This window comes from Shewanella sp. SM68, assembly GCF_025653925.1.
In the GTDB taxonomy this organism is placed as follows: domain Bacteria; phylum Pseudomonadota; class Gammaproteobacteria; order Enterobacterales; family Shewanellaceae; genus Shewanella; species Shewanella oncorhynchi.
Genome location: NZ_JAKKRU010000003.1, coordinates 173,014 through 230,684, shown reverse-complemented (window position 1 = coordinate 230,684; position 57,671 = coordinate 173,014). Strand labels below are relative to the sequence as shown.

50 protein-coding genes and 1 pseudogene (2 of these 51 only partly in view) are annotated in these 57,671 nt (G+C 45.0%); 20 read left to right on the top strand and 31 right to left on the bottom strand.

The window, feature by feature from the left end; translation table 11 throughout:
• Positions 1-691 carry the final stretch of a pyridoxal-dependent aspartate 1-decarboxylase PanP gene (panP, locus tag L5M40_RS06585; RefSeq protein WP_263177652.1) on the top strand. 959 nt of this gene lie to the left of the window's left edge, so 691 of the gene's 1,650 nt are visible here — the last part of the coding sequence; its start codon lies beyond the left edge, outside the window; it ends in the stop codon at positions 689-691.
• A gap of 552 nt (positions 692-1,243) precedes the next feature.
• On the opposite strand, the gene L5M40_RS06580 is transcribed toward panP, so the two are convergent.
• The gene (locus tag L5M40_RS06580) at positions 1,244-2,200 is read right to left on the bottom strand and encodes a hypothetical protein (RefSeq protein WP_263256435.1); all 957 of its coding nucleotides are present in this window, start codon (positions 2,198-2,200) and stop codon (positions 1,244-1,246) included.
• A gap of 744 nt (positions 2,201-2,944) precedes the next feature.
• On the opposite strand from L5M40_RS06580, the gene L5M40_RS06575 reads away from it, so the two are divergent.
• The 7 genes from L5M40_RS06575 to L5M40_RS06545 all read left to right on the top strand — a co-directional run bounded on the left by L5M40_RS06575 (position 2,945) and on the right by L5M40_RS06545 (position 8,819).
• Entirely contained in the window at positions 2,945-3,262 is a 318-nt protein-coding gene (locus L5M40_RS06575; protein WP_317629668.1) for a hypothetical protein, read from the top strand.
• 57 nt (positions 3,263-3,319) lie between these two features.
• Complete coding sequence (locus tag L5M40_RS06570) at positions 3,320-3,835, top strand: ClbS/DfsB family four-helix bundle protein (RefSeq protein WP_263177645.1); 516 nt, start codon at positions 3,320-3,322, stop codon at positions 3,833-3,835.
• A 30-nt stretch (positions 3,836-3,865) separates the two neighbouring features.
• On the top strand, positions 3,866-4,522 hold the full coding sequence (locus tag L5M40_RS06565) for a Vat family streptogramin A O-acetyltransferase (RefSeq protein WP_263256434.1): 657 nt from the start codon (positions 3,866-3,868) through the stop codon (positions 4,520-4,522).
• 189 nt (positions 4,523-4,711) lie between these two features.
• Positions 4,712-5,548 carry an AraC family transcriptional regulator gene (locus L5M40_RS06560; protein WP_263149007.1) on the top strand — a complete coding sequence of 279 codons (837 nt, stop codon included), beginning with the start codon at positions 4,712-4,714 and terminating at the stop codon, positions 5,546-5,548.
• Between the two features lie 125 nt (positions 5,549-5,673).
• Complete coding sequence (locus tag L5M40_RS06555) at positions 5,674-6,513, top strand: AzlC family ABC transporter permease (protein ID WP_263177643.1); 840 nt, start codon at positions 5,674-5,676, stop codon at positions 6,511-6,513.
• Positions 6,510-6,812 (top strand): AzlD domain-containing protein, encoded by a 303-nt coding sequence (locus tag L5M40_RS06550; RefSeq protein WP_263165913.1) that lies wholly within the window; start codon positions 6,510-6,512, stop codon positions 6,810-6,812. Before L5M40_RS06555 ends, L5M40_RS06550 begins: the two co-directional genes overlap by 4 nt.
• 714 nt (positions 6,813-7,526) lie before the next feature.
• Positions 7,527-8,819 carry an aerolysin family beta-barrel pore-forming toxin gene (locus L5M40_RS06545; protein WP_263172183.1) on the top strand — a complete coding sequence of 431 codons (1,293 nt, stop codon included), beginning with the start codon at positions 7,527-7,529 and terminating at the stop codon, positions 8,817-8,819.
• Positions 8,820-8,924: 105 nt separating this feature from the next.
• On the opposite strand, the gene L5M40_RS06540 is transcribed toward L5M40_RS06545, so the two are convergent.
• The 8 genes from L5M40_RS06540 to L5M40_RS06505 all read right to left on the bottom strand — a co-directional run bounded on the left by L5M40_RS06540 (position 8,925) and on the right by L5M40_RS06505 (position 20,159).
• Positions 8,925-9,638 carry a helix-turn-helix transcriptional regulator gene (locus L5M40_RS06540; RefSeq protein ID WP_028760503.1) on the bottom strand — a complete coding sequence of 238 codons (714 nt, stop codon included), beginning with the start codon at positions 9,636-9,638 and terminating at the stop codon, positions 8,925-8,927.
• A 109-nt stretch (positions 9,639-9,747) separates the two neighbouring features.
• Positions 9,748-10,197 carry a GyrI-like domain-containing protein gene (locus tag L5M40_RS06535; protein WP_263256488.1) on the bottom strand — a complete coding sequence of 150 codons (450 nt, stop codon included), beginning with the start codon at positions 10,195-10,197 and terminating at the stop codon, positions 9,748-9,750.
• A gap of 87 nt (positions 10,198-10,284) precedes the next feature.
• Entirely contained in the window at positions 10,285-10,668 is a 384-nt protein-coding gene (locus L5M40_RS06530) for a VOC family protein (RefSeq protein WP_028760505.1), read from the bottom strand.
• Between the two features lie 174 nt (positions 10,669-10,842).
• Entirely contained in the window at positions 10,843-12,564 is a 1,722-nt protein-coding gene (locus L5M40_RS06525) for a phospho-sugar mutase (RefSeq protein WP_263177342.1), read from the bottom strand.
• A 172-nt stretch (positions 12,565-12,736) separates the two neighbouring features.
• A complete protein-coding gene (locus L5M40_RS06520; protein ID WP_263177343.1) occupies positions 12,737-16,294 on the bottom strand; it encodes an ABC transporter permease/M1 family aminopeptidase in 3,558 nt (1,185 codons plus the stop codon).
• Positions 16,295-16,306: 12 nt separating this feature from the next.
• Positions 16,307-17,185: an ABC transporter ATP-binding protein gene (locus L5M40_RS06515; RefSeq protein WP_219256113.1), complete on the bottom strand. Its 879-nt coding sequence runs from the start codon at positions 17,183-17,185 to the stop codon at positions 16,307-16,309.
• A gap of 253 nt (positions 17,186-17,438) precedes the next feature.
• The gene (locus tag L5M40_RS06510; protein WP_263177345.1) at positions 17,439-18,977 is read right to left on the bottom strand and encodes a hypothetical protein; all 1,539 of its coding nucleotides are present in this window, start codon (positions 18,975-18,977) and stop codon (positions 17,439-17,441) included.
• 195 nt (positions 18,978-19,172) lie between these two features.
• Positions 19,173-20,159, bottom strand: coding sequence for a TerC family protein (locus L5M40_RS06505; protein WP_263172190.1), 987 nt, complete (start codon positions 20,157-20,159; stop codon positions 19,173-19,175).
• A gap of 690 nt (positions 20,160-20,849) precedes the next feature.
• On the opposite strand from L5M40_RS06505, the gene L5M40_RS06500 reads away from it, so the two are divergent.
• A complete protein-coding gene (locus L5M40_RS06500; protein ID WP_263256433.1) occupies positions 20,850-22,475 on the top strand; it encodes a peptide MFS transporter in 1,626 nt (541 codons plus the stop codon).
• A 25-nt stretch (positions 22,476-22,500) separates the two neighbouring features.
• Here L5M40_RS06500 and L5M40_RS06495 read toward each other — a convergent pair whose 3' ends face one another.
• Positions 22,501-22,755, bottom strand: a complete 255-nt coding sequence (locus L5M40_RS06495) for a DUF3624 domain-containing protein (protein ID WP_263177348.1) — start codon at positions 22,753-22,755, stop codon at positions 22,501-22,503.
• A 329-nt stretch (positions 22,756-23,084) separates the two neighbouring features.
• Between L5M40_RS06495 and L5M40_RS06490 the strand changes: the two genes are divergently transcribed.
• Positions 23,085-24,836, top strand: coding sequence for a GSCFA domain-containing protein (locus tag L5M40_RS06490; RefSeq protein ID WP_263177349.1), 1,752 nt, complete (start codon positions 23,085-23,087; stop codon positions 24,834-24,836).
• A gap of 39 nt (positions 24,837-24,875) precedes the next feature.
• Here the strand turns inward: L5M40_RS06490 and oleD are convergent, their stop codons facing one another.
• The 5 genes from oleD to L5M40_RS06465 all read right to left on the bottom strand — a co-directional run bounded on the left by oleD (position 24,876) and on the right by L5M40_RS06465 (position 31,739).
• Complete coding sequence (gene oleD / locus L5M40_RS06485; protein WP_263256432.1) at positions 24,876-26,021, bottom strand: 2-alkyl-3-oxoalkanoate reductase; 1,146 nt, start codon at positions 26,019-26,021, stop codon at positions 24,876-24,878.
• A gap of 150 nt (positions 26,022-26,171) precedes the next feature.
• A complete protein-coding gene (gene oleC / locus L5M40_RS06480) occupies positions 26,172-28,010 on the bottom strand; it encodes an olefin beta-lactone synthetase (protein WP_263163293.1) in 1,839 nt (612 codons plus the stop codon).
• Entirely contained in the window at positions 28,010-28,921 is a 912-nt protein-coding gene (locus L5M40_RS06475) for an alpha/beta fold hydrolase (protein ID WP_263163295.1), read from the bottom strand. The genes oleC and L5M40_RS06475 overlap by 1 nt, the downstream gene beginning before the upstream one ends.
• 168 nt (positions 28,922-29,089) lie before the next feature.
• Complete coding sequence (locus L5M40_RS06470) at positions 29,090-30,139, bottom strand: 3-oxoacyl-ACP synthase III (protein ID WP_028760522.1); 1,050 nt, start codon at positions 30,137-30,139, stop codon at positions 29,090-29,092.
• 253 nt (positions 30,140-30,392) lie between these two features.
• Positions 30,393-31,739 carry an SAM-dependent methyltransferase gene (locus tag L5M40_RS06465; RefSeq protein ID WP_263163296.1) on the bottom strand — a complete coding sequence of 449 codons (1,347 nt, stop codon included), beginning with the start codon at positions 31,737-31,739 and terminating at the stop codon, positions 30,393-30,395.
• 160 nt (positions 31,740-31,899) lie between these two features.
• Here L5M40_RS06465 and L5M40_RS06460 point away from each other — a divergent pair, with 160 nt between their 5' ends.
• Positions 31,900-32,133: a DUF1289 domain-containing protein gene (locus L5M40_RS06460; RefSeq protein ID WP_006085323.1), complete on the top strand. Its 234-nt coding sequence runs from the start codon at positions 31,900-31,902 to the stop codon at positions 32,131-32,133.
• 57 nt (positions 32,134-32,190) lie between these two features.
• On the opposite strand, the gene L5M40_RS06455 is transcribed toward L5M40_RS06460, so the two are convergent.
• The 3 genes from L5M40_RS06455 to L5M40_RS06445 form a co-directional block, all read right to left on the bottom strand.
• On the bottom strand, positions 32,191-32,553 hold the full coding sequence (locus L5M40_RS06455) for a YajD family HNH nuclease (protein WP_028760525.1): 363 nt from the start codon (positions 32,551-32,553) through the stop codon (positions 32,191-32,193).
• A gap of 151 nt (positions 32,554-32,704) precedes the next feature.
• On the bottom strand, positions 32,705-34,681 hold the full coding sequence (locus L5M40_RS06450) for a BCCT family transporter (RefSeq protein WP_105249669.1): 1,977 nt from the start codon (positions 34,679-34,681) through the stop codon (positions 32,705-32,707).
• A 398-nt stretch (positions 34,682-35,079) separates the two neighbouring features.
• A complete protein-coding gene (locus tag L5M40_RS06445; protein ID WP_028760527.1) occupies positions 35,080-35,661 on the bottom strand; it encodes a DUF502 domain-containing protein in 582 nt (193 codons plus the stop codon).
• Positions 35,662-35,846: 185 nt separating this feature from the next.
• Here L5M40_RS06445 and L5M40_RS06440 point away from each other — a divergent pair, with 185 nt between their 5' ends.
• The 3 genes from L5M40_RS06440 to L5M40_RS06430 all read left to right on the top strand — a co-directional run bounded on the left by L5M40_RS06440 (position 35,847) and on the right by L5M40_RS06430 (position 37,664).
• Positions 35,847-36,242, top strand: coding sequence for a VOC family protein (locus tag L5M40_RS06440; RefSeq protein WP_131525733.1), 396 nt, complete (start codon positions 35,847-35,849; stop codon positions 36,240-36,242).
• Positions 36,243-36,779: 537 nt separating this feature from the next.
• On the top strand, positions 36,780-37,106 hold the full coding sequence (locus L5M40_RS06435) for a hypothetical protein (protein ID WP_263163299.1): 327 nt from the start codon (positions 36,780-36,782) through the stop codon (positions 37,104-37,106).
• 117 nt (positions 37,107-37,223) lie between these two features.
• Entirely contained in the window at positions 37,224-37,664 is a 441-nt protein-coding gene (locus tag L5M40_RS06430) for a hypothetical protein (RefSeq protein WP_263163301.1), read from the top strand.
• 637 nt (positions 37,665-38,301) lie between these two features.
• Here the strand turns inward: L5M40_RS06430 and phoU are convergent.
• From phoU to L5M40_RS06410, 4 genes are all read right to left on the bottom strand, one after another.
• Positions 38,302-39,012: a phosphate signaling complex protein PhoU gene (gene phoU / locus L5M40_RS06425; RefSeq protein WP_028760530.1), complete on the bottom strand. Its 711-nt coding sequence runs from the start codon at positions 39,010-39,012 to the stop codon at positions 38,302-38,304.
• A gap of 70 nt (positions 39,013-39,082) precedes the next feature.
• Entirely contained in the window at positions 39,083-39,901 is an 819-nt protein-coding gene (gene pstB / locus L5M40_RS06420) for a phosphate ABC transporter ATP-binding protein PstB (protein WP_028760531.1), read from the bottom strand.
• A gap of 33 nt (positions 39,902-39,934) precedes the next feature.
• Positions 39,935-41,593, bottom strand: coding sequence for a phosphate ABC transporter permease PstA (gene pstA / locus L5M40_RS06415; RefSeq protein WP_105249674.1), 1,659 nt, complete (start codon positions 41,591-41,593; stop codon positions 39,935-39,937).
• A gap of 59 nt (positions 41,594-41,652) precedes the next feature.
• A complete protein-coding gene (locus L5M40_RS06410) occupies positions 41,653-43,911 on the bottom strand; it encodes an ABC transporter permease subunit (RefSeq protein ID WP_263256430.1) in 2,259 nt (752 codons plus the stop codon).
• Between the two features lie 200 nt (positions 43,912-44,111).
• On the opposite strand from L5M40_RS06410, the gene L5M40_RS06405 reads away from it, so the two are divergent.
• The 3 genes from L5M40_RS06405 to L5M40_RS06395 all read left to right on the top strand — a co-directional run bounded on the left by L5M40_RS06405 (position 44,112) and on the right by L5M40_RS06395 (position 46,718).
• Positions 44,112-44,612, top strand: a complete 501-nt coding sequence (locus L5M40_RS06405; RefSeq protein ID WP_028760534.1) for a glycine cleavage system protein R — start codon at positions 44,112-44,114, stop codon at positions 44,610-44,612.
• Between the two features lie 469 nt (positions 44,613-45,081).
• Positions 45,082-45,735 (top strand): DedA family protein, encoded by a 654-nt coding sequence (locus L5M40_RS06400; RefSeq protein ID WP_168823092.1) that lies wholly within the window; start codon positions 45,082-45,084, stop codon positions 45,733-45,735.
• 161 nt (positions 45,736-45,896) lie between these two features.
• The gene (locus L5M40_RS06395; RefSeq protein ID WP_105249677.1) at positions 45,897-46,718 is read left to right on the top strand and encodes a DUF2797 domain-containing protein; all 822 of its coding nucleotides are present in this window, start codon (positions 45,897-45,899) and stop codon (positions 46,716-46,718) included.
• A gap of 249 nt (positions 46,719-46,967) precedes the next feature.
• Here the strand turns inward: L5M40_RS06395 and L5M40_RS22580 are convergent.
• Positions 46,968-47,640 (bottom strand): annotated as a pseudogene (locus L5M40_RS22580) (DUF4136 domain-containing protein).
• 400 nt (positions 47,641-48,040) lie between these two features.
• On the opposite strand from L5M40_RS22580, the gene L5M40_RS06380 reads away from it, so the two are divergent.
• Positions 48,041-48,634, top strand: coding sequence for a LysE family translocator (locus L5M40_RS06380; RefSeq protein ID WP_263256425.1), 594 nt, complete (start codon positions 48,041-48,043; stop codon positions 48,632-48,634).
• Between the two features lie 26 nt (positions 48,635-48,660).
• Positions 48,661-49,215: a DUF1415 domain-containing protein gene (locus tag L5M40_RS06375; RefSeq protein ID WP_168823098.1), complete on the top strand. Its 555-nt coding sequence runs from the start codon at positions 48,661-48,663 to the stop codon at positions 49,213-49,215.
• A 229-nt stretch (positions 49,216-49,444) separates the two neighbouring features.
• On the opposite strand, the gene L5M40_RS06370 is transcribed toward L5M40_RS06375, so the two are convergent.
• From L5M40_RS06370 to L5M40_RS06335, 8 genes are all read right to left on the bottom strand, one after another.
• Positions 49,445-49,972: a DUF4303 domain-containing protein gene (locus L5M40_RS06370; protein ID WP_219234201.1), complete on the bottom strand. Its 528-nt coding sequence runs from the start codon at positions 49,970-49,972 to the stop codon at positions 49,445-49,447.
• Positions 49,973-50,093: 121 nt separating this feature from the next.
• The gene (locus tag L5M40_RS06365) at positions 50,094-50,567 is read right to left on the bottom strand and encodes a RhsIA family immunity protein (protein WP_259563264.1); all 474 of its coding nucleotides are present in this window, start codon (positions 50,565-50,567) and stop codon (positions 50,094-50,096) included.
• 185 nt (positions 50,568-50,752) lie between these two features.
• Complete coding sequence (locus L5M40_RS06360) at positions 50,753-52,039, bottom strand: acetyl-CoA hydrolase/transferase family protein (protein ID WP_263256422.1); 1,287 nt, start codon at positions 52,037-52,039, stop codon at positions 50,753-50,755.
• Positions 52,040-52,208: 169 nt separating this feature from the next.
• Positions 52,209-53,345 (bottom strand): ABC transporter permease, encoded by a 1,137-nt coding sequence (locus L5M40_RS06355; RefSeq protein WP_219256166.1) that lies wholly within the window; start codon positions 53,343-53,345, stop codon positions 52,209-52,211.
• Positions 53,335-54,291: an ATP-binding cassette domain-containing protein gene (locus L5M40_RS06350; RefSeq protein WP_263256420.1), complete on the bottom strand. Its 957-nt coding sequence runs from the start codon at positions 54,289-54,291 to the stop codon at positions 53,335-53,337. Before L5M40_RS06350 ends, L5M40_RS06355 begins: the two co-directional genes overlap by 11 nt.
• Positions 54,288-55,298, bottom strand: coding sequence for an HlyD family secretion protein (locus L5M40_RS06345; protein ID WP_263256419.1), 1,011 nt, complete (start codon positions 55,296-55,298; stop codon positions 54,288-54,290). Before L5M40_RS06345 ends, L5M40_RS06350 begins: the two co-directional genes overlap by 4 nt.
• Positions 55,298-55,999 (bottom strand): TetR/AcrR family transcriptional regulator, encoded by a 702-nt coding sequence (locus L5M40_RS06340; protein ID WP_198573577.1) that lies wholly within the window; start codon positions 55,997-55,999, stop codon positions 55,298-55,300. Before L5M40_RS06340 ends, L5M40_RS06345 begins: the two co-directional genes overlap by 1 nt.
• Before the next feature lie 185 nt (positions 56,000-56,184).
• Positions 56,185-56,532, bottom strand: a complete 348-nt coding sequence (locus tag L5M40_RS06335) for a hypothetical protein (RefSeq protein WP_263256486.1) — start codon at positions 56,530-56,532, stop codon at positions 56,185-56,187.
• 793 nt (positions 56,533-57,325) lie between these two features.
• On the opposite strand from L5M40_RS06335, the gene L5M40_RS06330 reads away from it, so the two are divergent.
• Positions 57,326-57,671, top strand: partial view of a hypothetical protein gene (locus tag L5M40_RS06330; RefSeq protein ID WP_263256418.1) — the 5' portion only. It continues 512 nt past the right edge of the window; 346 of the gene's 858 nt are visible here — the first part of the coding sequence; the start codon lies at positions 57,326-57,328; its stop codon lies off the right edge, out of view.

Here is a 57,671-nt window from a genome sequence, read left to right as displayed (position 1 = left end):
CCGCCACTTACTCGCAGGTATCGAACTTGCTGACTCAGTCACTATCGATGCCCACAAACAAATGTACGTGCCTATGGGCGCAGGCATGGTGTTATTTAAAGACCCAGAGTTTGCCCACGCCATTGCCCACCACGCCGAATATATTCTGCGCCGTGGTTCAAAGGACTTAGGCAGCCAAACGCTCGAAGGCTCACGCCCCGGCATGGCGATGTTAGTGCACGCTTGCTTACAGATCATCGGCCGCGATGGTTATGAAATATTAATCAATAACAGCCTTGAAAAAGCCCGCTATTTTGCCGAACAAATCAAAGCCCATGAGGATTTTGAGCTAATCACTGAGCCAGAACTTTGTCTGCTGACTTACCGTTATGTGCCAGCCCGCATCCAAGCCGCCATGCAGCTTGCCTGTGAGCAAGCAGACACAGTAAAACTCGCTCGCTTTAACGAGCTGCTCGATGGTCTTACTCAGTTTATTCAAAAGCACCAACGCGAACAGGGTAAGTCTTTCGTCTCCCGCACTCGCATTCAGCCAGCTCGCTATTTTAGACAAGCGACCGTGGTATTCCGTGTGGTACTAGCCAACCCCCTCACCAGCCATGACATTCTCAATCAAGTGCTGGTCGAACAAAGCGAAATCGCCGCACTAGATAAAGAGTTTTTACCCGCACTCATGGCGATGGTGGCTGATTAGCAAGTGGTTTGATGTAAGCTTTCAATCCCAGTTTAAATACAGTGTGTTAATCGCAAACAGCCGCAAATTTTTTGCGGCTGTTTTTATTGGCAGAGCTAAATTTGCGGAAAACTTGGTGAAATAACAAAGATAAAGAGCTTCTATTCACGTAGTTGATACGACAAATTCCATTGCTTCCGTGACACGCCACGAAGCCATCCATGGCGGCTCTGCGATGACATCCATGTCATCGAAGGTCACGTCCGCAATAGAATTCGCCTTCGCAAATCTAGGTGTAATCTGCGGCAACATTTGAAAAGATGGGAGTTCAACTGTTGTACGCATGTTCTCCCCTTAACCAATTAAACGGCGAATAGACAGGACGCGATTCGCGACATAGACAACGCCGACAGCAATCGCCACAAAAGGCAGGTATTTTTTAAGCATGGTTTTCCCCTTGGGATACGCTGCGGCGGGTTAACACTTCACAGCGTTGGCTAAGTGCGCTTAGTAGGTATTCGGGGATTTGGAGCGGGATAAAAGCGTACCCATTAACGGGTACTAATATGATGATTACTCAACATTTTCAGTAAGTGTAACAATATAGTAATTATACATTGCACTATATTGCTGCGGCGGCTCTTCATCAAAATAATTAAAAATTTCAACAATATCTTGTATATATACGTCAGGCAGCTTTTGTATGTCATCGGACTCAGTAAAGAAACGCCTTTCAATCTCATCAAAAACAGCTTTTTCAAAGTCAGGCAAAACCTTACTAACTACTAGCGTATTCTTTTCTCTTCTTTTATTCACAATGACATCGGCTAAACCTAAACTGCTAAAAATAGAAGATGTGGTCAATAGACCAAGAATTCCATCTAAAACATCAATATTACCAATATCTTCAGTAATAAATTTCCCTGACTTATTACTTAACAATATAACCAGTGAGTAAATTTTTACGATAACAGACAAAGATCTGATGAATTCTGAAGTATTACTATCTAGATTTATTTTATTTGAGCCAACATTAGATTTTGGAGCTTGAAATGACTCTAGATTATTACTGATTTTCTCGACATTTGAGTTTACCAATTCAATTTTTTCATGAATAAATCTGGGGATATCGTCTATCCGCCTAATTAAATCATTCATTGAATCGCCAATGTTTTTTGAGGTCACATTTAAATTTTCACTTGAAGACCTCAGCTCTTTTGAAGACTTATCAATGATTTCAGCCCCATCATTAACATTTGAAAGTGATTTAGCTAACTCACCGTTTGTATAAACGGCATAAAAAATAGCAAAAGTCGCTAAAATCAATGATGAGATTGTTGCTGCAAATGAGATATAAGCAACAAGATTATTATTTTCAGAGAATTTATAACTAATAACCACAACCAACAATGCAATTAAAATAGATGCTATATAGAAAAAATGAATACCACTCTTGTTTACGAAAATCTCATATACTACTTTAGGCCAAACCATTCTGTCTTTAACTTCGCTACCACTACTTTTATCCATCACCAGAACCTCATAACCCATTGACGCCAATGACATTACAACTTTGAAGACCGCAAGGCAACATCTTGTTTACTTTATTGGATGGATTGATTAAGTTCATTTACAACCAATATTCCCCTTAAACACCAACAGCTTAACAAGACACCCATTATTAAATTCTTGGAATGCCCTAATTGTAAATAACAAACCATCTTTACTATCAATACCTTAATGATCAAGCACTGCTATGATAGTGACCGTCTATGACAAAATAAGAAAGACAGGACTGGCTTGAATCTTTTAGAATTCACAGTTAACTCCGAAGTAACAGAATACACTTCCCCTCGGAGTTGCCGCAGGGCGAATAGACAAATTGCGTGAGTTCGGTCATGGATGACCGACTAGCTTTCGCAGGTGCAGGGACGCATCCTTCGGAAGCGATAGCAATTTTGGTAATGAGCACAAGGGGCTTTCAACTCCGTTGGGGCGTCTTGGAGCATCTAAGGAGGATAGGACGAGCAGTCCTCCTTGGTCGGGTGTGGGGTGAAGCCCCACGACTTTGACTTTGCTTTTAAATTATTTAACGAAAAAATATTTAACGAGACACTCATTAATAAATAGTTTGAATGCACTAATTGTGAGTAACAGACTATCAGCCATACCAAAGGCTTAATGGGATTCAGGTGTGGGATGAAGCCTCACGACGTTGATTTAGCCTTTAAAAAAATAACCATCAATCATCCCCGAAATCACATAGGAACTAAGATGTTTTCCATGCGAAAAAACATTCTCCCACTGGTCATGCTAAGTCTTGGCGCATTGCCTCTATATGCTCCAGCACAGGACAGCAGCGCGTTATGGGGTAAAAAATACGCTGAGGTGAAATCGAGTTTATTGGCTGCTGGCTGGGTATTAGCACCCGTAGCAGAAGATGAAACGCCAATGACAGAAGATTACCCTGAAATAACCTGTGGTAGCGGCGCGATGGCGATTTGCTCTGTCGGCTTTATGCGAGAAAAAACTACGCTTGCCTTAGTAGTTGAGTCTATTGAACAAGAGCTTATTGTGACAGGTGAATACTAAACAGCCCAATAGATGATGTTAAACTCAGCCTAAGCATCTAATGTAGACGAGGTAGTGATGACATCTGTACCCCAATCAAAACAAGAACTTGAATTGGCTATTTACTCAGTTTTCCCCAAATTGATGGCTGACTATCGTTCAATCACAACCCAAATGTCCCGTGTGTGCAGCTTAGAAGGAAACATCAAAGGTACACAAATGAGTGTAAGTGATACCGTCGCTTACCTTATTGGTTGGGGTAAATTAGTGCTCAAATGGTACGAGTTAACATCGCAAGCACTCCCCGTTGATTTTCCCGATACGGGTTATAAATGGAATCAACTGGGATTATTAGCAGAGCGATTTCATCATGAATATAGCCAATGGCAATATACTGATTTACTTGATGAATATGAAATGACAATGGAAAAATTGTCAACGCTGATTGCTAGTCTCAGTAATCAGCAACTATACGGCATAACTTGGTACGATAAATGGACTCTGGGCCGTATGATCCAGTTCAATACTTACTCCCCGATGAAGAATATGCGTACCAAAGTACGACGATTCAAAAAAGACAATGCATTACCCTAGTAAACAACTCTTTTAAGCACGGAGGTATTCATGCCAAGTACCCACACTCACCCGCAGTTAGGTCCAAATCCCAACGATAAAGCGCCGATGAAAGGCTTTCCTCAGGTTGGCTTTCTTAAAAAATTTATTTCCCGCGAGAACATTATTGTCGGTGATTACACTTATTATGACGATCCAGCAGGTCCTGAGAGGTTCGAGTCGAATGTACTTTATCACTTTGACTTTATTGGCGATAAACTGAATATCGGTAAATTCTGTGCCATTGCGAAAGACGTGAAATTCATTATGAATGGCGCCAATCATCAAGTATCTGGCTTCTCGACTTATCCTTTTTATATCTTCGGCAATGGCTGGGAGAAAGCGGCGCCCAAGCCCGAAGATTTACCTTTTAAGGGCGACACCTGTATCGGTAACGACGTATGGATTGGTTATAACGCCACTATCATGCCTGGGGTGAAAATTGGCCACGGCGCCATTGTTGCCAGTCAATCCGTAGTAACAAAAGATGTGCCACCCTACGCTGTGGTTGGTGGTAATCCTGCCACAGTGATCAAGCTGAGATTCGAGCAAACTGTGATAGATGAGCTTGTTACCATCGCTTGGTGGGATTGGCCGATAGAGAAAATAACTCAACACCTTGAGGCTATCGCGGGGGCAGAACTCACAACATTACAGCAGGCAACCTAAATAACGCCTATCGCGAGCAAGACTGAACAAAAAATCTTAAGCGACAAGCATTAAGCAACACACATTAAAAAAACGCCATTAAACGCAAACAAAATCCTATATGCGCAATTTTGTACAAAAGCACTGAGGGTTTCTGGGTTACTATCAGGCACAACCCGCCCATTCATACACTAAACACGGAGGCCTAGTGTGAACACAGAACATGCGGCCTACCAGATTGCCGGTGAATTAGGTGGCCTCGAGTTACTCAATGCCCACTACCATAAACAAAACTTTAGTCGGCACACCCACGAAGGTTACACAGTCGGCGTGATTGAAACGGGGGCGCAGCGTTTTTATCGCACGGGTGGCAACCATGTGGCGCCAAAGCACAGCATCATTCTCGTCAACGCCGACGAAGTCCATAATGGTTGTAGCGCCACCGAGGGCGGTTGGTCCTATCGTGCCATGTATCCAGTACCCGCGCAGTTTGCCAATATTAACAGTGAGCTAGCATCAAACCGCGGTGCGCCCTATTTCCCTGAGCCCGTAGTGTACGATCCTGAATTAGCCGAATTACTGCGCTTCACCTTTACGACTTTAGATACATCGGACAATCGCTTACTGCGCGAAAGCTTGGTCTATTCCAGCTTGACACAGTTGATGACACGCCATGGCAAGAATCGCCCAAGCGATAACCTCGCTGTAATCGCTAAGCCTGCGTTAGCACTGGTGAAATCCTTTATCGACGATCATCCTGCAGCCGACATCTCCCTTGAAGAGCTGGCAACACTCGCGGGATTAAGCCCCTATTATTTGCTGAACCAATTTCAGCGTTATTACGGCTTACCGCCCCACGCTTACCAAATTCAGGCAAGAGTGAGACTCGCCAAAGGAAAAATCAAACAAGGCACACGGCTGCTTGATGTCGCCCTCGATTGTGGTTTTCACGATCAAAGTCACTTGAATCGACATTTTAAGAAGACAGTCGGCGTAACACCGGGGCAATTTGCCAAAGAAATAGGCCGCAATATTATCCAAGCCTAAACAACCACTTTAAGTTAATCTGCCATGCTCATTCTTGCTTTCTCCTCTATTGACTAAGCAAGCAACCTTATCCAAGCATTTATTGTTTAACGGCAACCCCGTCGCCGCTATTTTTAGGAGCCAAAGTGACAACCGACAAGCTTATAGAACCTGATGTTTATCCTGTGCATCCATCGAAATCCAAGGCATTTTTAAAAGGTACATTAGCCATGATGCCGTTGACGATAGCGGTTGTACCTTGGGGCATTTTAGCGGGCTCCTTCGCCATTGAGGTTGGGCTAACGCCCATTGAGAGCCAAGCCATGTCGGCGATTATCTTTGCGGGCGCGGCTCAATTAGTGGTGCTCGGCATGGTGAAAGCCGGTATTGGTCTGTGGAGTATCTTAATTACGACGTTACTCATCACCTCACGCCATCTGTTATATGCAATGGCGATGCGCAGTCAAATCAGTCCGTTGCCATTAAAGTGGCGCCTAACATTGGGCTTTTTGCTCACAGATGAACTGTTTGCCATCGCCAATCAAGGCAAGTTATATAAGTTCGACCCTTGGTACGCCCTTGGCGGCGGTTTGAGTTTCTATATCGGTTGGAATATAGCCACACTACTTGGCATAGTGGCGGGCAATGCGATTGAGAATTTAGATGAGATGGGATTAGATTTTGCAATCGCAGCCACCTTTATCGCTCTGGTCGTTCCTACCATAAAAAAACCATCGATTCTCGTCTGTGTATTAGTCTCGCTTACCCTAGCAGTGATATGCGCCGTTTTTAAAATTCAAGCGGGACTGCTCATTGCCGCCATTGCGGGAATGACGGCAGGTGTACTTTACGCCAAAGTGACCAAGGAAGCGGAACGCGCAGAACAATCCGCAAATCAGTTAGCAAGCGCACAGACCAAAACAGAAGTGGATACAGGAACAGGGACTGACATTAAGACAAAAACATTGTCAGGAGAGAAAGCATGATTTGGTTAATGATCTTTTCAATGGCGGCGGTTGTGTTTATCAGTCGTCATTTACTACTTGAGCCTAAACTACCGCTGCGATTAAGTAAGGGCACCCAAACCTTTTTAAGTTACTCGGCCCCTGCGGTACTCACTGCGATCTTTGCGCCCATAGTGTTTGTGCAGGAAGGTCAGCTCGGTCTGAGCCTAGACAACAGCTATCTCATCTGCGCCGTAGTCGCTACAGTGTTGGCGCTCGTCACCCGTAATACCTTGCTGACCACAGTACTGAGTATGGGACTGTTTTTCTTTATCCACTAAGTCAACAAAGAGTCAGTGCTCAGCAACGGCACTGACTCTTGCATCAATCATTTACACCGCCCCTACCACTCTTTTACACAGCCTAATCCTCTCTGAGACATCCCCCCTAGAAAATTACTGACACGTTATCTTGATTTTCCACAATCTTCATGTACTTAGATTCTTATGTCTGTGCAACTAACAGTATCGGCTTTAACGGTATTTCACACATCGACGATAATGGAAGGGTGATGATATTTATCAGCAATAACAAAGGCTCAAACAATAAAAACAAAATACTTAACCTAACCATATTCAAACTATTTAGTCTCTAAAAACGTCCATTCAGAAATGTTATTTACTGCATCTATTACGGCACTAATCTCAGTATTTTTCTAGGTATAGTTCTCGGAATGAAGAGTCCATTTAAAATTTTTACATAATAAAATGCCGCATAAATATTAATCCACATTCAAAAACCAACCCACTAAAAATTAAAGTAAATACACTATATTATAAAGTTATAAATACCGTTTAAAAATAAAGTAATTAACATTTTTAACCAGATTAAAACACACCTTAAATTAATTCATTTTTATTTTGTTTAATAAAAATAAAAGTGCTAGTTTTAGATGTGCCTAGCAGTAATGATTATTTATATGATTTAGAACTACATATAATTGCCATCGGCGCTCTCAATGAAAGGACGTATTTTATTAAAATAAAGGAACAATCATGAGAAAAAAATCTAGCCTGGGTATATTAACGTTATCCTGTTTAACCGCACTTGGAACTGTTTCTTTGTTGGCCGAAGCTGCTATTCCGAATACTATTCCAAAACTGTCAATGGTAGAACACGCAGCCCCTGATCTTGATTCGCTTAAAAATGATGCAATTAACGACCCCTCGTTTATCAGCTCGTTATTCTCCTTAGGGCACCATCTTGGATATGCATGGGCTGGCGGTACAGCATCCCAGTATGTTGGTGAAGACATCGAAGTCAGAAGAGAATCGAGCAACGAATATAGTCTTAAAGCCCGCTATAACGGCAATGATCCTTATGCAAGCGGCTACAGAGCGAATGAACGTTTGAAGGTAAATTTACAAAATATTCATTTCGTCACTAATCCTCAAAGTCTAAAGTTAGGTTCACCTCAAGTTTATGATCGTGAGGCTATTTATACTGCTCCTGTGGTTATCTATAACTGGGGCGATACCGAAGATACCGGTGTAGCCACCCTAAACTATGATTACACCACTAGCTGGGCCAAAACCGATAATTTCTCTTTCTCCGAGAAAATTGGCGTAACCAATAAATATGAAGTGGGTATTCCAGGAATAGGTGGAGCGAGTTCTGAAATCAGCGCCGAATTTTCTGCCAGCCAAGGTTGGAGTGAAACCGACGGCAAAAGTACAACGATTTCGAGTCAGGCGCAGTACCGCGCAATTATGCCGCCTCGCAGCAAACGTTATATCTCAATCACCCTATTTAAACAAAAGGCAGATGTCCCATACACCTCAAGTTTATATATGATGTACGATATAAAATATGAGAACTTCTTAAAATGGGGTGGTAATGCGCATATTAATCATCCGACAAATAGACCTAACTTCCCTTACACCTTTGGCGGAGCGAATGCGAATAATCTGAATGGACCAGAAGCCTTAGTCGATCAATATCTTCATCAAGATATAAACGGTTATGGTGTATGGGATTGGCCTGCTGCGATTAATTCGGCACAGTCAAAAAGTGGGTTTGAGTGGCAATTGGCGAATATTGTTAGACAACATGGCGCACCTATCAGCGGTAAATTTACTGCAATAGATTCAAGTCAATTTAATATCGATGCCAGTGAATCCTATCCACTAACGGATGAAGACATTGCTAATCGTCCTAAAAGCGCTCAAAAATTAGGACTGAGTCGCAATATTCAGGTTGCCGTCGGCGAGATCCAAAACAATGATGAAGATGGTTTAATCAAAAAACTGAATATTTCGCAATCAAGCGAAGTCATGTTAAACAATTAAAAACGGTGAGCTTAGACTCTCAATAACAGCGATGACACTAGTATCAGAGAGATCTCGATACAACTAGCCCGTTACTAGCAAATTAAAAATGTAATACAAAGCCACTCATTCGAGTGGCTTTTCTTTCGCTTCTGCTCGCGCCTTTGATTGCTCATCCATCAGGCAAATATAATCTTCAAGCTCTTGCCCGAGAGTGAGATCAAAATGACGGTTTAACCGCACAAGACCTGTGATGCGATCGACCCTGAAATTACGAAAATCAGCACGTAGCTCACACCATGTCAGTAAGGTCCAAGTACCACGCCAAAAATAGATGGCGAGCGGCCTAACTTCCCGCTCGGTGACATCCAGTTTGACGTCTTGATAGAAGAGTTTGACGTATTCGCGGCGCTGAGCCGCATTACGCAAGGGATCGAGGAATTGAAACTCATTGGAATCGAGGTAAAAATCCGGTGAAAACATTAAGGATTGATAGGCTTGTAATCGTTTAGGCAACACAGCTTCGACTTTAATCATCGCCTGCCTCGCGGCGCTACCAAGCTCCTTACCACCCCAAGTTTGCACCATACGCATGCCAACTTGAATCGCTTCGAGTTCGGCTTCGTTAAACATCAAGGGCGGAACATTAACCTCGTGGCGCAACAAATAGCCGACACCCGCTTCCCCTTCAATAGGAATGCCACTTAAACACAGGTCCTGCACATCACGGTAAATCGTGCGTGTAGAAACCTCTAACCGTTCAGCCAACTCTTGGGCTGTGGTTAAGCGTTTATGTTTGAGAATTTGCACTATTTGAAATAGGCGGTCAGCGCGGCGCATTAGCTCTGGTTTAACCCTTTATCTATCAATCAGTTGATTAAGTATTATTATCCTAGATCAATCGCTGGTATGTCTTTGAATACACACTTGAGTGTTTTTACGATTTGAATCATAAAATCCCGATATAGATCTCAACCTCAGTAGCACTAAGATAGACTTCAAAATCCGTTTGATAGCGTCGCTGATGAGAGCAATCAGCCGCGCTAAAATAACCCCACACTTGCCCCCAAAGATCGATAACACACTGGGGCATATCACCCTGAGCGGTGAATTTTAGGTACTTGCCCGCGTTAAGCTCCAATGGCGTAAAATGACTTGCATCAACAGGGGCATCAATTGCCTTACCCACCAGCACAGAAAACTCGCCATTCATGTCTGACTCATAGTCATAATACACGCCATACATGGGCGAATTGAGCATAGCGGTGAGCTGGGATGATTTAAAAAAGGCTTGCCACAGACTACCTATTCTCGCGCTATCGACAGACATTTCTGCCCGATTATTCGTGCGGGTGCTTAGTCCAAGTAACGGTCGAGCATCAATATAAACCACATCCATCTTTGTTTCTTCCATAGAAATCTAAACCAATAGGTTAATGTTAGCGTCGTGCCTAAGGGCACGACGCTAACAATTTAACACTCGAAACTACTTATCCTTAGACCACAGACCGACTTTATTGCCTTCACTATCGGCAAATAACGCGATGTAACCACACTCTCCACCATTAATCGGCGTCACTGGCAGCAAAATATTCACATTGGCGGCAGCGAGTTTATCCACTAGCGGTTGTAAGTGGGTGCTGAAATGCAAATACACTGTGCTGCCCTGCATTGACGGCTGACTCATACTGCACTTGACTAGCCCTATGCTCGCCGCACTCGCATCCTCAGTGACTATGCTCGCATATTCCATGTCTTCCATATCGTCACGTTTAAACTCAACCCCAAAATGCTGTTGATAAAAAGCAATGGCACGGTTCATGTCACTGACAGGAATTTCACCCCAAACTAACGGTGCAATAGATAACATTTTCACTTTCTCCTTGTTGAAAAAATATCAATGATTCAAAACCTTATTCGTACAATTCAGGACAGAATCATTAACGGGCGACAACAAGAATAAAACAAGGCTACTGACAGCATGATGTCAGTAGCCTTTTAATAAAAGTGAATTTTGGCGTTTTAACTTAACCAGCAACCAAGATTATTTTGGCAAACTGGTTTGATGTGCCTGAATAAAATCATCCATGGCTTTGCTCGCCCTCGCTTGGACGCTGGCTAAGGTATCTGTATCAACCATAGTTTCTACCACTTCGTAGTAGCACTTAATTTTAGGTTCAGTGCCAGATGGTCTGACGATCACCCGAGCCCCGCCCGCTAAGCAGTAAGTCAATACATCGCTCGGTGGTAAGTCGATTTTCTCAATATTTCCATCGGCAAAACGACGCTCAAGCGCCTTTAAATCATCGGTTGAGAGCACATCTAACTCACCAATCTTCACCGGTGGATGCTCGCGCAAATAGGCGCCAATATTGGGCGTGTCAGGTTTTAGCGCAATGCTCACCTGCGCATTGAGATGGAAGCCATGCTCACGGTAAATTTGCTCGAGTCTGTCCCAAATCGTTTGCCCCTTCGCCACCAGCTCGGCAGTTAATTGGGCAAATGCCACCAGCGCCGACAAGCCATCTTTATCCCACACCATACTGCCCACCGTATAGCCAAGGGCTTCTTCATAGGCAAACAGGAATTGATCCTCAGGCGAAGTTTTTGCAATCCCTACATTCATCAGCCACTTAAAGCCGGTGAGCGTGGTAAAGCTTTGCGTGCCAAACCATTGAGCAATTTTAGATAACAGGCTCGATGACACTATCGTTGTGCCCGTAAGTCGTTGATTATCTTTGGCGTGAGATAACAAGTAATGCCCAAAGAGCACACCGACTTGATCGCCCGTCAGCATCTGATACTCGCCATCCTCTTTACGCACTGCAACCGCAAAACGGTCGGCATCGGGATCGTTAGCACAGGCGAGCATAGCGCCGTGTTTTTTCGCCTCGGCAATCACTAAATCCATCGCACCCTTTTCTTCAGGGTTTGGGAAGTTCACCGTCGGGAAATCCCCATCGGGTTCACGCTGGGAGGCAACCGAATACACTTGGGTGAAACCTGCATCTTTCAATACCGTTTCAGCCATTTCGGCACCCACACCGTGCATGGCGGTATAGGCTAAACTGACCTTTTCAGGAGCGGTATGGTTTTGCAGCACCTCAGCTTGCTGCACGCCATGACGATAGCTTTGGTAAAAATCGTCCTGCAGGATAATTAACTTACCTTGTGTTACCGCGTCATCATGCTCTAAAAACGGAATCGCTTGATTTGCGGCGCGCTCAATTTGCGCGGCAATGCCAGAGTCGTGGGGCGGAATAATCTGCGCGCCATTCTCCCAATAGACTTTATAGCCATTGTATTGCGGCGGGTTATGACTCGCGGTCACCACAATGCCCGCTGCCGCATTAAAATGTTTTACCCCAAAGGCCACCAACGGCGTTGGCGCTACTTTGGACGTTAAGCGTACCTTAATCCCCATAGCGGTGAGCACACTCGCTGCATCATGGGCAAAATTAAATGAATCGTGGCGGCCATCATAACCAATCACCACGCCGCGCTCGGCGGCATCTTTAATCTGATCAAGTAGATAAGCACCAAGACCAGCAGAGGTTTGGCGGATCACCAAACGGTTCATCCCCATAGGCCCAGCACCGACGACACCGCGTAATCCTGCGGTGCCAAATTCCAAGCGACCCGCAAAGCGCGCTGCGAGTTCAGCTTCATTGCCGCTATCAATTAGGGTTTGTAACTGGGCTTGAGTGCGAGGGTCAGGATCATTTTCAAGCCAATGGTTTACCTGTAACTGCAGATGGGTATTCATATCACGCCTCATTGAAAATCATTTGCAATCACCTTAGGAAAAAGCACGTAGAAGAACAAGCTAATTTGCATTAATTTCAAAATGAGCCATGGGTATTGCCATAAAAAACGCACTATCTAACAGGTCATGCCAGATAGTGCGTTGGTTTTAACAAACTGGTTTCAAAACGGATTTAGAGTTTAAAGATATTATCCTTCGTATCTCTGTCGATGAGCTTCACAAAGGGATCGACCCCCACATAACTGGGTTTTTCAGCCAAAGTGATCGTCAGCTTGTTTTCACCACTGACCAGCCTGTGCTTCTCAATCAATAACACCTGTTTGTCATCCTTTAGCTTATCGGGATCGGCACTAAAGGCACCTATATCGATGATGGCATCTAAAGGTTGTTCGGCTTCTTCACCTTTACCACTCGCGACTTTGCGACTGGCATAAATGCTCAAGTCAACTTGCGTCTTACCATCAGGCAGAGTGGTCATTACCGCATTGGTTAACCTGAGGTCGTAGAGTGTGATCTCATTAAAAGATTCATCGATAAAGCGAGCTTGCGCTTCATCCGTACCTTGCTCAAGGTAACTCACTAAATCCAATGTGGTTGGGAAAGGATCGTTACGATACTGATAACGCGCTAAGAATGCCTTCAAATTAGCGTTGAGTTTCTCTTCACCCAACACATCTTTAATCGCCATCATCACCACTGAGCCTTTCTGATAATGAATGTACTGCTGATTTTCACTGCGCAGCAAAGGCATTTCTTTTATGGATTCGGATGAACGGCCACGTAAATATCTATCTAATTCATATTTCAAGAATTTACGGATCATTTTATCGCCGTACTTTTTCTCCAACACCATCAGCGCCGAATACTGCGACAAGCTTTCGGATATCACAGCACTGCCCTGCACATTCGCAGCGCCCACTTGGTGTCCCCACCATTGATGTGCCACTTCATGGGCTGTGACGTAATACACAGGATCGATATTATCCTCATTGCGTAAATCAGTAATAAAACCAATACGCTCTGAGTAAGGCACTGTATTAGCAAAACTTTGTGCAAAACTACGGTACCCCGGAAACTCCATAATTCGCATTTGCTTATGCTGATAAGGCCCAAATGCTTGTGTGTAGTAATCGATAGAATCTTTAACGGACTCTATCATGCGCGCAACGTTCCAAGGATGCTCCGCATGGTAGTAAACCTCAACCGCAACACCATTGTGCTCAGTTTTTTCCACCTGATAACGGCCCGAAATAATCGCGTAGAAATTCACCATAGGGCTATCCATTGAATAATGGAAATACTCACGCCCATCCTGCTGCCACTGTTTTTGCAAATACCCTGGCGCTAATGCAATTTGATCTGCACTTGTCGAAATAGTGGCTTCAAACTGAATGAAATCACCATCGACGCCAAAGAAGTTTTGCGTGTAGTAACGGCTGTCTTCAAGCTTGTTCGCTCGAGCTTTTTCGGCTAAATCGCGCTTTTCGCGCTCGTGGCGATCCATCAGCTCATAGCCATCTTGATAACCCAAAAGGGGCAATAGTTCGAAGTTGTTGATGAAGGTCCCATTTTCAACCACTGACATATCAAAGCCAGCTTCAGCAATACCCACAGACTGACGTACTAATTGAATGTCCCCTTGCACCACCTGCCCAGGCTGCACAGGTGTCGAAAAGGTCAACCAAGCATTGCGATAGCGGCTATCTAACTCACCTAAGTTTGTATTCGGGATATTGATTTTTACCGTTTCGGCCTCAGTATGCTCGGGCCACTGCACTAACATCCTTTCGATTGGTTTATCTGACTTGTTTTGCCATTCGAATATCACCTTAGCAACAATTTTTCGCTCTTCAGGGAAAATATCAATATTTGCATTGACCTTAGTAGCCACTAAAATCGGCATGTTTTGGTATTGTTTGAAGGCCTTCTCATAATCAGCTTGCAGATCTGTGGTTTCATCTTGGGTTAAATAATGATTCAACACTTTTGTTTGGTAGAACAAATAACTGCCCATGCCCAAAAACACTACCAAAGCAACGCTTACAATGGCTTTGCCACTAAAACCGAGCTGATAACTCAGTAATCCCATACGGGTTTTAAGGCTTTGCTGCGGTCCGCGATGGTACAAGCCATAGCCTAAAACAAACAGGATAAGGCTAAAAGCCCCCCAGTAAATCATATAGAGTGCATGACTTAATAAGCCCCAACCGTAGCCGTTCATATCCGAGTAAATTAAGGTCGGTGATTGACCAAAGTTATATAAGCTATGGCCAAATCCCCAGCTTGCCATAACAAATGTCGTTAGATAATAAGCAACAAATAGTCCCATACCTGCGTACTTATTTGGGCTAAGCACTTGCAGGAAAAACGCCAGCACAGCGGTCATCAACAGCGGAAGGAGGTAATAAAATCCCAGTCGAATAAGGTACTGAGCAATCTCAAGATTGGTTTGACCTTTTATCAATTGAAATACAATTGTGGTACACATTGCGAGCACATAGAGCAAGGTCATCACTATGACCACAGACACTAACTTTGAGCCCCAAAAGCTTAAGTTTGATACAGGAACGCTATCGACGATATCTCCCATTCCTGAACTGCGTTCACGCCAGACGATTTCTGCGCTGTAATAAATCAGCACTATCACCATCAATAACCCAGTCGCGCCGGCAATGTTATTCACCATATCTTGGGTTAATGGCCAATTAGATGTGCCGTACCAACCAAAATCATCGAACATGGGGCCGACTAAATTGAAAATAGTCAGCACACCTAACACCACAAATGGCGCGGTAAATAGTACTTGCCGTACTTCAAATTTAACCCGCGTCCAAAATTGCTGGCGACCATTAGGCTCAGTTGCCATAGCCAATTGTGCCAAAGGCACTAAGCTAGGAACTTTTCCTGCTTTATCGGATTTTTTCTCACGTTTCTTAGTCAAACTCGGCTGACGGAAAATCCCTGAAACGGCCAGTAACACGCAGACAATTCCAAACCATATCGCCCGGTTTTGCAGTACGAGTCCTGAGAATTCAATTAACTGGCTATTCTTCTCGCTAATGGTCCAGTAACGGGTCACTTCGGCAAAGGTGCGCAGCGCAAAGGGATCAAGCAAAGCAGCAATAGTACGATATTGTGGCTGACTCGCCATTTCGCCCGTCAAGGTATACAGCACCAACATGGCTACAGCGGTCAGATAGAGCGCCATTAAGGAACGAAAATGACTTGCCATCGCATAGAATAGAGTCGAGATCAGCAGCAAAGTCGGCATGGCGAGTAAAAAATACGGCACAAGATAATTCGATAACGCAAAAGGCCCAAAACGGCTAGCATCGACCCATGGCATAAAAGAGCCGAGCATTAACCCTATGGGGATAAAGGCAAATACCATCATCACCACAACAAAACTGCCGAGAAATCGACCAAATTGGTATGCAAATGGTGATAGGGGTTTGCTATAAATCAGCTCTTCCATCAAATGCTGATGATTGCGAATAGCCGTGCTACCCACAAAATTCACCACGGCAAACATGGAAATAAGTCCCATGATCAACATGGTTTGAGTAATCCCAAATGGGCTGTTTTTCATCACCTCACCGCCGCTACCAATTTGAATATTGTTAGAGACGACTGATAGAAAACTCATTAAAAACAATAGAAAAGAAACAACATAAAAGGATGGCTGACGCAAATAATAACGCCACTCAAACCTAAGCATTGATAACAACATATTGATATCTCCTTAGGCAGCCTGACGGCGGTGACTGAGCAAAGTCGAAAAATACAGATCTTCAAGCCCAGCAGTCGCAGAGGTAAATCCTTCAGGACAAGTTTCAGCCATCACATTAAGGACTGTGCGTCCCGCTAATAAACGCTTAGAAATCACAGGTAATTGCGCTTCAAGCTCCTGCGCCTGTGCTTGACTCACAGTCTTAGTCCAAATTTTTTCCGTTAATTCACCCACCAATTGATGTGGATTGCCTTGAAGCAGAATTTTACCCGATGCCAAAACCGCCATATTAGCGCAGAGTTCAGACACATCTTCGACAATGTGAGTCGAGAGGATTACCACTTTTTCCTCGCCTAAACTCACCAGCAAGTTATGGAAACGGTTACGTTCTTCGGGATCGAGACCCGCGGTAGGCTCATCCACAATCAATAACTTAGGATCACCAAGCAAGGCCTGAGCAATACCAAAGCGCTGACGCATACCGCCAGAGAAACCACTCACGGCTTTATTTTTATGCTGATAAAGATTGGTGTGTGCCAACAATCCTTCAACCGCTTCTTTACGCAGCTTGCTCTGATTAATGCCCTTAAGAATGGCTAAATGATCTAACAGGTCATAGGCGCTAATACGCGGATAAACATTAAAATCCTGGGGTAAATAGCCTAAGGTTTTACGCAGCGCTTGAGGATCGGCTAATACATCAATACCATCAAACACTATGCTGCCACTATCGGCACTTTGCAGGGCGGCAATGGTACGCATGAGTGATGACTTTCCCGCGCCATTGGGTCCGAGTAAACCAAACATCCCTTTGGAAATCGTTAAATCAACACCATCGAGTGCTTTAACACCGTTATCATAGGTTTTAGTGAGATTAGAAATAGTCAGCATGCTTCCCTCTTGCGTCTGTGAGTTCAAAATACCGACAAACTATCACATAAAATTAACCTTTACAGTAGTTATCAAGATATTCATGTACTTACAGAATGCTAGCCAGCAAAACAAACTACATATTCTTAATCCCTAAAATAGCAAAAGGGACTCTATTTGAGTCCCTTGCTATTGAAATACAATATAAAAGTAAAAATATGCTGCGAATTAAAATATGGCGTACTAAATACAATTAGTTACATAAACGCCAACATTAGCGCGAGGGTAAAGTGCCATCAAATACACGTACTTTGATATTCTTTTTCAGGTTATCTTGGTCTTGTTGCCATTCATGCCACTGGGTGAGACTAATACTGAGCTGCAACGAAAAATCAGTAGAAATCCACTGTTTTTGCCCTTGAGTATATTTAGGTGCAGGGACTATATTACTGGGTCCAACGAAGGATGCAGAACACATAAAGGTTTTGAAATACACTTGGTCAATCGATAAATCGAGGGCGCTGGGCGATATTAAACATTGGCCACTGCCCGGCTCTTGATACGAGGCAAATTGGTACAGGATTGCCGGTGTATTATTGGTACTATCAGGAACTGAAGCAGTTTGATGGCAAGATAAACAGCTACTTAATGCATTATCCGCAGGGCCATTTAAACGCCCATTACACCCTAAGTGTCCCGCATTGGTGTGCTCATTCAAACGGCCAACGACCTCTTGAAATACCGCGCTATCCTTAAGCCCTGTGATTGGGTTTTGAGGGAATGCTGCCGCTCCCACTGTTGCTGGCGGCGTGTCATTCCCCCACATTAATCCCAGAGGTGAGATACGATCCCAAGGATTTTTCTCTTTCGCTTTAAACTGACCATCGGCGACAAAAGTGCCATAGGCCCAGCCCACGGGTGAACGGCTGTCGCGCACTGCAATATCAAACTGCAACAAGTACACATCGGCGACAGAGCGCGGGCATTGCTCTGTTTCCTGTTGGAAACTACAGGCACTGCCATCGGCGTTTTTACATACACAGAAATCACTGGCACTGATATTGGCTTGCCAAACAGGTACATTTTCAAGGAAAGGATAGTTATTAGGCGTTGCGGTAGTGAACAGTAACTTGCCAATCACACTGCCTTCATTAAATGCAAAATTTTGCTGGGGCATCACAGGTGATGGTGCCCCCGTCCATACCTTGCCAATGCTGTTTGCCGCCTGAGGATTATAAAAACCCACCGCCCACATAGTGGTTTTAAGGGAGCCTTGGCCTTTTATCTCCATAGTAACGGGGGCTTCTCGGGTCAAGCCATGGATAAATTCCCGCCCACTCATGGGATCATAGGTCTGATAGGGAATATGGTACCAAGAGCGCACCTTGTTGTTACACAGATCCCAGTCTTTACTGACATCGCCTTTGTCGATGTTTCCCTCTTGGATGTACTTCATCACAGCCCAGAGGTATTGCTCAGCTTGGGTATTTTTATCACTTTCACTCAGATTTTTATCGAAGGGATTGAATTTAAGCCAAGGTGCAGCGCTATCTGGTTTAGCACTCGAATAAGCATCACTGAGGCTAAAAATAGGCCCCTTCCAGCCAGAATAAGCTTGGTTGATAATGACTTGATTGTCCCACATACCTGTTTTTGTAAAAGCAGGATCTTGGAAGTAACTTGGATAGGCTCCAGTACAGGTTGAATTTGCGTTAGATCTAGTGTTGGGCGATTGCTTATCTGCAGCTTTTGCGTTGACTGTGGTCAATGAACAAACGGTGAGCAGAAGTATGGCGGTAATGTTGAGTTTCATAATATCGTCCTTGAAGAGTATTAGTCCTAAAAACTCCCTTTGTGAGCCCAAAACTAACAACGGCTCGAATTAAGCATAGACTAATTTTTAACATCTTCTGTAAAGCTTAACGATTCACATATTAAGGATATAAAAAAGGCCGTTTAGTATGACTAAACGGCCGAAACATATTACTTATTGGACTAGCCGTCCAAGCTATTTCTCAACTTCTTGCCCACGCGTCTTCCACAGCGAATACAAGACACCTAAGACTAACAGACCAAAAGTCACACCAAGGGACACTGCTGTTGGGATAGTAAAGTCCACTATTCCCTCGTGATTGAAATACACTAAACCCACTTTCACCCCAATAAATACTAATACCACTGACAGCGCATATTTAAGGTATTCGAAACGGTGCACCATAGCAGCCAAGGCAAAATACAAAGCACGTAGCCCCAGAATCGCGAAGATATTCGAGGTATAAACGATGAAAGGATCTTGGGTAATCGCAAAAATAGCGGGAATACTGTCGACTGCAAACACCAAATCCGCGGTTTCCACTAAGATCAACGCCAAGAATAACGGCGTCGCCCACCATCCTTTTGTTAACTGATGATCTTCGCCACGTACCCAGAATTTTTCTTTATGCAGCGTTGGCGTAAAACGCATCTTAGTGCGTAACCATTTATAAAACTTATTGTCTTGGATATCACCGTGCTCATCGTTTGAGAAGAGCATTTTCACGCCAGTGAAAATCAAGAAGAGTCCAAATAACACAAGTACACCTTGATACTGGGCAACAAGCACAGCACCAAGACCGATCATAATGGCGCGCAACACTATTACGCCCATAATGCCCCAGAAGAGCACTCTATGTTGGTATAAACGTGGGATACCTAAGCTACTGAAGATTAACGCAATAACAAATACGTTATCCATAGACAGTGATTTTTCAATCAGATAGCCCGTTAGGTATTCCATACCGGCGGTTGAACCCTTGTACCACCAGAGCCAGACCCCAAACAATAAGCCCATACAGATATAAAAGGCTGAAAGCTTTAAACTTTCAGCCACGGTAATTTCATGCTGATCCTTGTGCAATACGCCAAGGTCAAAGGCTAATAACGCCAGCACAAAACCGAAAAACATTAACCAAACCCAAAGCGGGTAACCCACAAATAGGGTGGTAAAAAACTCCATAAGTCTCCTTAGTAACACATAACGACTGATCTAAATCAGTAAAGTTGAGCAGATAGACATTGACTCATTGTAGAAATATAAACTGTGAAATCTTATATGAAAAATGCAACTATCAAGATTAAAATTCTTTTACAATCAATATAATTATGGTGCTTATTTATACTTATGCCTCGAATAAGTTCACTTCTCAATCACAGCGCTTCCCTGAGAAAATCATCTAACCCACCCATTCGTGACATTCCTTTAGATAGCAGCCTCGAACAAGCGCGTAGATGCTCTACCAATAATGCAAAATTGCTATCAATCATAAAACTTACACTATCCATTAAACGACGAACTACAGCTAAATCAAGGCTAAAGCCGCTAAGATAAAACTGCCACAGTTGAATTATGGCCACTATTTAGCACTCATTTCTTAACTGAAAATGAATTAATTTAACCGCTTAGTATTGCTATAGCGAGCCTTAAAGAACGGCTAAAAATGTTAGTTATACAAAATATTCATCACTTTCAAGACCCTTGGCTGTTCCATATCATCCGAGTGTGATTAACTGCTGCAACAGTGCCGTCTTTTAGTGATCAAAAGCGCCGCGATAATCACAAATAATGAAAAATAATTAATAAAATTCATTACGATAAAATGAATCATTAGCTGCTCGGCGCATAAAGTGCCAGCAATGGGAGTCTTAAGTGTCAATAGAACAAAACCCGTCGCACGCAATGCAGGGCCCACAAGGCTCGCCCCCAGCTGAAATGCTATTTGGGCATCCTAAGGGCTTATTTGTCTGCTTTTTTACCGAAATGTGGGAACGCTTCTCTTTCTACGGTATGAAAGCATTACTGTTTCTTTACCTGATTAAATATCATCTATTTACTGATGAATTTGGTTACAACGTGATTGGTGCTTACGGTGCCTTAGTGTATGCCATGCCCGTAGTGGGTGGCTTATTGGCCGACCGCTATATCGGCATGCGCAAAGCGGTGATCTTTGGCGGTGTTTTATTGGTGCTCGGCCACTTAGGTATGGCCTTTGAAGGCCATCAAGCGGTTATCGTTGCAGGTGAAGTTCAACGGGATGAACAAGCGCTGCAAGTATTCTATTTATCCCTTGCCTTAATCATTGTCGGAGTGGGCTTTTTAAAACCCAATATTTCCACCATAGTCGGTCAGCTTTATCCTAAATCATCCGCTAAGCGAGATTCTGGTTTTACCATTTTCTACGCGGGCATCAACTTAGGCGCCACCTTAGCCCCGCTAATTTGCGCTTATTTAGGTGAAACCTATGGCTGGAAATACGGTTTTGGTTTGGCAGGTTTGGGGATGTTAGCGGGTTTGTTGGTGTTTATTCGTGGCAAGAAACATCTGCAAGGCTTCGCCGAACCCAGAGATCCTGCGCGGATTTTAAAGAAAACCGCCGGCATAACGACAGAACAATGGATTTACTTAAGCGCAATTGGCAGCGTAATCATAGTCTGGGGGTTGATTCAAACCCACTCCCTCGTACTTTCGATTAGCAGTTTATTACCCGCTGTGAGCCCAGTGATTTGGTTCTTGCACTCAGTATCACTAGTGCTTGCCCTTGGTATTGGCTGGTTCATGGTGAAACATTGTAATCCGATTGAACGTCAACAGATGTCGGCTTTGCTGCTTTTCATCGTTGCGGGTTTGGTCTTCTTTGGCTTATATGAGCAGACCTATGGCTCTTGGGTAGCATTTTCGGACCGTGTGATGGACCGTAACATGCTCGGCCTCGAATGGAGTGCGGGACAGCTAACCTTCCTCGGTGCCTTCTTTGTGATCAGTTTGTCGCCTATCTTCGCTTGGCTGTGGCCTGCTCTCGCCCGTAAAAATTGTGACCCGAGTAAACCGGTTAAAACCGCACTCGGTATTTTGTTCGCGGGTTTATCCTTTATGGTGCTTGTGCTCGGGATCCAGATGCCGCTAAGCAGTGGCTTAGTGAGTATTTGGTTCTTAGTCGCGGCTTATTTTGTATTAGAAATCGGGGAGTTATTGTTGTCGCCCATAGGCTTATCTGCCGTGACTCAGCTTTCGGTCAAACGCGTAGTCAGCCTGATGATGGGTGCTTGGTTCCTCGGCACTTCATACTCTGAAATCTTAGCCGCCGAATTAAACAAACTCGCCGCGATTGATACCCAAGGCGGCGTGATAAGTGACGTACCGAGTGCGATGGCGCTATACGAGCAACTGTTTATCTTCTCGGCGCAAATTGGCGTGGTAATGGCATTAGTCTTCTTTGCCCTTGCGCCATTAATGAAAAAAATGATGCATGAGAAAATGGCGACTAACTCAGTTTAAGCATACAAACAGAAAGTCGGTTGGCTTACTTTCGCCCTCTGAGGCGACGGTAAGCCAAGACGATAAGGTGCAAAGCAAGTAACCCCGTAAAAGCCGCGCAGAAAAACAGTAATGCAATCGAGTTTACATCCCTAGGCGCATCACGATAAAGCCACCACCACAGCGGCCAGCCGATGGTCGATAAAGCCGTAAGCTGCCACATACAGCGTTTGCAGCGACCAATCTTTTGCCTGAAAAGCGCCCAGTTTAAATCTGTATCATTACAATCCCTACAGCCCATACGATACCTTTTTAAAATTAGATTTATTATTAAATACAGCTAATAAAATAGACTTGAACAAGTTCATTTTATATACACTAGCGTAAACCTAAAGTATGAATCTATAGGGTATTAAATAAATTTAAATCTATTGTGGTCAAGTATACATGTAATGAGTTAATAACTAATTTAGAATCATTTATTTAGTAAATCAGTATTCAGGTTGAAAGCCATTGGCATACTAACCATTTCGTAACGCACCGATCACTTTTTAGCATCTTACTCATGCTTTTGTTTGCTTTTATCATTTCCAGTTATTTATATAAAACTCATTAAAATGGAATTTAATCATGAACACACAGTTTCTTACTCCTTACAGTGAACAAGCAGAACAATATTTTTGGAAAACTGGCGTTGCGGAAATTGATTTAGGCAAAGTGCCTTTTCAATCAATTCATAATTTGCTCATATCAAAAGACAATAGCAGCATTTCATCTGTTGGTTCATGCTTTGCTCAACATGTGGGTAAATGGATGATCGATAATAATTATCCATTTAATCGCAGCAAACTCGACAGTCGACAAATATCCAGCTTTGCCTTTGGCAATGTATATACCCCTAGATGCTTTCTTCAATGGTTAACCTTAGATCCTGCTCATTCCCACAGATTTGATATTTTTTATGACAAGAATGCAGAACGCTATATCGATCTATTGAGACCCAATGTACACCCTGATGGGTTTAGCTCTGAAGAAGCGTTACGAGAGGCACGGATATCTGCAAAAAACGAACTATTCGATACGCTAAGAGCAACGAATGTGCTTATTTTTACCCTAGGTTTAACAGAGGCCTGGAAAGATATTGATGATGTTTTCTACCCAAATTGTCCTGGGGTTATTGCCGGTGAGTTCAATGATGAAATATTTACTTTCCATCAGTTTAATTACAATGAAATTAAATCTGATTTATTGCTTATAAAAGACATCATTCAAGGTATCAACCCACAGATAAAAGTGATCTTAACCGTATCCCCAGTCCCTCTTACAGCAACCGCATCAAATAAACATATCCTTGTTGCAAGCCAATATTCGAAGTCTGTTCTACGCGCTGTCGCGGGTTATTTAGCGGATAATGATGAAGTATTTGACTATTTCCCATCATTTGAAATTATCACAGTCAATAATGTCAATGATTTTAGATTTAATGAGAATAGAAGAACGGTCTCAAATCAAGCTGTTGAGTATGTAATGAGCCACTTCAAATCGGCATTTTCTGACAATAAAATCACCAAAGCACAAAATAACGGTGAGAAAAATCACCAAGAAACGGTTTGTGATGAAGAACGTTTAGACGCGTTGAACAAATTATTACATCATTCAAATGACACCACTGTGAGCCAACTAACATTACTCGGTGATAGCCATATGGGTAAGTTAGCAAAAGCACTAAAGGAAATGGAAATCCCGTTTATGGGTGGCATGGTAATGAACGGCTCAGGATTTGCCCAAGGCAAATTTTCAATATGCGAAACAGAATATTTCGTACCACTTGAAAACGCCGCATCACGTCAACTTTTCGCACCAATATTGAAAAATTTACAGGCTCACGAGCAATCTAAGTTTGAAAAAAAATCTGTGATTATTTCCAATATTGGCCTACAAACACATCAGACTGTTGCTCGTTTTTTTACATGGCTACAAAAACAAAAAGATGCTGACATTAAAGATATTACCTTGAAGAATTATGTTGATTTCTTCCATGAGGACCAATCAAAACAACTGTCTATATTATTAACGATGAAAGAAAGAGGACATACTGTCATCGTTGTTTCTGATCCACCTTTCTGCCGTTACTTCAAAGAATCACAGTCAATGACGTGGCTTGTCTATTCTTATTTTGACGCGCTTGAATACATTTGCTCACAGCTGAATATTTTGTTTTTTAATGCGGCAAAAACCTTCGATGAAGAAATTGACACTCCTATGGCATACGCCTCAGATATTTGTTATCCAGACGGCCAACATGATTGGATCCATGGCAACTCAATGTATTACACATGGCTAGCAAATAAATTATTGCCCATCGTATCTGAAAATACCTAAAAATTGCTTGGAATGAGGCCTCATTGAGTCCTCATTTCCTCAAAGAGAAGCTTTAAGCCTTGCCATCCCTTGATTAATAGAGACGAGCGCACGATAACCTAAATCTCGTTTAGCTGCGCTGATATCAAAATAATGGCTGCAGGATAACTGCCGTGCGACAAAACGCGTCATCATGGGCTCTTCTTGCTTCTTTAGGAGGTAATGTACACTTTCCAATACTGCGCCTGCTACATAGGCCACAGATTGAGGCACACGCTTAGTCACTGGCGGTAAAGCATCGCAGGCCAAAATCAAATTGATCATCTCGGCCATAGTGATGGGTTCATCATTACTCAGAAAATAAGCTTTCCCTTGACACTTAGGCTTTGCTTGGCAAAGTTCCAGTGCCGCCAGCATATGAGCATAGGCAGCGTTGTCTATGTAGATGGTATCGACCAGCTTATCTTCGCGGCCAACCAGTTTAAGCTTACCTAAACGCCCGCGCGACAATACCCGAGGCACTAGATGGGGATCGCCAGGCCCCCATATCAAATGCGGCCTGAGTGCGACGGTTTTTAACGCATAGGGTGCAGTGGCTTGAGTCGTCACTTGGCTAGATACTTGAGTCACATCAGGATTTTCAAGTGGCATGTCACCTACTTGATTGGCGTCGAGCATCATCTTTTCAGCGATGGCTTTAGAGTGGGCATAATGATTCAAGAATCTGGTGGCATAGGGAGTTGACTCATCAATACCCGATTCATCCTGCCCTGCAAAGGTCACACTCGGGGTACTGGTGTAGACTAACTTATCTATTTTTAATGCCTTACAAGCGGCAATTACATTAGCAGCGCCCTTTACATTCGGACAAAAATAGCTGTCTCTGTCACCCCAAACACCCGCTTTAGACGCCACATGAAATACAATATCGCAGCCTTGCATCGCCTGTTGCAGCCGATCTTTATTGACTAAATCCCCTTGCAGCATGACTACGCCCAGTGCTTCAAGTTCGGGATAATGCCCACGCGCAAAACCTGTGACCTTAATGCCCGCGGCTAACAATCTCAGGCAAATCGCTTTACCTAAAAATCCCCCCGCCCCCGTGACAAAGGCGTGTTGCACCTTAAGCGCGAGCTGCGCGAGTGCCGTTTGTTCAGCCGCATCAAATTGGGCAAGCGTCGTGCTCTTGATTGGGTCTTTCGTCATTAAGGGTATCCATTTCAGCACATTTACATGAACTTAAAGTCGGTGTAATAAGTTTAAAATAAGCACAAGGGCTTAAAAATAAGCGAGTTTGTTCAAATGAACACAGAATATAACGTAAAAAATGCAGGAGAAAAGCCGTGGAGTTTCAAATCAACCTTTCGTTTGCGATTGCGCCCAAACGGCTAATTTTTCTCTAAAAATCTTGGCATTATGCCGCACATCCACAGGGAAATCAGGATGGATAAGAAACCGCCTTATGCCCTGAGTCTGCGTAAATTGCTCAGCGATGGCGATCAAATCTTGGTACAACTGCTGACTCTTATTGCACACCAATGACTGGTCGAGTTCGATACAAATTAACGGCTCTATCTCGTTCGCCACTTTCACTCCCACTAAAGCGGAGCGCTTCACATTGGGATGCGTATTAAAAATGCGCTCGCAGGGAATGGAATAATAACGTTTAACAAACAATCCAGTAGCGTCGACTCTGTGGGCCTTACGACCACACATCCACAGAAGACCTTGATCATCAAGATACCCCAAATCGCCCATGCGGTGTCTAACGGTATTGGTTGCTGAGTCCCAAATCTTGGCCGCCGCAGTCGCGCGTTTGCCTTGGCTTTCGTTTTGGCTATCATGCTGACTATTGTTTAGATAATAGGACTGACTCACCATAGGCCCCTGCACGACTATCTCGCCGATTTCACCGTTATTTAGCTGTAAGGCATCATCCCACTCGGGAATAACCTCTTCGCTGATAGCAATAATGCGAATCGTCACGCCATCGATAGCGCGACCGACACAGATACCACCGCCGTTATCTGTGGTGTCAGTCGTGGCAAATAACGCATCGCTGGCAATCATACTAATAGGCAAAGATTCGGTTGCGCCGTAGGAATTTAAAATCGGCACACCTTGGCTCAGCATCTTACTAAAACGGGCGATGGAGGCAATGGTGGCTGGCGCACCCGCGGAAATCACCCGCTGTACGCTGGGCAGTTTATGCTGTTTTTGTTCACCTGCGCGGCCTAAACGTTCGAGCAAAGCAGGATTAACAAAAATATTACTGCATTGATATTTCTCAATCGCGGCAAATAGAAATTCAGGATTAGCAGTAATAGGTTTGCTGGCATCCATTTCTGGAACGATAGACGCCATGCCAAGTGCGGGGCCAAAGAGTGAAAACAGCGGAAAAGTGGCTAAATCGCGCTCGCCATGGCAAATGCCATAATCGTTTTTTAGCGCTTGAATTTGTGCCTCAAACATACCATGGCTATACACCACCCCCTTAGGCGTGCCAGTGCTGCCACTGGTAAATAAAATCGCCGCTATCTCATCAGATTTGAGCATCACCATGGGATATTCAGACTTTGAAGCAGAAGATTGCACTGAGGTGCTTTGCAGCAGAGTCGATAAACTGATGGCGCCAGTAGCGATACGGATTAACTTTGCCGCTAAGCCTGTTTTGCCGTCATCAACATTGAGTAATGACTTAATACTGCCCTTACCCCAACCAAATAGACGTCTAGCAATATGAGCCTTGGGAATACCGATAAAGGCATCGGGCGCGGCTTCAGCAAAACACTGTTTAAGATTGCGGATCCCCATGCCGGGATCAACTAGGATAGGAATAACCCCCGCTTTAAACAGCGCAAAAGTAAGTGCAAAAAAATCCAAACTCGGCGTGACCATAAGCACAGCCTTCATGCCGCGCTCAATGCCATGGGCATTAAGCGCAAAGGCTATCGCATCGCTTTGTCTGTCTAGATTGAGAAAGTCCAACTCGCTGTAACGCAAATTCGCCACAGAAGCGCCCTGAGCGCTTTGTACTGCTACCGCAAGATGATGGGGAATGGCATGGGCGGCTTGCTTGAGATGGCGACAAATATTGGCATCATTAATTATTGCTGACGCAGAAGTGCCCGTTAAAAGCGGCGTTTCCAACGGCGTCACTAAAGGAGCCACTTCAGTCTCAAGCAAGGTCGACATTAACCTGCGGCCTGTTCGGACGGCGCCGCTTCTACGTGGTCGTCAGCCATAAAGCCTTTGATATGGGCAATCACTTCATCGCTGGCATCTTCCAAAATGTAGTGACCACAATCGGCAAATTCATGCACGGTCGCATGGGGCATGTGTTGGCGCCATTTCGCTAAAAAGTGCTTATCGAATACAAAGTCCTTGAGACCCCAGCAAATCAGGGTCGGCACTTTAGCAAATTTAGGTAAACTCGCAGCAATATCAGAGACTAATTGATAATTTCTATCGCCTTCACGCAGTGGAATATCCTGCACAAAACGCAGCGTCGAAATGCGATTGGCCCAAGAGTTAAACGGCGCGACATACGCCTCACGAATGTATTTCGACATCGGCTGGCGCTTAACACCCACATAGGAAGCAATAGACGAAAAAGCATTGAAACCGCGTACCAACACTGTGCCTAACAGGGTATTACGACAAATCCACAGCGGCCAAGGGAATGGTTTAGTCTCGGGCAAATGGAAAGCGCCCGTGTTCAATATCACTAGGCGTTTAATGCGCTCAGGATAACGCGCCGCATAACCCATACCTATCATGCCGCCCCAGTCGTGTACGACTAAGGTAATGTTTTCTTTCACATTCAGGCTATCGAGCAGGGCTTCGAGATCATCGATACGGTTCTTAAGGGTATAGTCATAACCACTGTCGTCTGGCTTATCCGACAGGCCACAGCCGATATGATCCGGCACTATGCATTGGTGAGTGTCTTTTAAGGCGCTAACAAGATTGCGGTAGTAAAACGACCAGCTAGGATTACCGTGAACCATCACCACAGGCTCGCCTTGACCCTCGTTGATATAATGTAGCTTGTTGCCATTACGGCTAAGAAAATGACGTTTAAAAGGCAACAGAGTGTCTAACATGACGCTTCCTATCTTGATTCTTTATGAGAGCGAATAACGGGTTATGTACAGCTGGCTTAACTTATCGACAGAACTAAAGACTGAGCTATCAACTGAATCATGGACTTACTGGGTTGACTCGAATGTATGCCAGCCATCAAGCAAAGGCGTGAAAAGGTGCACTGCACCCTACCACTTAATACCTAACATCATGCAATTCAATCCACTGCCTATGCCTAAAAAGCTCACTTGATCGCCCGCTTGTAAAAAGCCTTGATCGTGCGCCATCGCAGCGGTCACAGGTAACGACACTGTGCCCATATTGCCCAGCAGCTGATACGTAGGAAATTCTTTTTCGGGGGGAATATTTAACGCGCTAAGCACTTGCTTACGGTTTGAGGCACCCACTTGATGGCAAATCACTTTGTCCACTTGCTCAACCAGCCAATTACGCTGCTCAAGGAAATGCTCCCAAGTGTGCTTCGCCAATTCAACGCCTTCTTTAAGCAAGGTAACGGCATCGGTACGCATAAACTCGCGGTACAGATTGTGCCCCACTTCCTGCAGACCCCATTGACACAACTGGTGATGCTCAGGCGCCGATAAGTGCGATGCACCCAGCAATTGATGCTGACGCACATTTGTCAGCGGCAAGCTGCCATCGGTAAGGATCACCGCCACGGCACCAGAGCCACCGGTTAAGGTCGCCAGTGACTGGGCAAAATTCTGCATGGTCGGATCGGCCAACATGTTATCGATAGTGACATCGACAATATCCCGCGCCGACTCACAGGACACCACCATACCCGCCTTGATTTGACCCAACTCAATACGGTTTGCGATATCTAAAATGCCCGATAACACCCCAAGGCAAGCATTGCTGATATCGTAAATCGCAGTGTCTTTTGACACCCCCAATTCGGCAGCAATACGACACGCGGTCGCGGGCTCATGTTGATCTCGGCACACGCCGGTATAGACAACAGCACCTAAATCGGCGACATCAATCCCAGTTTCAACCATGGCTTTACGGGCAGCTTTAATCGCACCGTCGGACAATTGATGTCCTTTTGGCCACCAGCGGCGTTCGGTAATCCCAGTCAATGCGGCAAGCTGTCCCATAGGAATACGGAACTTTTGATACAAAGGAGCAAGACGAGACTCTAGCTCACTACTGGAAACCACAACAGGCGCCAGTTCATAGGCCAGGCTATTAATAAATACGCGGGAATATTTCATGAAACTGTTTTATTCGCTCACTAGAATGACTGACCAGCAGGTCAGCTTTCAGTTGTTATTCGTCATTAATGCGACATTTGAACAAGAAAAGCCCGATGATTCAATAAAAAACCATCTTGAGTGTAAGACTTGTCTCACAGCGCAGGTTCCAAACACGACGGCCCTGAATTCACTATCACTAAACTTAAATGCGCTAATATAGAAATAATTCATAAAAAACATCACAGTACAGTATATTTTTAGACGCGCAAAATTATACCGCCATTTTTTGCGCTAAAATCAGCGTATTTCTTGGTGTGACGCTGTTTGCACAAAATTCACCCACGCAAACACCATATCCTTGTTCCTGCAAAAAACAAGCGCGATCTAAGATTAACCACTGCTCCAGTGCGCTGCGGAATAAATGCGCGACTAAATCAATACGGCGAGTTAATTGTTGTCTTTGTCGCCCAACGTCAAGCCAAGCTTCAAAATCCCTGTTTTTCGCTAAATTAACTGCCTTCGTCTCGGCCGCCCACAGGCAAAAATCCGTAAAACTGCCGCTCAACTGGCTCTGTTTTAACGAGGGTAAAGGCAAATATTCGTCGATTTGTCGACATTCACGTTGCAGTGCATCAAAGCCTAAGCGCCACGCGATTTCTTGATGGCGTAGCGCCTGCTGTTTGGGATTAGCGATCACACTCTGCTGCAACGGTAACTGTAAATCATGGCGACTGAGCTTTAGGCTGCCCTGCTGAGCAAGAGTCGATAACGGCTGATAATGGCTCGCTTGAATTAAATGATAGCAACAGGGAGAAATCGCCAATGCCTGCGTGCCCACCTCGGCCGCCAGCGTTAACAGCCGAACATGCAAATCTCCGCAGGCATGCAAAGCAACCGCTTGCTGCCGTGCAGTTAACGGATTGGCATTTGAGGCATGTTCAGCTTGTGCTTCAACTGTAGTTGTAGATGTGTTTGTCACAGCATGTTCTGCGCCAATAGCAAAGGCATCGGCGCAAATAAAAGTCTGCGATAACTGCCACTTATCGGCAAAGGTCTGCCCTGCTTCACACAGCGGCGCCTGCCACTCTAAGCTCACCACATCAGCGCCGCGAGCTTTAGCAATCAAGCGGCCCAAATGCCCTTTACCCGCACACCATTCCAATACGGGTAAATTAAGCTGGGGTAAATGCTGTACAAAGGCGGTAATTTGCTGCCATTTTCGGCCTTTAATGTGGGCACTAAAGTGCGCCTCATCATCAAAGGACAAACCGCGGTCCTGCGCTTTATCTACCTTTGTGGTATCGGTTATTGCAATATCAGCAATGGCAGTGGTGAGCAATGACAAGTCCCAATCTTGGCCTAATGCCATAAGATCGCGGTTTAATGCCGGTGACAGCACCTTAACCAGCAAAGATTGCTCGGCGTCGAGTCCATCAAGCCCATCATCAGCCAGCGCCCACACAGCTTCGGCCAACTGCGGAAAATCCTGTGCCCAAGGTAAAGCGTTCACTTCAAACGCACGCACTTGCCACAGGGCAGCACTCAGCTCAAGCAACTGATTAAGCTTGTTAAATTGCTGTGAGTAAGTGAATTGTTGCTGCAGATTATCTTGGTTCACGTCATGCCCAGTGTAAAAAATACTTGTCTCGTATTAGGCTGAGCAAATCTGCCCTACGGATGACTTTATGCGAAAAAATGTTAGTATCGCGCCCATTAAAAGCACTCAACCTGACTGTTAACTGCAAACCGCAGTCAGCAATACCCTGAAGAGGACACCTATGCTTTCACCTTGCGTCGCACGCTGCGGTTTAAATGACGAAGACTACTGCATGGGCTGCTTTCGACATATCGATGAAATCGTCAGTTGGCGTACGAGCAGCGAAGCACAACAAGCAGCCATTTGTCAGCAACTTCCCGCCCGTAAAGCTTTATTTGAAGGCAGTGAAAATCAGCATATTTTAAGCCGTGATAAATGGTTAGCTGCCGAGGCGCGTTTAACCGACAAGGACTAAACCCCATCCGCTAACGCCACCCTCTGCGCAAGCTCATCCTGCTAACAGCCCACAAGACTATTTTTTCAGCATTGATTTCAAGTCAGCAAAGGGATTGTAGGTCGCCGCGGCTTGTTTGGTCTCAGTAGTGCTACCGTAGCGGATCAATTCTTCAAAACGGGAATGTTCGTTATCGTGGCAATAAAGACATAATAATTCCCAGTTTGAACCGTCTGACGGGTTGTTATCGTGGTTATGATCCCTGTGATGTACAGTCAGTTCACTTAAGTTTTTTGGGGTAAATTCGCGGGTACAGCGGCCACACACCCAAGGATAGAGTTTTAACGCTTGCTCACGGTAACCGCTCTCACGCTTAGCTTTGTACTCCCGCGCATCGGCTAATACTTTATCTAACTTACTCTGGCCTGGCACTGATGACATAGTGTAATCCCTAAAACAAACCCTAAAAAAATTGCCCCAAGGATAATCCGAGTTATCACTTGGGGCAATATATCCCGCACTTTGCGGGTTAATGGTGCACGATTTGTAGACGTAAATGGCTAAGCCGACTTACGTTACAAGCTTACGTTACTTAACTTACGTGGGCATGATCGGCATTCGACAGATGCAAATAGTGTAAGTATTTTTCATACTGAGTCACCACATCCGCGAGGATTTGCTCTTCGGTATAACCCATCACATCGTAATGCTGACCACCTTGTTCAAGGTACACTTCGGCGCGGTAATACAAGGTATTTCCCTGCTCGATTTCAGTCCCTATTGGGTTAGTGATGTCAAAACAACGCGTTCGTACACCGTAAACAAAGGGTAAATTCACCTCATTGCTGATCACTAATCGCACGCGGCCATCTAAGTATTCAAGATCGGCCACTATGCCTTTAGCCATAAAGTGTTGACACACCTTAGATAAAGCGGGCGTAGCCACATTATTCAAGAACACTTGCGCTTCTTCATGGGTAGGATGCGAGACTAAAACCCCAATACGCTCTTCCCAGCTCATATTAGTTTTGGCGTATTGCACACTAGTATTGTGTAACTGCACGCTATTAATCTTCAGCCAATCATTTTTCAGGGCTTTAAATAGGCCCAGACACATGAATAGCATCACCACTAAGAACGGCATAGCACTGGCGATTGCCGCCGTTTGCAGCGCCTGTAACCCACCCGCTAACAACAATACCGATGCCACAACCCCTTGCAACAGGGCCCAGAAAATCCTCTGCCATACGGGGGCATTGTTATCACCTCCCGAGGTTAGATTATCAATCACTAAGGATCCCGAATCCGACGAGGTCACAAAGAAAGTGACAACTAAACAAATCGCAATTCCAGAAAGTAACGTAGGAAACGGCATGTGCTCGAAAAACACAAACAAGGCCACTGACACATCGGTATTCACCGCCTCGGCAAGATAGGTCGCGCCGTGATTCATAATCGAATCAATCGCCGTATTACCAAATACCGTCATCCACAGAAAGGTCAGCGCCGATGGCACAAATAACACACCTATCAAAAACTCACGGATGGTACGGCCGCGACTCACACGCGCAATAAAAGTACCGACAAAAGGAGACCAGGAAATCCACCAGCCCCAATAGAGCAAGGTCCAGCCTCCGAGCCAATCTTCCTTATGTTCATAAGCGTACAAGTTAAAGGTTTTGCCCACTAAATCACTTAAGTAACTACCGGTATTCTGCACAAAAGCCTGCAACAGCATAACCGTAGGGCCAAGGATCAAGACGATAAGCAATAAAATAATCGCGAGACCCAGATTGAGTTCGCTTAAGCGTTTCACGCCTTTATCGAGACCAGAAAATACCGATAATGTCGCCAATAAAGTAATGCCGATAATCAAACACACCTGCACTACAGCATTATTGGGTAAGCCTTCGAATAAATAACTCAACCCAGAATTGACCTGCAACACCCCAAAGCCCAGTGATGTCGCCACCCCAAACATAGTGCCAAGCACAGCAAAGGTATCCACTGTATGGCCAATAGGACCATAAATGCGTTCACCAATTAAGGGATAAAGCGCACTTCGCGGCAGTAGCGGTAACTTATGTCGATAAGAGAAATAGGCCAGACTCAATGCCACCACAGCGTAAATCGCCCAAGCATGCAGTCCCCAATGGAAGAAAGTGATCTTCATCGCCTCTTTTGCGGCAATAAGACTCTCAGGGGTTGCATCCGGCGGCGCCAGATAGTGCATCACAGGTTCGGCTACCCCAAAAAACATCAAACCTATGCCCATACCCGCCGAAAACAACATGGCGATCCAGCTTTTATAGCTGTAGTCTGGCACTGAATGATCTGGTCCTAGTTTGATATCGCCGAAGCGACTGACCATGACAAATATGATAAAAATCAGGAAAAACGCCACACTTAGAATGTAAAGCCAACCGGCTTTCATTTCTATCCATGACTGCATTGATCTAAAAAAGGTGTTTGCCTCTGTGGGCCATACTGCGCAAATCATCACCATCAAGATGATGAAAAAGACCGACGAATAAAATACCGGCGGATTAATACTAGACTTGATGGACATTGACTCTCCCTATTTCTAGCGGGTTCACACTCCAAATATCTCAACATACCAACGGCGAGATAGGACAAAACTTATACTTAAAGTTTGGTTAATACTGCGTGGCTCATCTATGACCAGTATGGGGGAAATCCCAAAGATCATGGCAACGACTCGCTATGGCTAAACGCGACAGGATCTGAACAACGGGATTAACAACACTCGACTTTTTTAAGCCAATGATTGATGGATAAACAGAATTAACACCACTAAGGCAGCTAACACCCGCCTTTAGCATAAAACAAATATATTACTAGAATATTCAGCATAAAAAATGGCGACCATATTGGTCGCCAAAAAATTATACCACAAAAATCATCAAATTTAATTTTAAACGCTAAAACGCACAAACCTTCATCGGATTACTTAGTCGGTGACTGCGAGATACCAGCAGTTAAATTGAAGCGCATCGCCTCCTCAAACGACCAATCAACCATAATTAAATCATCCCGCTTAACTAAGCTCGTCACGCCCGCCATTTGATAACTCAATTGGAACAACACAGGCACCCAATCGCCCTCTGGTAGCGCATCTAACAATGGCTGTGGCGGCGTATCCGTCATAATAAAGCCCACCACAAAACTGCCATTCGCCTGTTTCACTAACACTGTCTTTTGGCTTGTTGGCTTACCATCACGATTCATCAAAGAGGCGATATCACGGATACTGCCATAAACCGATTTAAACAATGGGAAACGCATCAACTGGCGCTCAAGCCAACCATAAAGCCACACAATAGGACTGACAGAAAACAACAGGCCCACGGCAAAAACTAATGCCACCACCAGCATAAATCCCGCGCCGACAAAGTGTTGGTTTATCCCTACCAACTCTAAAATTACAATTCCTAAACCATCTAACGATACAAACAACGACCAAAACAGCCACAAACTCAAGGCCATAGGTAATAGATTCATTAAGCCGCGGGCTAAGGTTTTTTTCATCACACTCTCATTCAGTCATAGGGATACAGAAGGCATAAAATATTTACGCAAAAAACGCCACAAATGCTACCACAGAGTCACTTTTGCACCAGCACATGATGTAAGGTATCTGGCAGTAATAGTCTCGAGCATAGAGACAGCGTTCAAATTCAGGGCCCACTCTGAGCCATTCTAAGGAAAGTAAAATGCGCGTAACCCGCTTAGATCATTTGGTGTTGACCGTAAAAGACATCGCCGTCAGCGTCGAATTTTATCAAACCGTGCTCGGGATGAAGAAAGTGGTATTTGGCAATCAACGTATAGCGTTAAGTTTTGGCGACCAAAAGATTAACCTGCACCAAACGGGCGCAGAATTTGAACCTAAAGCCGCAGCAGCCACGCCCGGCAGTGCCGATCTGTGTTTTGTGGTCAGCCACAACATAGAAGAAGTGATCGCCCATTTAAACGCACTTCAGATTGAAATCATTGAAGGCCCAGTGCTACGAACCGGCGCCACAGGCCGGATAAACTCTGTCTATATCCGCGACCCAGATTATAACCTGCTTGAGTTATCAGAATATCTGCCCGCCTGCACAGGATAAGCGAAGTTAAAAACTTCATTTGAATTTTTTAATCAAAGTCAAAGTCGTGGGGCTTCACCCCACACCCGACCAAGGAGGACTGCTCGTCATATCCTCCTTGGATGCTCCAAGACGCCCCTAACGGAGTTGAAAGCCCCTTGTGCTCATAGCCCAAATAGCTATCGCTTCCGAAGGATGCGTCCCTGCACCAGCTAAAGCTAGTCGGTCATCCATGACCGAACTCACGCACTCTTTATTAAATCAAGAGCTCTATTCGCCCTGCGGCAACTCCGAGGGGATGGCGTATTCCTTAGAATTTTGAGTCATTAGATCACAATTCATCAGCAAAAAATAAGCGAGAGAAATAATAAAGCTAAAACGATATCAAGTAATTACCCATCAAACTGTATAAAAAACTGCTACCGCAAAAAAGCAAATTCCTATAGCATAATTTTACCAATTGACTCGGATGTGGCAGCGGCCAAGTCCAACAAGCGATTTATGCCCTGCAAACAGCACAGCGCATAAATACTAAGACGTTATGAGCCATCAGTAAGCATGATTGAGCAAACTATTAGACATATCTACTCACTTCTATTAAGTGAAAATTATGATGAATTAGAGCGGTTTACCAACGGATCTCGTATGTCTTCAAATGAAATTTGTGAGGCGATTTTAGAATACGGTTATCAGCTGGTTTCGTATCCAGACAACCTGAAACTAAACATCGTAGAAGTAAAAAATAGTAGCCCAAGAGAATGGAGTGTAGTTGCACCAATCTACACCTCTGAGGAGGGTTTATCCGATTTGAGTATTGAGCTGTCACTAATAGAAAATGGCAAAGAACTTTATAAATCAGAGCTAGACAATATTCGTGTGCGTTAGTCAAGCTCATAACAAGTCAAAGCACTCGGACTTGGTAAAGCAGTCACCTTTTTTGTTCCCCAAAAGCCGCCAACTTCACCAAGCTAGTGTTTTAGGCGTTATAAGCCATAGGAAGGTATGGAGTTTTTAATTAAGCCTCATGATGGAATTGGGCCCATCAAACTTGGAATGTCTAGAAAACAAGTCAAAGTGCTATTCGCTGCTTTTTTTACTTTGTCCGATGGGGCTAGCGATTTCTATTTTGATAGTTGCCTTCAAATTGAATTTGAAAACGATTTAGTAGACTTTATCGGTGTATCTCAAAACGATAATTACCAACTTATGTTTGGTGGTATCGACGCATTTGATGTTGAAGGCATAACTTTGTTTAATGCAATTTCCGCTAATGAATCGGAGAGTCACTCGTTTAATGAGTCGGAGTATATTTTCCCTGAACAAATAGTTACTCTCTGGGACATGGACGAACAATACGATAACCTTGGCGATCACAAACGTAAAGTTTGGGCACAGGTTGGTATTGGTACTAAGTCCTACCTTAAAGTGGCAAATGGCTTATAACAAGTCGCTTAAAATGGACGCAAAACAGTTGGCTTGCGCTAATTTTAGCAAACAATTTAGCACCCGTTAGCGAGGCGTTATCCATAGAAATTTTAATCCGGAACTGACGAGTTCGAGTTAAGGCTTTAACTCAAAAATGTCCAAAAGTGTGTTGCGTATGTCTTTTAAATCTACAGATTACACGAATGCACAAAAGGTGAGCCATGGTGATTAGCGAGACGACCGTCCGCCCCATGGACGTGGCGGTCGAGCATCCAAAGATGGACTTGCTGCGTGTCGGTGAGTAAGTACCATGGCAAGCCTATATGTGTGGATACCAGCCAACGCCTAGCAACTAAAATTACAGCTCACTCAGCTATAATAGCCCTGCAGAATTTTCCAATGCGTTTTTACCAAATCGAATTGACTCATTATTGCTATTAGTCCTGTCAAATCAGTCTATAAAAGCAGTCTATAAAAGCAGTCTATAAAAGCAGTCTATAAAAGCAGTCTATAAAAGCAGTCTATAAAAGCAGTCTATAAAAGCAGTCAGCATTTATTAAACCACATTTAAAAGCCCTAAAAGCAAAACGCTCCACAGAGACTGTGGAGCGTTGTATTCAGCGAATGGCATTACAACAGCAGATTAATGCGTGTGTTAGCCTTTCATGTCTTTTTCCATATCTTCGTAGGAAGTATGGCGAACGTCTTTGCCTTTCACGTAGTAGATGATGTATTCACAGATATTTTTACAGCGGTCACCGACACGCTCAACTGCACGTGCAGCCCATAATACGTCGAGTATGTCTGGGATTGAACGCGGATCTTCCATCATATAGGTCATTAACTGGCGAATAATGCCTTCATATTCACGGTCAAGCTTAGCATCTTCTTTATGCAGCTCTAACGCGGTATCGGCATCCATACGGGCCAAGGCATCTAAAGTCGCATGCAACATCCGAGTCGCATGACGCCCCATATTTTCAATGCTAACTAACAAAGGCTGCTGATTATTCAAACGTTTATCTAATGCCGCTTTTGCAATCCGCACACAGGCATCACCAATACGCTCAAGATCGGCGATAGTTTTTGAAATAGCGATAATCAAGCGTAAATCACTGGCAGCAGGTTGACGCTTAGCAATAATACGCGTGCATTCTTCGTCAATGGAAACTTCCATCGCATTGACCTTATGATCGCCTGCAATCACCCGCTGGGCTAACTCGGCATCGAGGGCACTTAAGGCATCAATCGCTTGCTCCAGCTGACGTTCAACCAAGCCACCCATGGCGAGCACTCGATTACGGATATCATCCAGCTCAGCGGTGAACTGACCCGAAATGTGCTTACTTAAATTCATGTTTTCCATTGCGTTCCAACCTGTTACTTAACTGTTGACCCATACCAAGCCGTGGTGGCCTTATCCGATACTCAAGCGATTAACCGTAACGTCCTGTGATGTAATCTTCAGTCTTACGTTTTTTCGGCGTGGTGAAAATCGTATTAGTATCAGCATATTCAACTAATTCACCCATATACATAAAGGCCGTTTGATCCGATACCCGCGCCGCCTGTTGCATGTTGTGAGTCACGATAACCACAGTGTATTTCGTCTTAAGCTCAGTGATTAACTCTTCAATCGTCAGCGTCGAAATCGGATCGAGTGCCGATGTTGGTTCGTCGAGTAATAACACTTCTGGCTCAATGGCTATCGCACGGGCAATCACCAGACGTTGCTGTTGACCGCCAGATAAACCAAAGGCGTTATCGTGCAATCTGTCTTTAACTTCGTCCCAAATCGCCGCGCCGCGCAATGAACGCTCAGCCGCTTCGTCGAGTTCACGACGGTTATTCAGCCCTTGCAATCTCAAGCCATAAACAACGTTTTCGTAAATCGACTTAGGGAAAGGATTTGGGCGTTGGAACACCATACCGACATTACGGCGCAGGGCCGCGACGTCAATCTTTTTGTCGTAAATATTCTGGCCGTGCAGCAATATCTCGCCGCCGATATGACAATTATCAACTAAGTCATTCATGCGGTTAATACAGCGCAATAGTGTCGATTTACCACAACCACTGGGGCCGATAAAGGCAGTAACTTGCTTCTTGGGGATCTTCATCGATACATTAAACAGCGCTTGCTTATCACCATAGCGCAAATCTAAGTTACGGATCTCCAGCGCGGTGTCGTTCTGGCTTAAGTTAGCTAAATCAAAGTTATTGGTTTTCATTGCTGTCGAATCTATAGAAATCATATTTAGTCCTAATACTTTCAGGATAATCGCTGATTAGTGCTCAAGCGAACGATATTTTTCACGTAAGTGGTTACGCACGCTAATGGCCGTCAAGTTGAGTGCCACAATCACAGACACCAGCAAGAAAGAGGTCGCATACACCAGAGGACGTGCCGCTTCAACGTTAGGACTCTGGAAGCCCACATCATATATATGGAACCCTAAGTGCATGAACTTACGTTCTAAATGCACAAACGGGAAGTTAAAGTCCAGTGGTAATGTTGGCGCTAATTTCACGACACCCACCAACATCAGCGGTGCCACTTCACCGGCAGCACGAGCGACCGCTAAAATCAAACCTGTCATGATCGCTGGACTCGCCATCGGGATCACAATCCGCCACAGGGTTTCAGCCTTAGTCGCGCCCAATGCCAAACTACCTTGACGTACTGCGCTTGGAATACGACTTAACCCTTCTTCAGTCGACACAATAACCACAGGCAGCGTCAAAATCGCGAGGGTTAATGCCGACCAAATCACCCCTGGCGAACCAAAGGTAGGAGCAGGCAAAGCTTCAGCGTAAAACAATTGGTCGATGGAACCGCCCATCATGTACACGAAGAAACCTAAACCGAATACACCATACACAATCGAGGGCACACCCGCTAAGTTGATTACCGCAATACGGATCATCTTAGTAATAGGGCCTTTCTTAGCATATTCATGTAGATAAACTGCCGCAACCACGCCAAATGGCGTCACGATAACCGCCATCAACATCACCATAAATACAGTGCCGAAAATCGCGGGGAACACGCCGCCCTCAGTGTTGGCTTCACGCGGATCGTCACTCATAAAGCGTCCAATACCGACAAACCACTTACCAATTTTGCCTATGAGTCCTAAGTGATTCACATAGGTCACATCAAGAACGGTATCGAGCTTCAGTTCAACTTCTTCGCCGCGCATATCTCGGACAATAACTGAGTCACGCGCCGCATCATCACGCAGGGCAAATAACGCCTTTTCAAGCACTAAGTAATCTTCTTGCAGTTGAGCTCTCTTGGCGACCAACTCAGCTTTAACACTGTTGGTCAGTTCCCCATCCAGCTCGAAACGACGCTCCTGCAAACGCAATTTTTCAATGGCGTAGTTAATCGAGCCAATATCTTGCTTCTGCAAATCAACCGCTTTGTCCGATAAGGCAACAGCGCGTTCGATATGCTCCATTAAGGAGGATTCAATCGCATCATTCACTAAATCAAGACGCTTGCCATTTTCAATCACGGCTATCGGATAACCGTAGAAGTTACCGTTTTTAGCCCGCTCGATCAGTGCGACCTCGCTTGGCACAGAACGGCTAACAATGTCCGTACCTAATATCCAGCGGAAATCCAAACCCACAAATTCACGGTTACCGGTTTTCACTAAGTAACGGGTCACAAACTCGCCCGGGTGTTGCTTAAACACATGGCCAGCAGCAATCAAACGCTCAGTCGGTACTTCTTCCCTATCGTAAACCTCACCAATTAAGGTCGAACGTACACCCGTGTTATCTTCAAGCTCCCACTGGTAAACGGTTGCAGGCCAAAAGTAACTTAAGCCACGCCATGCGATTAACAATAATAAGCCTAAGACGGCAATCAAACTGATGCTCACGGCACCGCCCGTCATCCATATCCATGGCGAGCCTGATTTTACCCACTTACCCATTGCACAAACCTCTCAAGGTCACTGGCGAAATAGTATTTAATGTCATTGTCTTATCCCCGTTACAGCGAGCTATAGCGTTCACGTAGACGCTGTCTCACCACTTCTGCAATGGTGTTAAAGAAGAATGTAAAGATGAATAGTACGAACGCAGCAAGGAAGAGCACACGATAATGCGAGCTACCGATAGCCGATTCAGGCATTTCAACCGCAATGTTTGCCGCCAAGGTTCGCATCCCTTCGAACACGCTCCATTCCATGATGGCAGTGTTACCGGTGGCCATCAGTACAATCATGGTCTCGCCAACGGCACGGCCAAGGCCCATCATAATGGCCGAGAAAATACCCGGACTGGCGGTTAACAACACTACGCGTGTCAATGTCTGCCAAGGCGTCGCACCTAAGGCTAAGCTGCCGTTAGATAAATGACGCGGTACAGAGAAAATAGCATCTTCAGCGATGGAGAAAATCGTTGGGATCACCGCAAAACCCATGGCAATACCGACCACCAGCGCGTTACGTTGGTCGAAGGTGATCCCCAGTTCGTTAGTGATGAATTGACGGGTATTACCATCAAACAGCGCCACTTCGATGATTGGGCTGACCGCAAAAGAGAACCACCCCACGAAACAGACCACAGGGATTAACATCAGCTCTTGGTACACTTCGGGTAAACGTTGTTTCCACTTACCCGGCAACCTGCTCCAGCCATAGGCAGACGTGAGTATCGAGGTCGGCAATAAGATCAGTAGAATTAAAATGCCGGGGAGATGCTCTTCAATCAATGGCGCTAACCACAGACCCGCCAAGAAACCTAAAATCACCGTTGGTAAAGCTTCCATGATTTCAATGGTCGGTTTCACGAAACCGCGTACCTTAGGCGACATAAAGTAAGCCGTGTAAATCGCACCAGCAACGGATAAAGGCACGGCAAATAACATGGCATAAAATGCCGCTTTCATTGTGCCGTAGGCCAATGGCATTAAGCTCAACTTAGCTTCAAAATCATCAGAACCTGAGGTCGATTGCCATACATATTGTGGCTCTGGATAACCTTCATACCACACCTTGTCCCACATGGCGCTCCATGACACTTCTGGGTGGGAGTTTTCCACACTGAAGATATGCAGCTTTTTGTCCGCCTCAACGACTATGCCGTTTGAGCGTGGGGTAAAGCCCATTTTACCTGGGTTTTTAAGGTCAAACTTTGCATCAAACAGTTCACGATGACTCGTAGTATAGAGTAGGGTTAGCTCACCCTCAGGGCTCACTGTCGCGAAACTCTTACGATAAAACTCAGAGGTAATCGAGCTGATGGGCGGTAAGTCATCAAACTGACGAATCTCTTGATATAAACGCCCTTTTTCACCATTAACTTGGAAGTACTGCGCCACAATACCTGTGTCATAACTGACCAGTAATGAACTCGCTCCCGCCAGCAAAGCCACGTTATTGACTTGTGCCTTCGCACGTTCAACATCAATCACCTGCAGCAGATCTAAACTGTCAGTATCACGGATGTCGTACACGAAAATTTTATTGCCAGTTTGCAACATCAATTGACGTTGATCAGGCGTCATCAGCTCGTGGGAGACTTTCTTCGGCGCATCTTGAATTTGTGACGTCGTAGAAACCCACTCCACTTCTTCAGTCATCATGTTCTCTTGCCCTTCGAGACGAGTGAGGCGCCAAACACTACTCTCATCTTGATAAGCAAAACTCATTTTGTCTGAGCTATAAGTAAAGGTCAGCTTATGAATCGCGCTGCCTGTCTCATCGACTGTTATGGGGGTTTCACCTGCGGGATAACGCAGTTTAGGTGTGATTAAACGTTTGTTATTGGGGTACGTTAAACCAAACTCTAGGCCCGCCACTATGACCTGACCATTACTTAATCCCAGCGCAAAACGTTGTTCGCTCGGTACAGCAACGGCGGCGCTGGTGACGGTAACACCCGCAGGTAACGTCGGGGTAAAGCTAGAAAGTAAGCTACCGTCGGCAACAGTATAGAAGTCCACTTGACCATGAACGCTCACACGGTACATCACCTCATTTTGCTCTTCAGCACCCACCATTAAGGTCGGCACATCCGCGTGTTGATAGCTCACACTCTTAACGGGTGTGACATCAGCACTGTCGAAAATGGGTTTAATCACATACAACAGATAAAAGAAGATCAACAATAAGGCGACAAATACCATAGTGCCGCCGATAGTGACGCTGATTTGCGCCGCTTTATCCTTAAATGCCCTGCGATTCGAGCGTCCGCCTTTAAGCATACTGTGCGATGCAGAACCAGGTTGAGTGACCTGACTTTCCATTAAGAACCTCTATTATTAATAGCTAGCGAGTTTTTTCGCTAGGATTTGCCGAGTGCTATGCTTACACTGTTTGAACGTAAACTGAGCAATAACAACATCCTTTATTCTAAGTGCGTTGGATTATATGACGCAAAGATGACAGTTGTGTTACACCCCGTTTTAAAACAGGTGCCTTTTACAAAAAATAGGAGTCAGTCACTATGCTACGATACTTAATCACACTACAAGCACCTGATAGAAAAGGATTAGTAGAACAAATCGCCCATGCTGTGAGTCGTCATGGCGGCAACTGGCTCGACTCAGAATTACGCCATATTGACGGTGTCTTTGCCGCGATATTGTTACTCGAAGTGCCGTCACTGCGCATGGACGAGCTTATTGAGGCCCTAGAATGCATCGATAGCCTGTCCCTCACCTACTCCAAAACCTCGGTCGCCCTTAAGCCCATCAAACGCTTAAGTTACAACCTAGTGGCCTATGACAGACCCGGACTTGTGCTCGATATATCTAATAAAATCAATGCAATTGGCATCAATATCGAGCAGTTTAGTAGTCAATATGAAACCGCAGGCCACACAGGTATAGCTTTGTTTCGGGCGACCATCGGCCTTGGACTCACAGATCTCGCCCAAGAAGATCAACTGGTAGAATCCCTCTATGCTCTTGGGGATGATCTCGTGCTCGATAGATTAAGCCGTTAATCTTGTTTACTTTTACGGCGAGCTAACACTTAGCACACCAATATATTTAGAGAGTGCACTCGCAATGGCACTTTCAAAAAGCACTTTAAGAGCGCTTAAAGCAATGCTTAAAAACCGACATTCGCGGCAAGGTGTTCAAATTAAGTTAAGCCAGTGCAATCAATACTGGATAGTTGGAATCGTTAGAATGCGCATAGGAATCAGGCAAGTGGGTTTGTAAGTTGATGTCATCATTTAAAATTTATTAACCCTATAATAATGCTTAATATTTTTACTATAAAAAGCCCACAAAACCCGATTACTGAACCATAAACACACTAACACCAACAAAATTTAATGTTGTAACTGCCTTTCGATTCATGCTCCCTTGGTAGAATAACCCACGAAACACCATAGCTCCGGTTCAAAATTGCCGCTTTCGAGCTTTTCCATCTTTATGTTTTATCAATTATTTTAGGGAGTAGTACGTATGGAGCAGTTATACGAACTGGCCCAAGCCATGATACACAATGATCTGGCGGTTTTAGCCAATCCTAAAATCGCCCTTATGGTCAGCGCATTAATTTGTGGCTTTTTAGTGTTAGAAAATGGCTTTATTCCCACCGCATTTTTACCCGGAGATAGCCTACTCTTTCTCACTGGAGTGCTGATTTATCAAGATATTCTTCATATCGGTATTATGCCGTTATTGGTTCTAGCAACCTTTACAGGTACAGCTATAGGTTATTTACAGGGTCGATTTTTAGGGCATACCCAAATTTACCAAAAACTGCTGTCGAATATTGATATCAAACATCAGGAAAAAGCGACCCACCTAATTGATAACTATGGAGTGATAACCCTGCTACTCGCACGTTATATTCCTTTTGTTCGTACCGTTTACCCCTATATTTTAGGTGCAACGGGTATTTCTTCCCGTCGTTTTTTACTCATTAACTTCATCAGCTCAATGGTGTGGATTTTTTCCGTTGTTGGTTTTGGGTATCTCATTAGCCATACCCAATTAGCAACAAAATACCAAACACAATTTATGAGCATAATCATTTACTTGCCAGTAGCCTTGCTAACTTTCGGTATTATTGCCTTAGTGTACAAATGGTTAAGTAAAACAAAAGAGGTTTAGGTGCACTCATTCAATCGACTCACTTAGCAAAAATTCCTATCTAAACTGGCTTGGATAATCTTGTATACTGACGGCCACGCAATGACGATATAACGAAAGCGTGCACTAGAACGCATGATGAGCGACTAAGCTGCACCAGAACGCAACACATTAGGATGACCATGTTAGGAACGCTAAAAAAGATGCGCGTGCAGTTAGATGACGCGCAACAAGTGCAATATCAACTCGTTGTTGGTGATGAGTTACTCCCGCTCAATCCATTGATAGGCAAGCAATTAACCTTGACCCATACGGGTAATATCTTCTGCTGCAACTGCGGTAAAAAGAGCAAGAAGAGTTACTCGCAGGGCCATTGTTTTGTCTGTATGCAAAAGCTGGCGAGTTGCGATATGTGCATCATGAAGCCGGAAACTTGTCATTACGACCAAGGCACTTGCCGCGAACCAGAGTGGGCCCAGAGCCACTGTTTTGTGCCGCATTATGTATATCTGTCGAATACTTCGGGCGTTAAAGTCGGCATTACCCGCCACACTCAACTGCCCACCCGTTGGATTGACCAAGGTGCTACCCAAGGTTTACCGATTTTTAAAGTCTCAACAAGACAGCTCTCAGGCTTAGTCGAAGTAGAATTGGCAAAACTGGTTAATGATAAAACCCATTGGCAAGCCATGTTAAAAGGCCATGCCGACGATATCGATTTAAATGCTAAGGCTGCGGAACTGATCCCACAAATTGAGGCTAAGTTGCACGAAATCGGCATGCAAAAAGGCGATTACAGTATCGAGCGTTTGCACGAAACGATTCAGCCAATTCATTATCCAATTGACACCTTTCCGAAGAAGATCACTTCGCACAATTTCGATAAAGATGTGGTCGTCAGCGGAATTTTGCAGGGGATCAAGGGGCAGTATTTAATGTTTGATACGGGCGTGATTAACATTCGTAAGTTTTCATCCTACGAGATCACAGTCGAGCACGACTGAAACAGTCTGAAATCAAAATGGAACTTCCATCCATTAAAATGAAAAAGCGCGGCAGTTTTCACTGTCGCGCCCTTTATTGAGATGGCTGTCACTAAAGTACCATGTCCCACAGTTCAAAAATGGGAGCTAGCACCACAAACATGGGACCAAGACACCTCAATTAAGCACTAATCCCGTTTATCTGGCGAATGCTCCAACCAAAAATGCTGACTCAATTCACTTAGAACTGAACTAAAGCTCAAACGCTGACTAAGGAGCCACATTAACCGACGGCATATTGGCCAACATACTGGCAATGAGACTGTCGAAATTTTCGGTTAGCTCATCCATCTTTTTAATGTTGCCAAAACCTTGGGCAAGCACTCGCCAAATTGGCTCATCAACGCCCTGTATTTTAGTGGGTTTAAAGAGCGCTATCACCACGGTACCTTTGTCATACTTTTGGGTCGGTTGACAGCCCTGCAACCAAGCCTGTTACCGCCAAAATTTGTTCATCGCTCATTTCAGTTCCCATAGCGACGCCAAAGCCAACCTGAAAATCCGCCAGTAGTGGATCTTCAACCCAGCGATATCCCTTACTCTGCAAAGTTTGCTTTAATACGGCTTGCATGTGTTGCAACACTGGCTGCGGATCTAAGCGTTTATCTGTGATGATTTTTTGAAATTTAGGATGCCAAGTGAATGTCATTGCCGTTGACGGTAATTCACTGAGATCGCCAGACATCACGATTGTGGTTCGCAACGGCTGCGCCGCGTTATCCGTCACAGTTACGCACCCAGCAAGACCTAAAACGCTGCTAAAAAGCAGTATTAACACTCTCAAATACCGACTTAACACTCGGTCGGGAACCCAACAAGGAACTCGACTGAGCTGTCGATTTTGCACTCCACTTAGCTCACTATGTAATGATGGATTCATCATGCCCTGTTACCTCAATCTATAAAATGCTGTCTAAGGATAGTTGCTATTACTAAAACTGAAAGCTGATATCCATCATAGTGTTAAATCAGCATATTCCAATATATCTTGATATTCGTACTAACACAGAAAACCATCAAACTGCGCTAGCCCTATTCTCACGCCATTAATCCCATCGAGGCATGTACATATTTTGTTATTCTTTTTAGTTTATAAACTCGCTATGTCGTATAGGCGCGGCAACATTTAATCGCTAGAATGCCTCGCCTGCGTTGCAATCAAATGTCGCAATTATAAATAATTGCAACACAGTATTGCGTACCCTCCGATGAGTAAATCGCAGGCTCAATGCGGCAAATAATCACAATGCCATAAAACTAAAATAAAAGGTGTGGATCTATCTATGGAGTTAATACTCGCTATCGCGTTGTTTGCCTTTTCATCGGGGATCACCCCAGGGCCTAACAATATTATGCTGATGACCTCAGGGGTAAACTTTGGCGTAAAACGCAGTATTCCGCATCTTATGGGAATAAGCCTTGGCTTCCCGACTATGATCCTCGCGATAGGTTTGGGCTTGAGCGCCCTATTCCAAAGCTATCCTATCATCCATCAAGTGATTAAAGTCGTCGGCATAGGTTACCTTTTGTATCTGTCTTGGTTGATTGCCAACAGCAGTAGCAAGATGGAAGGCAAAGCCATTGCTAAACCCTTTAGTTTTATCCAAGCCGCAGCCTTTCAATGGGTCAACCCTAAGGGCTGGATCATGGCCGTGGGCGCGATTGCGACGTTCACGTCAGTACAGCAGGATTTGACCCCGCAGGTTATCACTATCGCAACGGTATTTTTGTGCGTCGCCTTTCCCTGCGCTATCGTCTGGCTCGGCTTTGGCGTAGCCCTTAAACGCATTTTGAAAAATGAGCGCCAACAGAAGATTTTTAATATCAGCATGGCGCTCTTGCTTGTGGTGTCTATCATCCCTATGATCGCCCCCTAATTTTTAAGCACGAGCAAACGACCGCCATGAACGAAATTGACATGATCACTCAACAAACCGACGACTGGGTGAAAAAAGTGATCATGAAATACAATATTTGCCCCTTCGCCAGACAAGAAGTCGAACGCGGTAGTATTCGGTATCTGGTGGTGGAACAAACTAAAGTCAAACAAGTGCTTAAGGCATTGATCGAAGAATGCCAATACCTCGACGCCCACCCCGAAGCCGAAACCACACTGTTTATTCTACCCCGTGGTTTTGAGGGGTTTTATGCTTATCTCGACCTCATCGACATGGCAACCGATACGCTTATCGAACACGAGTACGAAGGCACTTATCAACTCGCCACCTTTCACCCAGACTATTGTTTCGATGGCGAACCACAGGACGGGGCAGCCAACTTCACCAACCGCGCGCCCTACCCAACCCTGCACATCATCCGCGAAGCCAGCATGGAGCTCGCTCTCGCCAGTTACACAGATCCCGAAACCATCCCAGAACGTAACATCGCCTTTTGCGAACGCAAAGGCAGCGACTTTTTCGTCAAACTGTTAGCAGAGTGCATGGGGAAATCCTCATAACAGCCCAAATACGGCAGCTTTAATGAAATTGCGGCCCTTATCACTGAAGCGGATGAAGCCCTTTTCGATAATAACGTCAATATCCAACCAACCTATGTTGAGCTGATTAAAACGATGATTGTTAACTATGTAGGGCTTGAACAAGGCAACCAGATAATTGAGCAATTGGAAATCAGGGCCTACTAATTAACGTGGATGTTAATGATTTTAAAGTGTTTAAAATCAATTTTTATAAAAATCTATCAGCCAGCATATCAGCAACATCTTCATCATGGTCGATACTAAAGGCCATAAAACCATCGGTTTTAGGAATCGCTTGATAGACTTCAGTTTGGGTAAACTGCACTAGGCATTCGTTAAACACTGCGCGTATTTGCCGTGCTATCTCCTCCCACTCACTAAAGTCATCCTCGGGTAAGCTCTGTTGAATCGTCTGCAACTCATCCTCTGAAAGCAGGTAACATGTACTAAAACATTGATACTCCCAGTCACCTGTATTGAATTTAAGTTCTTGGATGGCCTCAGGGCTTTGGTATGACTCAGCCCATTCCCCAGACTGGTAATAGGCCAATCGCTGCTGAAAATCTGCCTCTGTATTAAAACAAAGATTTAATTCTGCGTATTCGGCATGGGTGTCAAAAGCAAAGGCATAAAAGGTTTTATCAGGATGAGCTAATAAAAATTGCTCAACCTCAACCGTTGTAAACCGCAATGTCTCGGCTTTGATTCGAGCAATAAGAGCATTATCTAATGGCATAAAATGTTCCATTTATACAATATTTTTTGTGTCTCAGTGCATCACTTAAATTAAACCGACGTTACTAAACTCAATGCTTTAGTCATTTTATACTGACGTCAAGCATTGAGATTAAGCTGAATTAAAGGATTTGTACGCTCCATTTCTCATTGCCATAGCGACGATTTTTATAGCTATCGATACGCCATTCATCGGCTTTTTTGAGAGCAATAAACAAATACTCATCTTCGAAGTTAGTGTTGGTTTTAATATAAATTTCGGCTCTGCTTTTATTTTTTAAAGTAATTTGCACTTCAAGAGGATGATCGCAACCATTAAATTTTGAAGGAAACCCGAAGGAATTACGCACTTTTCCGCCGTAAACACGGGGCTTATCGGTGCAAAAATCGTCAAATAATGGCGCTATTTGCTCACTCAGTAAAGCAAACCAATCGGTTTGCTTCGCATAATGGAATTCAGCCACTGGCAATTCCTGCCGTAGCTTATCTTCTTCGGCAGTTCTTTCGGTATAGAGGGTATTTTCGATACTGTTCCAGCGCGTACAAAAAGATAACACCCTCTCTGTTAAATATGCTTTTAATTCAATCTCATCCATTTAAATCATTGACTCCTTTCTTTATAAGTCTGTCGGTCAAAACCGCCAAGAGTTTATACCATATCGGGACAGACGAATGACTCTTTACCGCGATTAAACGACGTATTAAAACCAACCCTTTACGCTCAAACGAGCTTGCACCACTGCAAACTCGGCAGCAAGCCATAACACCATGATTTACAAGTCTATAGATTTAATCCCCACACCTCAAAGGCATCACGACTTAATTGTTCCCTAAAATCTGGGTGAGCGATGGCGATCAGCGCTTGTGCCCGTTCGCGCAGTGAACGGCCGCGTAGATTAGCTGCGCCATATTCGGTCACAATGTAATGCACATGGGCCCGAGTGGTGACAACCCCTGCGCCAGGTGATAACACGCTGGCAATGCGAGAAAGCGTGCCGCCCGCAGCCGTGCTGGGCAGCGCAATCACAGAACGACCACCTTCAGATAACCCTGCTCCGCGGATGAAATCCATCTGGCCGCCAACACCGGAATAGATTTTAGTGCCAATGGAATCGGCACACACTTGGCCTGAAAGGTCGACCTGCAACGCCGAGTTAATCGCCATCACATTGGGATTTTTACGGATAATGGCCGTGTCGTTAACTTGTTCTATGTCCATAAAGATGACCGCAGGATTATCATCAACATAGTCGTATAATTTCTGGCTACCCAGGGCGAAACCTGTGACGAGTTTTCCCGGATAAAAACGCTTCTTGCTGTTGTTAATCACACCCTTTTCAACCAGTTGCAATATACCGTCAGAAAATAGCTCAGTGTGGACGCCTAAGTCTTTATGTTCGGTTAAGCAAGACAACACGGCATCGGGGATCGCACCTATACCCATTTGCAAACAATCGCCATTACGCACCAGTTGGGCAACATTTTTACCGATCGCCAAACTCACCGCATCCCCCGTCGCGAAGGAATGAATAGGTAACGCCGCGCTCTGCTCATACACAGCGGCAAAACGGTCGATATGGATAAAGCTGTCGCCATGGGTTCGCGGCATTTGTGGATTAATATGAGCGATGATCTTACCCGCGACTTGGCAAGCTGCGAGCGTTGCTTCAACCGAAATGCCTAAGGAACACATGCCATGCTTATCGGGTGGCGACACTTGGATAATTGCGGTATCAATTTTTTGCTCACCGGAACGAAATAACTTAGGCACTTCAGACAGGAAAATCGGCACATAATCCGCGTCACCACTTTGCAGTAATGCCCGCGTTGGCAGCCCACCGAAAAAACATCGATGGCGTAAATGCCCCTGTAAACTGGGATGGCTTAAGGATTCGGCGCCTTCAGTATGTAACTGTAACAGGGTGAGATTTTCTTTGGTGAGTGCATGTTGCGCCAACGCATCTAATAAAATGCACGGAGTGGCGCCCATGGAATGAGTCCACAGCGTCTCGCCGCTTTGAATTAAAGCAACCGCATCGAGCGCGCTATGACAAATGATTGGAGGCATAATGAATTCCCTTCGCTAAGCATGATGGCGGAAATCGCCCTAGCGGCAGTGTAAGGGATATCCTAATTAAGCAACATCGATTTCAATGGCTTAGCGCGACTGTTTACTGATAATTTGCGCTATATCAAAACTCGGCACTTTGCCCTTGATTATGAAACTCAGTACAGGGTTAATCCAAGCGCTTCGAAAATCTCATACTGGCAATCAATAACCCAATACAAGTAAAACCTATCATCCACAGGGCATCAAATTGCAGATCCATCACTTGGGCATCGCGCAGCACTATGGCCCGTGACATGCGCATAAAATGGGTTGCAGGTAAGGCTTCGGCAATCCACTGCGCCGCGATAGGCATGGCTTCGTAGGGGAACATAAATCCCGACAAGAGAATCGATGGCAGCAGGATAAATACCGTCATCTGCATCGATTGCAACTGGGTTTTCGCTATGGTCGAAATCACTAATCCTAAGGTTAAACTGGCGCAAATGAACAACATAGCAGCAAGGGCGATGGAATCAAGCCCGCCGCGAATGGGCACATCGAACAACAGATGCCCTGCGCTCAGGATAATGGTCACTTGCACAAAGCCAACCATCACATAGGGCACGATTTTACCCAGCATCAACTCCAGTGGCCGCACAGGCGTAGTGATCAAAAACTCCATATTGCCCTGCTCGCGCTCACGCACTATGGCGGCGGAAGTAAACATCACCATGGTCATAGTCAAAATCACCCCCAACAGGCCGGGCACTATGTTGACCACAGAACGTTGTTCTGGGTTGAAATATTGCACCACTTCAAAACTCGGTATCGCCGTTTTTAGTGCTCTTCCTGCGACTTCATCCAGTGGCATTTGCCTTAGGCTACGAATAGTTGAAGCGACAACCGTATCTGAACCATCCACCAGCCATTGGCCAGCGGGTTGTGCGATATAGGACTGGGCTAAATATTGCTGACCCACAAAGCTTGGGTGACGCACTAAGCGCTCATCAAGATCGGCGGGCAAATACAGCACGGCTTTGACTTCGCCGCGAGTGATCGCCGCCTCAGCCTCGGCGGCACTTAAATAACGCTGTTTAAAATCTACGACCTGCGTTGCTTCCACCGCCTTAACCAGTGCGCGACTGTAGGCAGAATCACTCAAATTAACTAACCCAGCAGGCAGATGGCGAGCATCGGTATTGATGGCATAACCAAACAACATCAGTTGCACTAACGGGATCATGACTATCATGCCAAAGGTCATGCGATCCCGCGACAACTGCCGCAGCTCTTTGACCACAATCGCAAAAATCCTACGCCACATGGTCAGTCTCTCCCTTGGAAACCCCAGCCAAGCGCTCGCCGGTGCAAGTGACAAACACATCTTCTAAGCTAGCGCGCACTTCTTCCATCGTCCGGCTGGCAACTCTTGGTTTAAGCCAAGCGAGCGGATCTTCAATATCGCTGCGCACTAACACCCGCAAACGACTGCCAATTTGCGCCGCCGACAATACCGCGGACTCGCTGATCAATGATTGTTTTAAAGTGCGTAAGTCGTCCCCTGAGATCTCAACCACCCGAGCCCCCATCGCCGCCATCAGCTGCTGGGGTGAACCGTCGGCGCGTTTTATCCCGCGCTCTAAAATCGCCAGACCATGGCAACGCTCGGCCTCATCCATATAGTGAGTCGACACAAGTATCGTGGTGCCTTGGGCACAGAGATCGAATAAGCGCTCCCAAAACTCGCGTCGATTTTCAGGATCGACCGCCGATGTCGGCTCATCGAGAAACAATAATTCGGGGTGATGTAAGGTCGCTGCCGCTAAGGCCAAACGCTGTTTCTGGCCGCCACTCATGGAGCCCGCCATTTGTTTCTCGCGGCCGACTAAATCGTATAGCATGACTAAATCGGCTATCCGCAGCTTTGAGGCTCGGCGGTTAAGCCCATAAATTTGCGCGACAAACTCTAAGTTTTCCCGCACCGAAAGATTGTCGTACAGGGAGAATTTTTGCGTCATATAGCCAATGCGGCGGCGCAGTTTTTCCTCGGCGCCGGGTAAGGTTTCACCCAATACGCGGATATTCCCCGATGTGGGACTCAGTAACCCAGTCAACATACGAATTGAAGTCGATTTTCCGCAGCCATTGGGGCCGAGAAATCCATAAATGGTTCCCTTGGGAATGGTGAGGTCGAGGTTTTCTACCGCATTAACACCACCAAAGGCGCGGGTCATCCCTTGGGTCTCGATAGCAAAATCAGCGCTTTTCATGGCTGCTCCACTTTTTGCTGCACTCCTTGCAGCACATCGAGTTGCAGCACATCGAGTTCAACTTCTAAAGCCATGCCAGTAGGTAGGTTCTGATCTGTGGCGGAAATAGTAATATCGGTCAAATACATCAGCCGCGCTCGATCACGTTCATTTAGCGCATAAAATGGCGTGTAAGCAGGTTGACTGCGGATATTGCGCACAGTGCCAGCAATCGGTATCTCGCGGCCATCCACAAGAATATTGACGCTATCACCCGCCTTCACTCTGTCTAACCAAGTCGCGGGCAGGTAAACCCGCACATAGGGATCCTCGCTCGCCAGCAAACCAATCAACTGGGTGCCTGCGGCAATGCGATCGCCGACTCGCCAAGGCAACGTATCGACAACGGCATCACGCGCCGCCACTAAGCTCAAGTCTGCTAAGGCTTTTTGTTCGATGGCTACACTGGCGCGAGCTGCGGCCACCGCCGCTTTGGCCTGCTCTAGCTGCTCACTACGGGTGCCATTTTCTAGTAGTCGCAGGCTTTGCTGCGCCTCGGCTTGCTTAGCGAAACTGGTATCCCGCGCCGCACGGGCCGTATCTAAATCCGCTTGGCTAAGTACTTTCGTGGCAAATAAACGGTTTGTTCGTTCAAAGGCTCGCTGAGCCTCTTTCACGCTGGCATTTGCCCCGTCGAGCACGGCCTTGGCGCGTTCTATATCCTCTAAACGCGCACCTGTGACCGCCTCAGAAAGTTTAGCTTTAGCCTGTTCAAGCTCGGCTTGGCGCAGGGCGAGGCGCGCATTAGCAGAGGTTGTATCGAGCTGAATTAACACCTCACCCGCCTTAACCTGTTGACCTTCAACCACATTCACTTGAGTAATCAACTCACCTACGGGCGCGGTAAGTGTCAGCCTGTCCCGCTCGACAGTGCCAAGCACTCTGGGCGGCGCTTCAGTGCAGCCGACTAATAGCAAGATCACACAACCCACACTCACGTGCGTAAGAATTTTAAAATTCACACTCATTACGACTTCCTCGGTTCACGCAGTACACCTTGGGTAAAAACCTGCATATTGTGCAGTGCTAGACGCTGTAAACCATCAGCATCAGCACTAAAAAAGCCGAACTGACGCATTAACACCGGGGGCGCAATAAGCGGAAAAACCATCAGACTCACGAAACTGAGGCGTACTAAATCGGGATCTAATCCCTCCTTCAATAGCCCCGCATTGACTAATGTGGATTCGAGCCATTGCCGCGAGAGGGATAAAATTTGCTCAAAAACAGACAACATAATGCGATAGGGTTCTGAGCCATCGCCTTCCTGTAACACCCGTATAATCAACCGTGGCAATCCCAGGTTAGGTGCCATAACGCGATAATATGTCTGCATAAGTTCACCCAAGTTATTAGGGGCATCCGCAGCGGATATTTCGCGAAAACGCGCTAATACTGGCTCAAGGGTTTCCCGCACCATTTGTTCGAACAGGCCCGCTTTTGAACCAAAATAATAACGAATAAGCGCGGCATCAACCTCGGCTTCACGGGCAATTTCACGGGTAGAAACGCTGGGATAACTGCGATGACTGAAGAGATTTAGGGCTGCGATAATTAAGCGTTGGCGGGCATCGGAATCCCCTTTCGGACGACCAGGAGTCTGCGGCTGTGATTCAGTTTGGGCGGTAAATGGCACAACCCCCTTTGGGCGACCGGGAATAAGCGACATGGCAAGCTCCAGCAAAATTCATCTATTGATGAATATACTGAAAAGCCGCGTAAAAAGGCAGCAGTTAAATTCCTCATTTTCATTGATATTGAGGAATTTAACCCACGGACTGCATGGTTAAAATTTAGATACCGTTCAATCGAAAAATTAAGCGGCCTTCTATTAAAGATTTATACAGTCAAAGCTTATGCGCCTTTCACTATCGCACTCAAACGGGTAATGAATTGCTGTACGGCTTCAACTGTGTCAAAACTAAAGGCAAGGCCATAGTGGGTTTCGGTCAAACTCTTATGTAAACGTTTGGGGAAACGTGTCATCTCGGCATTGTGGAAATAGTCGTATTTGGCATGCACGCCTGCAATAGTGGCAAGTTCGCCAGAAAAGACTTCGAATGCGGGACGAATAATCAAGTTTGGTGATTTACCGTCGAGGTGTAAATAGAAAGCCTCTTTGGTTTCTGGGAGCATGTATTCTGTAACGTTTTTTATGGTGAAGTTAGTGCGACATTGCAGTCCACTTAAGCAGCTCACCATCTTATTATGTTCTATCGCCAAACTTATTCTCCCATGTTTGTTGTCTATTTAGATTAAACCTGCCCATATCGCGCTACTTTTTCTACTCCCAGTCAATCCATGGCTCAGATGACTGATTCAGATAAGAAGAATGTCATCTCGGCAATGTTGGTTTTTATTCCGTTTATCCCACTTTACCTCAGCTCAGCCTAATCGGTTTAGTCTTTAAATGCACTAAAGTGATACCCATATCCCAGAGTAAATGGGCGAGTTTGAATTATTTATCACAAAAAACCTTTATATACAGAATGATAAACCGATTAACTCAAACACTAAGCGGGTGTCACAGAAAATTCTTTTGTGTAAGCAAATCGACATTTCAAACACGATAAAACACAATTTAGTTTATTAGGTATTACTTATCATCAGGTTATCAGCCTTTAGTTTGACATTAAAACGAACCGTTCAAAATGCGACCCTGCGATTGCATTTTATAATGATTGTTTTACTTGCCAGCTTAAAATGTTGCGTCTAGGTTAATAAGCTTGAGTTAAGTCCTGTTGATAATGGCTAAGTTACGGCAATCACATTTGATGCCAACGTAAACTAGCGCATTCACGCTATCCCGTCGTATTCAGGCCTTAAGTCATGTTTTACCCAAAATGAGTAACCCGCGCTTGAGCGCCTATAAACCGAGCCATGCCAGCCGATTTCAAGCTTATTTACGGCAAATCCTGCATTAACTGACTTGCCCTAAACTGTCGCAACGGACTGGCGGCCACAATCAACAAGACCAACAACACGAGATATAGCCATGAAGATCAAAAAAAACCTCATGCTCTTGGGTCTGTTCGCTGTCAGCCCAGTAACGTTAGCCGCAACCGGAGTCGCCTTTATCCATGGTACGGGTCACCAGACCAATGCCTTAGCCGATTACTGGACGCCCGAATTTGTTAACTCAGTGCGCCAAGGCATCCCAGTACCAAACAATTACACAGTGATCAACTGCGACTTTGACCAATATATGTGGGAAGAAAGCGCCGCAGGTTGTCTGGCAACGCAGCTCAATAGCTTTATCCAAGCCAAAAATATCGACGACTTAATTCTGCTGACCCACTCCAATGGTGGCAACGTAGTGCGGTGGATTTTATCTAATCCAA

Excerpts from the sequence above, each read along its gene's own strand:
- L5M40_RS06580 (WP_263256435.1), bottom strand. The coding sequence starts at position 2,200 with ATGGATAAAAGTAGTGGTAGCGAAGTTAAAGACAGAATGGTTTGGCCT.
- L5M40_RS06575 (WP_317629668.1), top strand. The coding sequence starts at position 2,945 with ATGTTTTCCATGCGAAAAAACATTCTCCCACTGGTCATGCTAAGTCTT.
- L5M40_RS06570 (WP_263177645.1), top strand. The coding sequence starts at position 3,320 with ATGACATCTGTACCCCAATCAAAACAAGAACTTGAATTGGCTATTTAC.
- L5M40_RS06565 (WP_263256434.1), top strand. The coding sequence starts at position 3,866 with ATGCCAAGTACCCACACTCACCCGCAGTTAGGTCCAAATCCCAACGAT.
- L5M40_RS06550 (WP_263165913.1), top strand. The coding sequence starts at position 6,510 with ATGATTTGGTTAATGATCTTTTCAATGGCGGCGGTTGTGTTTATCAGT.
- L5M40_RS06545 (WP_263172183.1), top strand. The coding sequence starts at position 7,527 with ATGAGAAAAAAATCTAGCCTGGGTATATTAACGTTATCCTGTTTAACC.
- L5M40_RS06540 (WP_028760503.1), bottom strand. The coding sequence starts at position 9,638 with ATGCGCCGCGCTGACCGCCTATTTCAAATAGTGCAAATTCTCAAACAT.
- L5M40_RS06535 (WP_263256488.1), bottom strand. The coding sequence starts at position 10,197 with ATGGATGTGGTTTATATTGATGCTCGACCGTTACTTGGACTAAGCACC.
- L5M40_RS06530 (WP_028760505.1), bottom strand. The coding sequence starts at position 10,668 with ATGTTATCTATTGCACCGTTAGTTTGGGGTGAAATTCCTGTCAGTGAC.
- L5M40_RS06525 (WP_263177342.1), bottom strand. The coding sequence starts at position 12,564 with ATGAATACCCATCTGCAGTTACAGGTAAACCATTGGCTTGAAAATGAT.
- L5M40_RS06520 (WP_263177343.1), bottom strand. The coding sequence starts at position 16,294 with ATGTTGTTATCAATGCTTAGGTTTGAGTGGCGTTATTATTTGCGTCAG.
- L5M40_RS06515 (WP_219256113.1), bottom strand. The coding sequence starts at position 17,185 with ATGCTGACTATTTCTAATCTCACTAAAACCTATGATAACGGTGTTAAA.
- L5M40_RS06510 (WP_263177345.1), bottom strand. The coding sequence starts at position 18,977 with ATGAAACTCAACATTACCGCCATACTTCTGCTCACCGTTTGTTCATTG.
- L5M40_RS06505 (WP_263172190.1), bottom strand. The coding sequence starts at position 20,159 with ATGGAGTTTTTTACCACCCTATTTGTGGGTTACCCGCTTTGGGTTTGG.
- L5M40_RS06495 (WP_263177348.1), bottom strand. The coding sequence starts at position 22,755 with ATGGGCTGTAGGGATTGTAATGATACAGATTTAAACTGGGCGCTTTTC.
- L5M40_RS06490 (WP_263177349.1), top strand. The coding sequence starts at position 23,085 with ATGAACACACAGTTTCTTACTCCTTACAGTGAACAAGCAGAACAATAT.
- oleD (WP_263256432.1), bottom strand. The coding sequence starts at position 26,021 with ATGACGAAAGACCCAATCAAGAGCACGACGCTTGCCCAATTTGATGCG.
- oleC (WP_263163293.1), bottom strand. The coding sequence starts at position 28,010 with ATGTCGACCTTGCTTGAGACTGAAGTGGCTCCTTTAGTGACGCCGTTG.
- L5M40_RS06475 (WP_263163295.1), bottom strand. The coding sequence starts at position 28,921 with ATGTTAGACACTCTGTTGCCTTTTAAACGTCATTTTCTTAGCCGTAAT.
- L5M40_RS06470 (WP_028760522.1), bottom strand. The coding sequence starts at position 30,139 with ATGAAATATTCCCGCGTATTTATTAATAGCCTGGCCTATGAACTGGCG.
- L5M40_RS06460 (WP_006085323.1), top strand. The coding sequence starts at position 31,900 with ATGCTTTCACCTTGCGTCGCACGCTGCGGTTTAAATGACGAAGACTAC.
- L5M40_RS06455 (WP_028760525.1), bottom strand. The coding sequence starts at position 32,553 with ATGTCATCAGTGCCAGGCCAGAGTAAGTTAGATAAAGTATTAGCCGAT.
- L5M40_RS06450 (WP_105249669.1), bottom strand. The coding sequence starts at position 34,681 with ATGTCCATCAAGTCTAGTATTAATCCGCCGGTATTTTATTCGTCGGTC.
- L5M40_RS06445 (WP_028760527.1), bottom strand. The coding sequence starts at position 35,661 with ATGAAAAAAACCTTAGCCCGCGGCTTAATGAATCTATTACCTATGGCC.
- L5M40_RS06440 (WP_131525733.1), top strand. The coding sequence starts at position 35,847 with ATGCGCGTAACCCGCTTAGATCATTTGGTGTTGACCGTAAAAGACATC.
- L5M40_RS06435 (WP_263163299.1), top strand. The coding sequence starts at position 36,780 with ATGATTGAGCAAACTATTAGACATATCTACTCACTTCTATTAAGTGAA.
- L5M40_RS06430 (WP_263163301.1), top strand. The coding sequence starts at position 37,224 with ATGGAGTTTTTAATTAAGCCTCATGATGGAATTGGGCCCATCAAACTT.
- phoU (WP_028760530.1), bottom strand. The coding sequence starts at position 39,012 with ATGGAAAACATGAATTTAAGTAAGCACATTTCGGGTCAGTTCACCGCT.
- pstB (WP_028760531.1), bottom strand. The coding sequence starts at position 39,901 with ATGATTTCTATAGATTCGACAGCAATGAAAACCAATAACTTTGATTTA.
- pstA (WP_105249674.1), bottom strand. The coding sequence starts at position 41,593 with ATGGGTAAGTGGGTAAAATCAGGCTCGCCATGGATATGGATGACGGGC.
- L5M40_RS06410 (WP_263256430.1), bottom strand. The coding sequence starts at position 43,911 with ATGGAAAGTCAGGTCACTCAACCTGGTTCTGCATCGCACAGTATGCTT.
- L5M40_RS06405 (WP_028760534.1), top strand. The coding sequence starts at position 44,112 with ATGCTACGATACTTAATCACACTACAAGCACCTGATAGAAAAGGATTA.
- L5M40_RS06400 (WP_168823092.1), top strand. The coding sequence starts at position 45,082 with ATGGAGCAGTTATACGAACTGGCCCAAGCCATGATACACAATGATCTG.
- L5M40_RS06395 (WP_105249677.1), top strand. The coding sequence starts at position 45,897 with ATGTTAGGAACGCTAAAAAAGATGCGCGTGCAGTTAGATGACGCGCAA.
- L5M40_RS06380 (WP_263256425.1), top strand. The coding sequence starts at position 48,041 with ATGGAGTTAATACTCGCTATCGCGTTGTTTGCCTTTTCATCGGGGATC.
- L5M40_RS06375 (WP_168823098.1), top strand. The coding sequence starts at position 48,661 with ATGAACGAAATTGACATGATCACTCAACAAACCGACGACTGGGTGAAA.
- L5M40_RS06370 (WP_219234201.1), bottom strand. The coding sequence starts at position 49,972 with ATGCCATTAGATAATGCTCTTATTGCTCGAATCAAAGCCGAGACATTG.
- L5M40_RS06365 (WP_259563264.1), bottom strand. The coding sequence starts at position 50,567 with ATGGATGAGATTGAATTAAAAGCATATTTAACAGAGAGGGTGTTATCT.
- L5M40_RS06360 (WP_263256422.1), bottom strand. The coding sequence starts at position 52,039 with ATGCCTCCAATCATTTGTCATAGCGCGCTCGATGCGGTTGCTTTAATT.
- L5M40_RS06355 (WP_219256166.1), bottom strand. The coding sequence starts at position 53,345 with ATGTGGCGTAGGATTTTTGCGATTGTGGTCAAAGAGCTGCGGCAGTTG.
- L5M40_RS06350 (WP_263256420.1), bottom strand. The coding sequence starts at position 54,291 with ATGAAAAGCGCTGATTTTGCTATCGAGACCCAAGGGATGACCCGCGCC.
- L5M40_RS06345 (WP_263256419.1), bottom strand. The coding sequence starts at position 55,298 with ATGAGTGTGAATTTTAAAATTCTTACGCACGTGAGTGTGGGTTGTGTG.
- L5M40_RS06340 (WP_198573577.1), bottom strand. The coding sequence starts at position 55,999 with ATGTCGCTTATTCCCGGTCGCCCAAAGGGGGTTGTGCCATTTACCGCC.
- L5M40_RS06335 (WP_263256486.1), bottom strand. The coding sequence starts at position 56,532 with ATGGTGAGCTGCTTAAGTGGACTGCAATGTCGCACTAACTTCACCATA.